This is a genomic window from Pseudomonas sp. UTLPPB19802, from assembly GCF_059730225.1.
This window is the reverse complement of the sequence record NZ_AP048545.1, coordinates 4,324,849-4,382,519: the sequence shown is the minus strand read 5'-3', so window position 1 is coordinate 4,382,519 and position 57,671 is coordinate 4,324,849. Positions and strand designations below refer to the sequence as shown.

Genomic DNA, 57,671 nt, shown 5'->3' with positions numbered 1-57,671 from the left:
TGAGTTACGACGCGCTCAACCGCCAGGCCAACCGCATCGCCCACCGCCTGATCGAATTGGGCGTTGGTCCGGATGATCGGGTGGCGATCTGTGTCGACCGCAGCGTGGCAATGCTGGCCGGGCTGCTGGGGATTCTCAAGGCTGGCGCCGCCTACGTGCCGCTGGACCCCTATTTCCCCCGCGAGCGCCTGGCCTACATGCTGCAGAGCAGTGCTCCGGTGGCGATGCTCACCGAGCAAAGCTTGCAGCCGCTCCTGCCAGCCAGCGCCATACCGGTGTTGTTGCTCGATCCCGGCCTGGCCGGGCGGGAAGGCTTCCTGGCGCAGCCCGAGGTCGATCCGCGGCGCAGCGACCTGCAACCCGAACACCTGGCCTATGTGATCTACACCTCGGGCTCCACCGGGCTGCCCAAGGGCGTGCAGATCAGTCACCGGGCCTTGAGCAACTTCCTCCACGCCATGGGCCGCGAGCCGGGGCTTTCGCCACGGGACCGCTTACTGGCGGTCACGACGATTTCCTTCGATATCGCCGCGCTCGAACTGTACCTGACCCTGGTCAACGGTGCCTGCGTGGTCCTGGCCTCCCGCGAGGCGACCCAGGACGCCCAGCACCTGCAGCGCCTGCTTGAAGAGCAGCGAATCACCGCGATGCAGGCTACCCCGGCCACCTGGCAGATGCTGGTGGGCAGCGGCTGGGCCGGCAAGCACGACCTGCGGATCTTTTGCGGTGGCGAAGCGCTGCCGCGCAACCTGGCCCGTGAGCTGTTGTCACGCAGCCGTGAACTATGGAACCTCTACGGCCCGACGGAGGCCACCATCTGGGCCTGTGTCGCGCGGGTCGATGAACATGGCGACTCGGCGATGGTGCCGATTGGCAAGCCGATGGACAACACCCGGCTCTACCTGCTCGATGCCCATCGGCAACCGGTACCGCTGGGAGTGGCGGGGGAGCTGTATATCGCGGGTGCGCAAGTGGCGCGCGGCTACCTGAATCGTCCGGACCTGACCGCCGAGCGTTTCCTCGACGATCCGTTCAACGATGGGCGCATGTACCGTACCGGCGACCTGGCCCGCTATCTGGCGGATGGCACGGTCGAATACCTGGGGCGCAACGATGACCAGGTGAAGGTCCGTGGTTTTCGCATCGAGTTGGGTGAAATCGAAGCCCGTCTCGCCACTTGCCCAGGGATCAAGGACTGCGTGGTGGTGGCCCGGGAAGACAATCCCGGCGAAAAACGTCTGGTGGCCTACTTCACGCCGCAACCGCAGGAAGCCGTGCTGGCGATCCAGGACCTGCGCGACCACCTGCAAGGAACGTTGCCCGAGTACATGCTGCCGACAGCCTACATGCAGCTTGAGGCCTTGCCCCTGACACCCAACCGGAAGGTGGACCGCAAGGCGCTGCCGACACCGGATGGCAGCGCGGTGGTCAGCCGCGAATACACCGCGCCGCAAGGCCAGGTCGAAACTGTATTGGCGCAGTTGTGGGCCGAGCTGCTCAAGGTCGATCGCGTAGGGCGGCACGATCACTTTTTCGAACTGGGCGGTCACTCGTTGCTGGCGGTCACGCTGGTCGAGCGGATGCGCCAGGCAGGCCTGGGCGCCGATGTCCGGGTGCTGCTCGGCCAGCCGACCCTGGCTGCGCTGGCGGCGGCAGTGGGCGGCAGCTCGGAAGTCGTGGTGCCGGCCAACCTGATCCCCGAGCATTGTGGCCACATCACCCCGGATCTGTTGCCACTGGTCAGCCTGACCCAGGCACAGATCGACCAGGTGGTGGCAACAGTGCCGGGCGGTGCGGCCAACGTGCAGGATATCTACCCGCTGGCGCCATTGCAGGAGGGCATCCTGTTCCATCACCTGTCTGCAGGCGCAGGTGACCCCTATGTGCTGCAGTCGCAATTCAGTTTCGACAGCCGCAGCCGGGTGGAGGACTTTGTCCAGGCACTGCAGGGCGTGATCGCGCGCCATGATGTCCTGCGCACATCGATCGTCTGGGAAGGGTTGGAGTCACCACTGCAGGTGGTCTGGCGCCAGGCTCGGCTGGCAGTCGAGACCCTGGAGTTCGATCCGCGCGACGGCGAGCTGTCGGCGCAACTGTTGCAACGCTTCGACCCGGCGCATTATCGCCTCGATCTGCAACAGGCGCCGCTGCTGCGCCTGGCCATCAGTGAAGATGCGCCTAACCGACGTTGGATAGGGTTGCTGCTGTTCCATCACATCGTTATCGACCACACGACCATCGCCGTGGTGCAACAGGAAATGCAGGCTGTCCTGAATGGCCAGGCGCTGTCGCCGGCAGCGGCCATGCCGTATCGCAATTATGTGGCCCAGGCATGCCTGGGCGTCAGCCAGCAGGAACATGAAAGCTTCTTCCGCGAGATGCTCGGCGATGTCGATGAGCCGACCTTGCCGTTCGAACAGCAACAGGTCCGTGGCGAAGGGCAGGCTATTGCCGAGGCCCACATGGGGCTGGGCCCCGATCTGTCCCGCCGTCTGCGCAGCCGCGCCCGACAGGCCGGGGTCAGTCCGGCGAGCGTGGCGCACCTGGCCTGGGGGCTGGTGCTGGGGCGGTTGTGCCAACGCGAGAAAGTGGTCTTCGGCACGGTCTTGCTCGGCCGGATGCAAGGTGGCGAAGGTGCCGACCGCGCGTTGGGGATGTTCATCAATACCTTGCCGTTGCGCCTGGATCTCGGTGAGCTGGGCACCCACGCCGCACTCAAGGCCGCCCATGGTCGGTTGAGCGCGCTGCTCGGCCATGAACATGCACCCCTGGCGCTGGCCCAGCGTTGCAGCGGGGTACCGGCACCGACGCCACTGTTCAGTGCCTTGCTCAACTACCGGCATGTTGCCGGTGAGGCCAGCCAACAGGTCCTGGATACCTGGCAGGGTATCGAAAGCCAGGGTGGCGGCGAGCGTACCAACTACCCGCTGACGCTTTCGGTGGATGATGACGGGGTCGGCTTCGGCCTGACGGTGCAGGCGGTAGCCGGCATCGATGCCCAGCGGATCTGCGGGTATATGCAGGCTGCGTTGGCAAGCCTGGTGGCTGCATTGGAGCAGAGCGGTGACGTGTCGCTGGCAGGGTTGTCGATCCTGCCGGATGCTGAACGCGAGCAGTTGTTGGCGGGGTTCAACGACACCGCGTTGGAGTATCCGCAGGCGCAGACCATTCATGGACTGTTCGAAGAGCAGGTGGCGCGTACGCCGGATGCCTTGGCGGTGGTGCGCGGTGAGCAGCGTCTGAGCTATCGAGCGCTTAACGAGCAAGCCAACCGTTTGGCCCATGCGTTGCGTAAACAGGGTGTGCTGCCTGATTCTCGGGTAGGTATCTGCGTTGAACGCGGTGCCGAGATGGTCGTCGGCCTGCTGGCGATTCTCAAGGCCGGCGGTGCCTATGTACCGCTGGACCCGGCTTATCCGGCAGAGCGGATCGCCTACATGCTGGAGGATAGTGCACCTGCGGTGGTTTTGGCGCAGAACGCGACCCAGGACTTGCTGGCGGGTGTCTCGGTCCCTGTGATCAATCTCGACCAACGCACTTGGCAGGACGAGTCCGCCCAGAATCCGCAGGTGCCTGGCCTGACCTCGGCGCACCTGGCGTATCTGATCTACACCTCGGGTTCGACCGGATTGCCGAAAGGTGTGATGATCGAACACCGCAACACGGTGAACTTCCTGACCTGGGCCCATGCGGCTTTCGACAACTTGTCGAACCACACAACTCCTGTGGGAGCCGGCTTGCTGGCGAAAGCGGCCGATCAGGCGGCACACGACTCACTGGCCTCATCGCCAGCAAGCCGGCTCCCACAACAAGGGTCGGCGTTGAGCAAAACCTTGTTCTCGACCTCGCTGAACTTCGACCTGGCAGTCTATGAGTGCTTCGCACCCTTGACCTCGGGTGGCAGCATTGAGGTGGTGAAAAACGTGCTGGAGTTGCAACACGGCGAGCACGATATTGGTCTGATCAACACCGTCCCATCTGCCCTGAAAGCGCTGCTGGAAGTCGACGGCCTACCGAAATCGGTACACACGGTCAACGTCGCCGGTGAAGCTCTCAAGCGCAGTCTGGTGGAATCGCTGTTCGAGAAAACCACCGTCCAACGCCTGTGCAACCTCTACGGCCCTTCGGAAACCACCACTTACTCCAGCTGGGTGGCGATGGACCGTGAGGACGGTTTCGCCCCGCATATCGGCAAGCCGGTGGGCAACACCCAGTTCTACCTGCTGGACGAGCAACAGCAGCCTGTCCCGTTGGGTGTGCCGGGTGAAATCTACATCGGTGGCGCTGGTGTAGCCCGAGGCTATTTGAACCGCGATGACCTGACCGCCGAGCGTTTCCTGGAAGATCCATTCCACGGCGGGCGCATGTACCGCACCGGCGACCTGGGCCGCTACCTGTCGGACGGCAACATCGAGTACCTGGGCCGCAACGACGACCAGGTGAAGATCCGCGGCTTCCGTATCGAACTGGGCGAGATCGATGCACGCCTGGCCCAGCACCCACAAGTGCGGGAGGCGGTGGTGATGGCCAGGGAGGACGTGCCGGGAGAAACGCGCCTGGTGGCGTATTTCACTCCTGCCGACGCCGGGGCGTTGCCCGACAGCGGCAGTCTGCGGGCCTACCTGCAAGGGCTGTTGCCGGACTACATGCTGCCAGCGGCCTATATGCCGCTCGACACCTTGCCACTGACCCCGAACGGCAAGCTGGATCGCAAGGCCCTGCCGGCGCCGGACAGCAGTGCCTATGCCTCGCGGACCTACGAGGCACCGGTAGGTGAAATCGAGACCCAGTTGGCGGCGCTCTGGATCGATTTGCTCAAGGTCGAGCGGGTGGGGCGCCATGACCACTTCTTCGAACTGGGCGGGCATTCACTGCTGGCGGTCAGCCTGATCGAACGCATGCGCCAGGCGAACCTGGAGGCCGATGTGCGGGTGCTGTTCGGCCAGCCGACGCTGGCCCAGGTGGCTGCGTCGGTGGGGACGATCCAACGGGTGGAGGTACCGAGGGCGACGGTGCCGACGTTGAAACGCAAACGCGTCATCTGAAGTATTGGCCACGGCCCGACCGATCGAAAATCGGCCGGGCCGTGGCCTTTTCCCCCTGTTTTTTTCACGACTTGCCGGACTCTCCCGGGCCCGGACGTTGTCCCCGCTTCCCATGACAGACAGTCCCAGGTGGATGCTCTAATTTTCCAGGCCAGTGGGGAGCATGGCGAATGGGGATGTTTCGCATGTGTCAATGGACCGCGGGCGTTCGCCGCTGCGGCGCCGGTCACGCCTGCACCCGGATTTGCGTGCTGTCTTCGAACCTCGAAGCCCCTCCGATTTATCGCGCGAACGTTGTCTGCGACACCGAGCCCTTGGGTCGTCAACCCTCTCCGACATGATAAACAGCAGGTTATTCGATGCACTTCAGCGAATTGATGGCAGTCCTTTCCACGCACGCGATCGGTCTTCAACTGGAAGAAGACAATCTGGTGATTCTCGGTGACGATGAGGGCCTCGACAGTGCCGTATTCGACAGCCTCGTCGTGCACAAGGCGGAACTGCTCAAGCTGGTGGCTCGAAATGGCGGGGAATGGCTGAGCCCGGCCCTGCGTATTACGCCGCAGATGCTGCCGTTGGCCAATCTCGACCAGGCCGCGATCGATCGGATTGTCGAATCGGTGCCGGGCGGAGCCGGCAACGTCCAGGACATCTACCCGCTGGCGCCCCTGCAGGAAGGGATTCTCTACCATCACCTGGCCGCAGGACAGGGCGACCCCTATGTGTTGCGGGCGCTGTTCGGTGCCGACAGTCGGGAGCGTCTCGACGATTTCGCACAAGCCCTGCAAGCGGTCATCGAACGCCACGATATCCTGCGCACGGCGATGGTCTGGGAGGGGCTCGACGAGCCGGTGCAGGTGGTGTTGCTCGACGCAACGCTGGCGGTGGAGGAAGTCCAGCTGGCAGCCGCCGAGGGTGATATCGAAGCCCAGCTACGTGAACGCTTCGACTCCCGGCACTATCGCCTGGACTTGCGCCAGTCGCCGCTGATGCACCTGGTGTGCGCCGAGGATCGGGCCAACGCGCGTTGGGTGGCGATCCTGCTGTTTCATCACATCGCCATCGACCACGCCGCGCTGGAACTGGTGCAGCATGAAATGCAGGCCTACCTGCTGGGCGAAGGCCATGCACTGCCCGAAGCCGTACCGTACCGCAACTATGTGGCGCAGGTCCGGCTCGGTACCGGGAGCGACGCCCATGAAGGTTTTTTCCGCGACATGCTGGCGGACGTCGACGAGCCGACACTGCCGTTCGGGGTGGCGCAAATCCCGGCCGGCGAGCCGCAGATCGAAGAGGTCCATCTGCCGGTTGCCGCCGACCTGAGCCAGCGCCTGCGCGCCCAGGCCCGTCAACTGGGCGTCAGCGCCGCGAGCCTGCATCACCTGGCCTGGGCACGGGTGGTGGGCGCCGTGTCGGGCAAGTCCGATGTGGTCTTCGGCACTGTATTGATGGGCCGCATGCAGGGCGGCGAGGGCGCTGACCGGGCGCTGGGGATGTTCATCAACACCCTGCCGTTGCGGGTGAAACTCGACGGTCACGCGGTACGCGAGGGGGTCAAGACCACCCATGCGCGGCTGACCGCCTTGCTGGGGCATGAACATGCTTCCCTGGCCCTGGCCCAGCGGTGCAGTGGCGTGGCTGCGCCGACGCCGTTATTCAGTTCGCTGCTCAACTATCGCTACAGCGTCACCGGCGCGGTCGCTTCGGCCGAGGCCGTCCGGGCCTGGGCCGGTTTGCAGAGCCTGGGCGGCGACGAACAAAGCACCTATCCGATCACGCTGTCGGTGGATGACCTGGGCGAGGGCTTCAGCCTGGCGGTCCAGGCCCTGGTGGCGATCGGTGCGCAGCGTGTCGGCGACTATATGCTGGCGGCCCTCGCTGCCCTGGTGGATGCCCTGGAGCAGCAGCCGCAGACACCCCTGCAACAGCTGGAGATCCTGCCGCCGACCGAGCGCCGGCAAGTGCTGTACGACTTCAATGCCACGGCGCGTGACTATCCGCGGCACAGCAGCCTGCCGGAACTGTTCGAGGAGCAGGTGGCGGCGTGTCCCGAGGCGCTTGCCGTGGTAATGGGCGAACAGGAGCTGACCTACCGGCAACTTAACCAACGAGCCAACGCTCTGGCGCGGCACCTGGGCGGCCTCGGCGTACAACCGGGCGACCGTGTGGGGCTGTTGCTGGAGCGTTCCTTCGACCTGCTGGCCGGCCAACTGGCTATTCTCAAGTGTGGGGCGGCCTATGTGCCGCTCGATATCAATGCGCCGGCCGAGCGCCAGGCGTTCATGCTGCACGACAGCGCGGCACGGCAAGTCTTGACCCTGAGTGGCGCCGTGGTGCCGGCCGGTATCCAGCGGGTCGACCTGGACCGGTTGGACCTGGAAGCCGAAGCGCCCGATCCGGCGCCGGTCTCGTCCGCCGAGTCCGTGGCCTATATCATGTACACCTCCGGTTCCACCGGTATGCCCAAGGGGGTACTGGTACCGCACCGGGGCGTCAGCCGGCTGGTGCTCAACAACGGCTATGCCGATTTCAACCGGCAGGACCGCGTGGCCTTCGCCTCCAACCCGGCGTTCGACGCCAGTACCCTGGATGTCTGGGCACCGCTGCTCAATGGCGGTTGCGTGGTGGTGGTCGATCAGTCGGTACTGCTGTCCCTGGAGGATTTCCGGGCCTTGCTGCTGGCCCGGTCGGTCAGCGTGCTATGGATGACTGCCGGCCTGTTCCATCAGTATGCCGCAGGCCTGATGGACGCGTTCAGCCGGTTGCGCTACCTGATTGTCGGCGGCGATGTGCTGGATCCAGCGGTCATTGCCCGCGTGCTGGCCGAGGGTGCCCCGCAGCATCTGCTCAACGGCTACGGCCCGACCGAAGCCACCACCTTCTCCACGACCCACGAAATCACTCGCGTTGCCAGCGGCGGCATTCCCATCGGCCGACCCATCGGCAACAGCCAGGTGTATGTTCTCGATGCCTTGCGCCAACCGGTGGCGGTGGGCGTGGCCGGTGAGCTGTATATCGGCGGGCAGGGGGTGGCCAAGGGTTACCTGAATCGGCCGGAACTGAACGCCACGCAGTTCATTGCCGATCCGTTCAGCGACCAGGCCGGGGCGCTGATGTATCGCACCGGCGACCTCGCGCGCTGGAACGCGGACGGTGTGGTCGAGTACCTGGGGCGTAATGACGACCAGGTGAAAATCCGTGGTTTCCGTATCGAACTGGGCGAGATCGAAGCACGCCTGGCTGCCTGCATGGGCGTCAGGGAGGCGCTGGTACTGGCCCGCCAGGACGATGGGCACAAGCGTCTGGTGGCTTACCTGGTCGGCGAGGACGGCTGCACCTTGTCGGTGCCGCAACTGCGTGGCGAACTGGCGGCATCCCTCGCCGAATACATGGTGCCGAGCGCCTTCGTGATCCTGGACGCCTTCCCGCTGACCGCCAACGGCAAGCTGGATCGCCGGGCCTTGCCCGAGCCAGATGCCGGCGCCTATGCCAGCCGCGAGTTCCAGGCACCCGAGGGCGAGCTGGAAATCACTCTGGCACAACTGTGGGTCGACGTGCTCAAGGTCGAGCGCGTCGGGCGCAACGATCATTTCTTCGAGCTGGGCGGGCATTCGCTGCTGGCCGTGAGCCTGATCGAACGCATGCGCCAGATGGGCCTGAGTGCCGACGTGCGCGTGCTGTTCAGCCAGCCGACCCTGGCCGCGCTGGCGGCGGCGGTGGGTGGCGGGCGCGAGGTCACGGTGCCGGCCAATCTGATTGCTCACGATTGCCCCCGGATCACCCCGGACCTGCTGCCACTGGTGAGCCTGACCCAGGTACAGATCGACCGGGTGGTGGCAACAGTGCCGGGCGGTACCGCGAACGTGCAGGACATCTACCCGCTGGCACCGCTGCAGGAGGGGATACTCTATCACCACCTGGCAGCCGGGCAGGGTGATCCCTACGTCTTGCAGGGACAGTTCGCCCTGGATGATCGCGAGCGTCTGGACGCCTTCGTCCAGGCGTTGCAGATGGTCATCGACCGCCATGACATCCTGCGCACCGCGGTGGTCTGGGAGGGCCTGGAGTCACCGGTGCAAGTGGTCTGGCGCCAGGCGCGGCTGCACCTCGATGCGCTCGAGTTCGACCCGGCGGCCGGCGATATCGGCGCGCAGTTGCATGCTCGCTTCGATCCGCGTCACTACCGCCTGGACATCGGCCAGGCACCGCTGATGCGCCTGGCCCATGCCGAAGATCCGCTCACTGGGCGGATCACCGCGATGCTGCTGTTCCATCACATGGCCCTGGACCATATGGCAATGGAAGTGGTGCAGCATGAAATGCAAGCCTGGCTGCTGGGCGAGGCCGAGAGCCTGCCAGCGCCGGTACCCTATCGCAACTATGTGGCCCAGGCGCGCCTGGGCGTGAGCCAGGCCGACCACGAAGCGTTCTTCCGCGACATGCTCGGCGAGGTGGACGAACCGACGCTGCCGTTCGGCTTGCAGGATGTGCAGGGCGATGGCCGTGATATCGAGGAAGCCAGCCTGGCGCTGGATAGCCGGCTGGACCAGGGCCTGCGGGCCCAGGCCCGGCAACTGGGGGTGAGTGCCGCCAGCCTGATGCACCTGGCCTGGGCCCAGGTGCTGGGCAAGGTTTCCGGTCGGCAGGATGTGGTGTTCGGCACCGTGCTGATGGGCCGGATGCAGGGCGGCGAGGGCGCCGACCGCGCCCTGGGGATGTTCATCAACACCTTGCCGCTGCGGGTCGCAGTGGGCGGGCAGGGCGTGCGTGCCGGGGTCAAGGCGACCCACGCGCGGTTGACCGCGTTGCTCGGGCACGAGCACGCCTCCCTGGCCCTGGCCCAGCGTTGCAGTGGCGTCGCTGCGCCGTTGCCGCTGTTCAGCGCCTTGCTCAACTACCGCCACAGTGCCGTGGGCAGTGTTTCCGAACAGACCCTGCAGGCCTGGCAAGGTATTCAGGCCCTCAGTGCCGAAGAGCGGACCAACTACCCGTTGACGCTGAACATCGACGATCTGGGCGACGGCTTCAAGCTGACGACCTTGGTGGCCTCGTCCATTGGCGCCCAGCGAGTGTGCGCCTACATGCACACCGCGTTGGAGCAGTTGCTGGAGGCGTTGGAGCATACGCCACAAGCGTCGTTGCAGAGCCTGTCGATCCTGCCTGCTGATGAGCGTGAACAACTGCTGGTGGGGTTCAACGACACGGCGCTGGAGTATTCGCAGGCGCAGACCATTCACGGGTTGTTTGAAGCGCAGGTGGAGCGTACGCCGGATGCACTGGCGGTGGTGCATGGCGAGCAGCACCTGGGCTATCGCGAGCTTAACGAGCAGGCCAACCGCCTGGCCCATGCCTTGCACAAGCAGGGTGTGCAGCCTGATTCGCGGGTAGGCATCTGCGTGGAGCGCGGGGCCGAGATGGTCGTTGGCCTGCTGGCGATCCTCAAGGCGGGCGGCGCCTATGTGCCGCTGGACCCGGCTTACCCAGCGGAGCGGATCGCCTACATGCTGCAGGACAGTGCGCCGGCAGTGGTGCTGGTCCAGACCGCTACCCAGGATTTGCTGGCTGGTACTTCGGTGCCTCTGATCAATCTCGATCAACGCACTTGGCAGGACGAATCCGTCCAGAATCCGCAGGTGCCTGGCCTGACCTCGGCGCACCTGGCCTACCTGATCTACACCTCGGGTTCGACCGGCCTGCCCAAGGGCGTGATGATCGAACACCGCAACACGGTGAATTTCCTGACCTGGGCTCATACGGCTTTCGACGACTTGTCGAACCACACAACTCCTGTGGGAGCCGGCTTGCTGGCGAAAGCGGCCGATCAGGCGGCAAACGACTCACTGGCCTCATCGCCAGCAAGCCGGCTCCCACAACAAGGGTCGGCATTGAGCAAAACCTTGTTTTCGACCTCGCTGAACTTCGACCTGGCCGTTTATGAGTGCTTCGCACCACTGACTTCGGGCGGCAGCATCGAGGTGGTGAAAAACGTCCTGGAGCTGCAACACGGCGAGCATGATATCGGCCTGATCAACACCGTACCGTCAGCCTTGAAGGCGCTGCTGGAAGTCGACGGCCTGCCGAAATCGGTGCACACGGTCAACGTTGCCGGTGAAGCCCTGAAACGGAGCCTTGTAGAGTCGCTGTTCGAAAAAACTACCGTCCAACGCCTGTGCAACCTCTATGGCCCTTCGGAAACCACCACTTACTCCAGCTGGGTGGCGATGGACCGTGAGGACGGCTTTGCCCCGCATATCGGCAAACCCGTCGGCAACACTCAGTTCTACCTGCTGGACGAGCAACAGCCGGTTCCGTTGGGCGTACCTGGTGAAATCTACATTGGTGGCGCCGGCGTGGCCCGTGGCTATTTGAACCGCGACGACCTGACCGCCGAGCGTTTCCTCCAGGACCCGTTCAGCCAGGACGCTTCGGCCAGGATGTACCGCACTGGCGACCTGGGCCGCTACCTGCCGGACGGCAACATCGAATACCTGGGCCGCAACGACGACCAGGTGAAGATTCGTGGTTTCCGTATCGAACTGGGCGAAATCGACGCACGCCTGGCAAAACACCCGGCAATCCACGAGGCGGTGGTCACCGCCCGCGAGGACGTGCCGGGAGACAAGCGCCTGGTAGCCTATTACACCCTGGCCGAGGGCCACGCCTCGGTCGAAATCGACAGCCTGCGCCGTCATCTCCAGGAAAAACTGCCGGAATACATGATCCCGGCCCTCTACGTCGCGCTGGAAAAACTGCCGCTGACGCCGAACGGCAAGCTGGATCGCAAGGCCCTGCCGGCACCGGACAGCACGGCGTTGAGCCGTCGTGGCTTCGAGGCTCCCCAGGGCGAAACCGAAATCACCCTGGCAGGGATCTGGGCCGATGTACTCAAGGTCGAGCGGGTCGGGCGCCATGATCACTTCTTCGAACTGGGCGGGCATTCGCTGTTGGCTGTCAGCCTGATCGAACGCATGCGCCAGGCCGGCCTGAGCGCGGATATACGGGTGTTGTTCAGCCAACCGACCCTGGCCGCCCTGGCCGCCGCCGTGGGTGGCGGACGGGAAATCGTGGTGCCGGCCAATGTCATCCCGGCAGGCTGCGAGCAGATTACCCCGGCCATGTTGCCGCTGGTCAGCCTCGACCAGGCGGCGATCGAGCAGATTGTCGCGAAAGTGCCCGGTGGTGCGGCGAACGTGCAGGATATGTACCCGCTGGCGCCGTTGCAGGAAGGGATTCTCTATCATCACCTGGCGACCGACCAGGGCGACCCCTATGTACTCCACGCCCTGTTCAATATCGCCAATCGCCAGCGCCTGGATGCGTTTGCCCAGGCGCTGCAACAGGTCATCGACCGTCACGACATCCTGCGCACCGCTGTGCACTGGCAAGGCCTGGACCAGCCGGTCCAGGTGGTCTGGCGCCAGGCGCGCCTGCATTGCGAGGGCTTGTCACTGGACCCGCGTGCCGGTGAGGTGGCGGACCAGCTCAAGGCGCGCTTCGATACCCGCCACTCGCGCCTCGACGTGACCCAGGCACCGCTGATGCAACTGGTATTCGCCGAGGACGAATCCCGGCAGTGTTGGGTGGCGATGTTGCGCTTCCACCACATGGCCCTGGACCACACCGCGCTGGAGGTGGTGCGCCACGAAATCCAGGCGAACTTGCAGGGGCAGGGCGGGCAGCTGGGCAGCCCGGTGCCGTACCGCAACTATGTGGCCCAGGCACGCCTGGGTGTCAGCCAGCAGGAACATGAAGCGTTCTTCCGTGAGATGCTCGGCGATATCGACGAGCCGACCCTGCCGTTCGGCATCCAGGATGTGCAGGTCGACACCCACCGGATTGACGAGGTCAGTTGCGTTCTACCGTCGACATTGAGTCAACGCCTGCGGGTTCTGGCCCGGCAATCGGGCGTCAGCGCCGCCAGCCTGCATCATCTGGCCTGGGCCCAGGTGCTGGGCACCGTCTCGGGCCAGCAGGATGTGGTGTTCGGCACGGTGCTGATGGGCCGGATGCAGGGCGGCGAGGGTGCCGACCGAGCGCTGGGGATGTTCATCAACACCCTGCCGCTGCGGGTCGCCGTGGGCGGGCAGGGTGTGCAGGACGGGATCAGGGCGGTCCATACGCAACTGACCGCGCTGCTCGGTCACGAACATGCTTCCCTGGCGCTGGCCCAGCGCTGCAGCGGCGTGGCGGCGCCGACACCGTTGTTCAGCGCCTTGCTCAACTACCGGCACAGTGCCGTGGGCAGTGTTTCCGAGCAGGCCGTGCAGGCTTGGCAGGGAATCGAGATTCTCAGCAGTGAAGAACGCACCAACTACCCGCTGACGCTGTCGGTGGACGACCAGGGCGAAGATTTCTCCCTGAGTGTCCTGGCCCTGGAGGGCATCGGCGCGCAAAGGGTCTGCGACTACATGCACACGGCCCTGATCAACCTGGCTGCCGCTCTGGAGCAGACGCCCCTGGCGCCATTGTCCGGGCTGTCGATCCTGCCCGATGCCGAACGCGAGCAATTGCTGGTTGGGTTCAATGCCAGCGACCGCGACTACCCTCGGACGCAGACCGTGCAGGGCTTGTTCGAAGCCCAGGTGCGGGCGCGTCCCGAGGCCTGTGCGGCAATTCATGACGGCGTTGCACTGACCTACGCTGAACTCAACGCCCGGGCCAATCGCCTGGCCCGCCATCTGCGCGGCCTTGGCGTGCAGCCGGGCGACAGCGTGGCGATCCTGCTGGAACGCAGCCACGACCTGTTGGTCAGCCAGTTGGCGGCACTCAAGTGCGCGGCGGTCTATGTGCCGCTGGATATCCATGCGCCGGTCGAGCGCCAGGGCTTCATGATCGAGGACAGCCAGGCGCAGGTGCTGCTGACCCGTAGTCAGGTGGCGCTGGGCACCGCCGTACCACGTGTAGAACTGGATCGTCTGGACCTGTCTCGTCTCGATCCGGACGACCTGGAAGTTACGCAGTCCAGCGAAAGCTCGGCGTACATCATGTACACCTCTGGCTCCACCGGCACGCCGAAAGGGGTGTTGGTGCCGCATCGGGCCATCAGTCGACTGGTGCTGAACAACGGCTACGCCGATTTCAATGCCCAGGACCGCGTGGCCTTTGCCTCCAACCCGGCGTTCGATGCCAGTACCCTGGATGTCTGGGCACCGCTGCTCAATGGCGGCTGCGTGGTGGTGATCGACCAGGACGACCTGCTGTCGCCGGTCAACTTCCAGCGCTTGTTGCTGGAGCAGTCGGTAACGGTGCTGTGGATGACCGCCGGGTTGTTCCATCAGTATGCGTCGGGCCTGGGCGAAGCCTTCTCGCGCCTGCGCTACCTGATCGTCGGCGGCGATGTGCTGGATCCGACAGTGATTGCCAGGGTATTGGCCAACAGCGCTCCCGAGCATCTGCTCAATGGCTACGGTCCGACCGAAGCCACGACCTTCTCGGCAACCTACGAGATCACTGCGGTCGGCGCTGGCGGTATTCCGATTGGCCGGCCAGTGGGCAATACCCGCCTGTACGTGCTCGATGGCCAGGGCCAACCCGCGCCGTTGGGCGTGGCCGGCGAGCTGTATATCGGCGGCCAGGGCGTAGCCTTGGGGTACCTCAACCGGGAAGACCTGAGTCGAGAGAAATTCGTTGCCGATCCGTTCGACAGCGCGCCGAACGCTCGGATGTATCGCACCGGTGACCTGGTTCGCTGGCGTGCCGACGGCAACCTGGACTACCTGGGCCGCAATGATGCCCAGGTGAAGATCCGTGGTTTCCGGGTCGAGCTGGGCGAAATCGAGGCGCGGCTGGCCGAGCATCCCGAGGTCCGGGAGGCGGTGGTGCTGTGCCGTGAAGATGCTCCGGGCGACAAGCGCCTGGTGGCCTACTTCACGACGCAGCAGCCGGCAGCCGTGCTGGAAGTCGAAACCTTGCGCGACCATCTGCAAGGCGGCTTGCCGGAATACATGGTGCCGGCCGCCTATGTGCAGCTCGACGGGCTGCCATTGACGGCCAACGGCAAGCTGGACCGCAAGGCGCTGCCGGTGCCGGATGCGCAGGCACTGGTCAGTCGTGGCTACGAAGCGCCGCAAGGCGAAGTGGAGAACCTGCTGGCATCGATCTGGGCCGATGTGCTCAAGGTCGAGCGGGTGGGGCGCCATGACCACTTCTTCGAATTGGGTGGTCACTCGCTGCTGGCGGTGAGCCTGATCGAGCGCCTGCGCCAGGCCGGCCTGAATGCCGATGTTCGTGTTCTCTTTGGCCAGCCGACCCTGGCCGCCCTGGCGGCGGCGGTGGGCACGGCACGTGACTTTGTGGTGCCGGCCAACCGGATTGCCCCGGACTGCCAGCGGATCAGCCCGGACCTGCTGCCGCTGATCGACCTGGACCAGGCCGCCATCGACCGTATCGTCGCCACAGTGCCAGGCGGGGCGGCGAACATCCAGGATATCTACCCGCTGGCGCCGCTGCAGGAGGGGATTCTCTATCACCACCTGAGTGCCGAGGAAGGTGATCCCTACGTGCTGCAAGCGCAGTACGCCTTTGACAGCCGTGCCCGCCTGGATGACTTCACACAGGCGCTGCAATCGGTGATCGACCGTCACGATATCCTGCGCACCTCCATGCATTGGGAGGGTTTCGACGAGCCATTGCAGGTGGTCTGGCGCCATGCCGAGCTGAGCGTCGAGACGCGCGTGCTGGATCCCCGCGCCGGCGATATCGGCCAGCAGTTGCAGGCCTGTTTCGACCCGCGCCAGGTGCGCCTGGATATCAGCCGGGCGCCGATGTTGCACCTGGCCCAGGCCTGGGATGAACCGAACCAGCGCTGGCTGGGGCTGCTGCTGTTCCATCACCTGGTCATGGACCACACCGCGATGGACGTGGTGCAGCACGAGATGCAGGCGTTCCTGCTCGGCCAGCAGGCACAACTGGGCGTGGCCGCCCCTTATCGCAACTACGTGGCCCAGGCCCGCCTGGGCGCGAGCCAGGACGAACACGAACGATTCTTCCGCGAGCGCCTTGGCGATATCGACGAGCCGACCCTGCCGTTCGGCCTGCAGGACGTGCAAGGCGATGGCAGCGATATCGAACAGGCCCACCTGGCGCTGGATACTGGCCTGAGCCTGCGCCTGCGCAGCCAGGCCCGGCAGCTCGGGGTCAGTGCGGCAAGCCTGGTGCACCTGGCGTTTGCCCAGGTCCTGGGGCAGGCCAGCGGGCGTGACCGGGTGGTCTTCGGCACGGTGCTGCTGGGCCGGATGCAGGCCGGCGATGGCGCCGACCGCGCCCTGGGTATGTTCATCAATACCTTGCCACTGCGGGTGACCCTGGACGGTCAGAGTGTGCGCCAAGGCGTCAAGACCACCCACGATGAGTTGACCGCCTTGCTCGGGCACGAGCATGCTTCCCTGGCGCTAGCCCAGCGTTGCAGCGGTGTGAGCGCGCCTTTGCCGTTGTTCAGTGCCTTGCTCAACTACCGCCACAGCAGCCTGGACGTGACCGCGCAGGCGCAAGACGCCTGGGACGGCATGCGGGTGCTGGGCGGCGCCGAAGAACGCACCAACTACCCACTGACCCTCAACGTCGACGACCTGGGGGACGGTTTCCACTTCACGGCGTTGGTGGCCTCTGCCATCGGTGCGCAACGCCTCTGCGGTTATTTGCAATGCGCGTTGGAGGGGCTGGTCCAGGCCCTGGAGCAGGCGCCGCAAACCTCCGTGCAGGACATTTCGATCCTGCCGGCCAGCGAGCGCGAGCAATTGCTCGAACACTGGAACCGCAGCGACAAGCCTTATGCCGCCGATGCGCTGATCCACCAGCAATTCGAAGCCCGCGCCACCGAGCGGCCGGATGCCGTGGCGCTGGTGTACCAGGACGAACGCCTGAGCTACGGTGAACTCAACCAGCGCGCCAACCAGGTTGCCCATCGCCTGCTGGCTCAGGGCGTACGCCCGGATGACCGGGTGGCGATCTGCGTCGAACGCGGCCCGGCGATGATCATTGGCCTGCTCGGTATTCTCAAGTCCGGTGCCGGCTACGTACCGCTGGACCCGGCCTATCCCCTCGAGCGCCTGGCCTACACCCTCGGCGACAGTGCGCCAGTGGCCTTGCTCAGCCAGCACGCGGTGCAGGAAGCCTTGCCAGCGGTGCAGGTACCGGTGATCAATCTTGATGATCCGGATCTACGGGACGAGTCCGCCCGCAATCCAGACGTTTCGGTGACGTCCGCGAACCTGGCCTATGTGATCTACACCTCCGGCTCCACCGGCCTTCCCAAGGGCGTGATGGTCGAGCATCGCAACGTCGCGCGGCTGTTCACGGCCACCGAGGATTGGTTCGGCTTCAATGAACAGGACACCTGGGCGCTGTTTCACTCGTTCGCGTTCGACTTCTCGGTCTGGGAAATCTGGGGCGCGCTGCTGCATGGCGGTCGCCTGCTGATCGTGCCGCAACTGATCAGCCGTTCGCCGCAGGACTGCTACGAACTGTTGTGCAGTGCCGGCGTGACGGTACTCAACCAGACGCCGAGCGCGTTCCGCCAGTTGATCGCCGCCCAAGGCGAGCATGGCCGGGCGCACGCCTTGCGCCAGGTGATTTTCGGCGGTGAGGCGCTGGACACGGCGATGCTCAAGCCCTGGTACGGCCGTGAGGTGAATACCGGTACGCAACTGGTGAACATGTACGGCATCACCGAGACCACGGTGCACGTGACCTATTACCCGTTGCAGGCCGAGGACGCCCAGCGCGTGGGCGCCAGCCCGATCGGCAAGCGGATTCCCGATTTGCAGCTGTATGTGCTGGACAGCAGGCGCGAGCCGGTACCGGTAGGCGTAGTCGGCGAGTTGTATGTCGGCGGGGCCGGGGTTGCCCGCGGTTACCTGAACCGTGCCGAACTCAGTGCCGAGCGCTTCATCACCCACCCTTTCAGCGGCGAGCCGAACGCTCGCCTGTACCGCACTGGCGACCTGGGTCGCTGGCAGGCCGATGGCAGCCTGGAATACCTGGGGCGTAACGACGAACAGGTGAAGATTCGCGGATTCCGTATCGAACTGGGTGAAATCGAGGCGCAACTGGCTGTCTGCGAAGGCGTGCGTGACGCCGTGGTGCTGGTGCGCGAGGACGAGCCGGGTGACAAGCGCCTGGTGGCCTATGTCATCGCTGCCGCTGGCGTCGAACTGGACGCCGCGCAATTGCGTGACCAACTGCGCTTGACCTTGGCCGAACACATGTTGCCCAGCGCTTTCGTCAGCCTTGAAGCCTTGCCGCTGACCGCCAACGGCAAGCTCGATCGCAAGGCCCTGCCGGCGCCCGATCGCTCGGCGGTGGCCAGTCGCGGCTACGAAGCGCCCGAAGGCGCTACCGAAATGGCGATTGCCCGTATCTGGCAGGACCTGCTGCAACTGGAGCAGGTCGGTCGCCACGATCACTTCTTCGAACTGGGCGGTCATTCGCTGCTGGCCGTCAAGCTGATCGAGCGTATGCGCCAGATCGACCTCAGTGCCGACGTGCGCGTGCTGTTCGGCCAGCCGACCCTGTCCGCGCTCGCCGCCGCAGTCGGTGGCCGGCAGGCGGTCGAGGTACCGGCTAACCTCATCCCCGAGGGTTGCGAGCGCATCACGCCGGAAATGTTGCCGCTGGTCTCGCTGAGCCAGGAGGACATCGATCGCGTGGTCGCCGGTGTGCCTGGCGGCCTGGCCAATGTGCAGGACATCTACGCCCTGGCACCGTTGCAGGAGGGCATCCTGTACCACCACCTGGCCGCGACCGAGGGCGATCCGTACCTGCAATACGCGATGTTCGGCTTCGACAGCCTCGAACGTCTGCACAGCTTCGCCGCAGCCCTGCAAGGGGTGGTGGCACGACACGATATCCTGCGTACCGCAGTGCTCTGGGAGAGCCTGGACGCACCGGTGCAAGTGGTCTGGCGGGAAGCGCCGCTGGGCCTTGAACGGCTGGAGCTGGACCCGGCGGATGGCGCGATCGTCGAGCAACTGCGCGAGCGCCTGGACCCACGGCATACCCGCCTGGACATCCGCCAGGCGCCGATGATGCGCATCGGCTACGCGCAGGACCCGCTGAACGAGCGCTGGGTCGGCATGCTGCTGTTCCATCATCTGGTGGACGATGCCACGTCGCTGCGTATCCTCTGCGGCGAAATCGAGGCGCACATGCTCGGCGAGCAGGCGCAACTGCCGCCATCCGTGCCTTATCGCAACTATGTGGCCCAGGCCTGGCAAGGCATCAGCCGCGAGGAGCATGAAGCGTTCTTCCGCGACATGCTCGGCGATATCGATGAACCGACCCTGCCGTTCGGCCTGCAGGATGTACAGGGCGATGGCCGCGGCATCGAGGAAGTCCGCCAGGACGTGGATGCCGACCTTGGGCGGCGCCTGCGCCTGCAGGCACGGCAGCTCGGGGTGAGCCCGGCGAGCCTGTACCACCTGGCCTGGGCCCGTGTACTGGGCGTGGTGTCGGGCAAGGACGAGGTAGTGTTCGGCACCGTGTTGCTCGGTCGCCTGCAGGGCGGCGAGGGCGCCGATCGGGCCCTGGGCATGTTCATCAACACCTTGCCGCTGCGCGTCAGCCTGGGCGAGCAGGGCGTGCGCAATGGCCTGAAGGCCACCCATGCCCGACTCAGCGGACTGCTCGCCCATGAACATGCGTCCCTGGTGCTGGCGCAGCGTTGCAGCGGCGTGGCTGCTTCGACGCCGCTGTTCAGTTCGCTGCTCAATTACCGACAGATCGATATCAGCGTCACCGACCAGGCGCTGGCTGCCTGGGAAGGCATCCAGGCGCTGGATGGCGAAGAGCGTACCAACTACCCGCTGACCCTGTCGGTGAACGACCTGGGCGAGGGGTTCAACCTGACGGTCATGGCCGAGGCACAGATTGGTGCCGGTCGGATCTGCGCCTATATGCACTGCGCCCTGGAAAACCTGGTGCAGGCACTGGAGCACAACCCGCAGGCACCGCTGGGCGGGGTGAACATCCTGCCGGCTGGCGAGCGCCAGCAGTTGCTGGAGAACTGGAATACCCCGCATGCCTCCTACGCCGCCGACACGCTGATCCACCGCACCTTCGAGGCCTGGGCGGTGGCGCAGCCGGATGCCGTGGCGCTGCAATACGAAGACAGTACCCTGACCTACGGCGAGCTCAATGCCCGCGCCAACCAGGTGGCCCATCAGTTGCTGGCACTGGGCGTGCGTCCCGATGACCGGGTGGCGATCTGTGTCGAGCGGGGCCTGGAGATGATCGTCGGCCTGCTCGGGATCCTCAAGTCCGGTGCCGGCTACGTGCCGATCGATCCGGCCTATCCGGCCGAGCGCATTGCCTACCAGTTGCAGGACAGCAGTCCGGTGGCGGTATTGGCCGATGCCAGCGGCCTGTCACTGCTGGGCACGTTCGACGGTCCACGCCTGGACCTGCGCAGCCCGGCCCTGCAGGCCCAGCCGAGCAGCAACCCACGGGTCAGCGGGATCAGCCCGCATCACCTGGCCTATGTGATCTACACCTCCGGTTCCACCGGCCTGCCCAAGGGCGTGATGGTCGAGCACCGTAACGTTGCCCGTTTGTTCTCGGCGACCAAGGCCTGGTTCGAATTCAACGAGCAGGATGTCTGGGCGTTGTTCCACTCGTTCGCCTTCGACTTCTCGGTCTGGGAGATCTGGGGCGCGCTGCTGCACGGTGGACGCCTGCTGGTGGTACCACAGTTGGTCAGCCGCTCGCCCGAAGATTGCTACGAACTGCTGTGCAGTGCCGGCGTGACGGTGCTCAACCAGACCCCGAGCGCCTTCCGCCAGTTGCTCAACGCCCAGGGCGAGAGCGATTTGCGGCATTCCTTGCGCCAGGTGATTTTTGGCGGCGAGGCCCTGGAAACCGGCATGCTCAAACCGTGGTACGCCCGCGTGGCCAACGCCGGCACCCAGTTGGTGAACATGTACGGCATCACTGAAACCACTGTGCACGTGACCTACTGTCCATTGGCGGCGGCCGATGCGCAGCGCTCGGGCGTGAGCCCCATCGGCGTGCGGATCCCCGATTTGCAGCTGTATGTGCTGGACAGCCGGCGCGAGCCGGTACCGGTAGGCGTGGTCGGCGAGCTGTATGTCGGTGGCGCCGGGGTTGCACGGGGCTACCTGAACCGTGAGGAACTGACCACCGAGCGTTTCCTGCCCAACCCGTTCAGCAAGGAGCCCCAGGCACGCCTGTACAAGACCGGAGACCTGGGACGCTGGATGGCCGATGGCAGCCTGGATTACCTGGGGCGTAACGACGACCAGGTGAAAATTCGCGGTTTCCGCATCGAACTGGGCGAGATCGAAGCGGCCCTGGGCGCCTGCCAAGGCGTCCGCGAGGCGGTGGTCCTGGCTCGCGAAGACGAGCCGGGCGACAAGCGCCTGGTGGCCTATGTGATCGCCGCCGCCGACCACGAGGTGGTGGCTGCCGAGTTGCGGGCGCAACTGTTGCTGTCGCTGGCTGAATACATGGTGCCCAGTGCCTTCGTGAGCCTGGACAGCTTCCCGCTGACCACCAATGGCAAGCTCAACCGCAAGGCGCTGCCGGCACCGGATGCGCAAGCCCTGGTGCGGCGTGACTACGAGGCCCCCGAAGGAGCCGTGGAAAACGCCATCGCGCAGATCTGGCAGGCGCTGCTGCAATTGCCGCAGGTCGGGCGGCATGACCACTTCTTCGAGCTGGGTGGGCATTCGCTGCTGGCGGTGAAACTGATCGAGCGCATGCGCCAGGTCGGCCTGGCCGCAGATGTACGCGTATTGTTCAGCCAGCCGACGCTGGCAGCCCTGGCTGCGGCGGTCGGCGGGCAGCAGGAGGTTTGTGTACCGGACAACCTGATCGTGCCGGGCTGCGAGCGCATCACGCCAGACATGCTGCCCCTGGTCGATCTCGACCAGGCCGCCATCGACCGCATCGTCGCGGGCGTGCCCGGCGGCGTGGCCAACGTGCAGGACATCTACGCCCTGGCGCCGTTGCAGGAGGGGATTCTCTATCACCACCTGGCAGCCAACGCCGGTGACCCCTATGTCCTGCAAGTGCAGTTCGCCTTCGACGATCGCCAGCGCCTGGCCGCGTTTGCCGAGGCCCTGCAGAGTGTGGTGGAGCGCCACGACATCTTGCGCACCAGCGTCGCCTGGGAGGGCCTGGACCAGCCGGTACAAGTGGTCTGGCGTGACGCTCGACTGAGCCTGGAGGAGGTCGCGGTCGACCCGGCGGCTGGTGATGTGCTGGCCCAGTTGCACGAGCGTTTCGATCCGCGTCACTACCGCCTGGATATCGGCCAGGCGCCACTGATGCATATCGCCTATGCCCAGGACCCGCTCAACCGGAGGATCAGCGCGATGCTGCTGTTCCATCACCTGGCCCTGGACCACACGGCCCTGGAGGTGGTGATCGAAGAAATGCAGGCCAGCCTGCAAGGTCTCGGCGGACAATTGCCAGCGCCGGTGCCTTATCGCAACCATGTCGCCCAGGCACGCCTGGGGACCAGCCAAGAGGAGCATGAGGCGTTCTTCCGCGAGATGCTCGGCGATATCGACGAGCCGACGCTGCCTTATGGCATCCAGGACGTGCAGGGTGACGGCAGTGCCGTCAGCGAAGTGCAACAGGTTCTCGACAACGGCTTGAGCCAGCGCCTGCGTGGCGTCGCCCGGCAACTGGGCGTCAGTGCCGCAAGCCTAATGCACCTGGCGTGGGCCCAGGTGATGGGTCGCGTCTCGGGGCGTGAGGAAGTGGTGTTCGGCACCGTGCTGATGGGCCGGATGCAGGGCGGCAAGGGCAGCGACCGCGCCCTGGGGATGTTCATCAATACCTTGCCGCTGCGCCTGAGCGTCGGTGGCATCAGCGCCCTGGCCGGGGTCAAGGCCACCCACGGGCGGTTGTCGACCCTGCTCGGTCACGAACATGCGTCACTGTCCCTGGCCCAGCGGTGCAGCGGCGTACCGGGTTCGCTGCCGCTGTTCAGCTCGCTGCTGAACTACCGCCATAGCACCGGTGGCGCGGTTTCGCCCGAGGCGCTGTCAGCCTGGCAGGGCATGCAGACCCTGAGCATGGAAGAGCGTACCAACTATCCGTTGTGCCTGAACGTCGATGACCTGGGCGATGGTTTCGTACTCACCGTCCAGGCGGTGGAGCGGATCGATGCGCGACGGATTGGCGGTTATATGCAGGCGGCCCTGGAACAACTGGTCCGGGCCCTGGAGCAGGCGCCGGCCACGGCGCTCAATCGCCTGCCGATCCTGCCTGCCGATGAGCGTGAGCAGTTGCTGGTGGGTTTCAACGACACGGCGCTGGAGTATCCGCAGGCGCAGACCATTCATGGGTTGTTCGAGGCGCAGGTCGAGAGTACGCCGGATGCACTGGCGGTGGTGCATGGCGAGCTGTGCCTGAGCTACAGCGAGCTTAACGAGCAGGCCAACCGTTTGGCCCATGCCTTGCGCAAGCAGGGTGTGCAGCCTGATTCGCGGGTAGGCATCTGCGTCGAGCGCGGGGCCGAGATGGTCGTCGGACTGCTGGCGATTCTCAAGGCTGGCGGCGCCTATGTGCCGTTGGACCCGGCTTATCCAGCAGAACGAATTGCCTACATGCTGCAAGACAGTGCCCCGGCAGTGGTGCTGGCCCAGACCGCTACCCAGGACTTGCTAGCCGGCGTTTCGGTACCGTTGATCAATCTCGATCAGTGCACCTGGCAGGACGAGTCCGTCCAGAATCCGCAGGTGCCGGGCCTCACCTCGTCACACTTGGCCTACCTGATTTACACCTCGGGTTCGACCGGATTGCCGAAAGGCGTGATGATCGAACACCGCAACACGGTGAATTTCCTGACCTGGGCCCATGCGGCTTTCGACAACTTGTCGAGCCACACAAATCCTGTGGGAGCCGGCTCGCTGTCGAAAGCGGCCGATCAGGCGGCACACGACTCACTGGCCTCATCGCCAGCAAGCCGGCTTCCACAACAAGGGTCGGCGTTGAGCAAAACCTTGTTCTCGACCTCGCTGAACTTCGATCTGGCCGTTTATGAGTGCTTCGCGCCACTGACCTCGGGTGGCAGCATCGAGGTGGTGAAAAACGTCCTGGAGCTGCAACACGGCCAGCACGATATCGGCCTGATCAACACCGTGCCGTCAGCCTTGAAAGCCCTGCTGGAAGTCGACGGCCTGCCGAAATCGGTACACACGGTCAACGTCGCCGGTGAAGCCCTCAAGCGCAGCCTGGTGGAGTCGCTGTTCGAAAAAACTACCGTCCAACGCCTGTGCAACCTCTACGGTCCCTCGGAAACCACCACCTATTCAAGCTGGGTGGCGATGGACCGCGGGGACGGCTTTGCCCCGCACATCGGCAAACCCGTCGGCAACACCCAGTTTTACCTGCTGGACGAGCAACAGCAGCCTGTCCCGTTGGGTGTGCCGGGTGAAATCTACATCGGCGGTGCCGGCGTAGCCCGAGGCTATTTGAACCGCGACGACCTGACATCCGAGCGTTTCCTCCAGGACCCGTTCAGCCAGGATCAAACCGCCCGCATGTACCGCACCGGCGACTTGGGCCGCTACCTGCCGGACGGCAACATTGAGTACCTGGGCCGTAACGACGACCAGGTGAAGATCCGCGGTTTCCGTATCGAACTGGGCGAGATCGACGCGCGCCTGGCAAAACACCCGGCAATCCACGAAACGGTGGTCACCGCTCGCGAGGACGTGCCGGGCGACAAGCGCCTGGTGGCCTATTACACCCTAGCCGAGGGGCATACCTCGGTCGAAATCGACAACCTGCGCCGTCATCTCCAGGAAAAACTGCCGGAATACATGATCCCGGCCCTCTACGTCGCGCTGGAAAAACTGCCGCTGACCCCGAACGGCAAGCTGGACCGCAAGGCCTTGCCGGCACCGGATCTCGATGCGGTGGCGAGCCGGGGCTACGTGGCTCCCGAAGGGGAAATCGAAATTGCCCTGGCCCATATCTGGCAGGAGCTGCTCGGCCTGTCCCAGGTCGGTCGGCATGATCAGTTCTTCGAGCTGGGTGGGCATTCGTTGCTGGCCATGCGCCTGATTTCGCAGATCCGCCAGCAACTGGGGGTTGAACTGGGCCTGGCCGAGCTGTTTGCCCAGGCCGAACTGGCCGACCTGGCCCAGGTGGTCGCCCAGGCTGGACGCAGCACCCTGCCGGACATCGTGCCGGTGGCTCGCGACCAGGCCTGGCCATTGTCCTTCGCCCAGCAGCGCTTGTGGTTCCTGGCCCAGATGGAGGGCGCCAGTGCCGCCTACCATATGCCCGGTGGCCTCAGCCTGCGCGGCGCACTTGACCGTGCGGCCTTGCAACGGGCCCTGGAGCGCATCGTCGCGCGTCATGAAGGCTTGCGCACCACCTTCATCCGTGGCGACGACGAGCAGCCGTTGCAGCGGATCACCCCGGCGGACGCCGGCTTCAGCCTGCAACTGCACGACCTGCAGGGATTGGCTGAGGTCGAGACGAAACTCGAGGCGCTGGCCCGCGAGGAAGCCCAGCAAGCCTTCGACCTGGAGCAGGGGCCGTTGATTCGTGGCCGCCTGATCCGCCTGGCCGAGGACCATCATGTCCTGCTGGTGACCCTGCACCATATCGTCTCCGACGGCTGGTCGATCAGCGTCCTGATCCGTGAACTGGCCGCGCTGTACGCCGCGTTCAGCCAGGATCTGGATGATCCGCTGCCCCCCTTGCCGCTGCACTACCTCGACTATGCGGTGTGGCAGCGTCGCTGGCTCAGCGGCGAACGGCTGCAACAGCAAAGCCGGTACTGGCAACAGGCCCTGGCGGAGGCTCCGGCGCTGTTGATGCTGCCCACCGACCGGGTCCGTCCGGCACAGCAGGACTACGCCGGTGCAGCGTTGCCAGTGGTGATCGACGAGCAACTGACCCGCGGCCTCAAGGCCCTGGGTCAGCGGCACGGGACCACCCTGTACATGACCGTGATGGCCGCCTGGGCCGCGCTGCTGGGCCGCCTGGCCGGGCAGGAGGAAGTGGTCATCGGCTCGCCGGTGGCCAACCGTACGCGCAGTGAGGTCGAAGGACTGATCGGTCTGTTCGTCAACACCCTGGCGATTCGCGTCGATCTCGGTGCACAACCGACCACCCAGGCCTTGCTGGCCCAGGTCAAGGCCACCACCCTCGGTGCCCAGGCGCATCAGGACCTGCCGTTCGAGCAGGTGGTCGAGTTGGTCAAGCCGGTGCGCAGCCTGTCCCATAGCCCGATCTTCCAGGCGATGCTGACCTGGCAGGACATGGACGGCGGCGAACCGATCCTCGGCGACCTGCGTCTCGAAGGCCTGGACACCGGGCATACCCTGGCCAAGTTCGATCTTTCGCTGGACCTGGGCGAAGTCCAGGGGCGCCTGCTCGGCTCGCTGGAATATGCCACCGCGCTGTTCGATGAAAGCACCATGCAGCGTTACCTGGGTTACTTCCAGCGCCTGCTGGAAGCCATGGTCGCCGACGACCGGCAGGTACTGGAGCGGGTGCCGCTGCTCGATGCCGTTGAGCGCGAGCAGTTGTTGCAGGGCCTCAATGCCACCGAAGTGCCGTATCCCCGGCACAGCACCATTCACCAGTTGTTCGAGGAAAAGGTGCAGGTACAGCCGGAGGCCATCGCGGTGGCCTTCCAGGAACGCCGCCTGAGCTATGCCGAGTTGAACCGCCAGGCCAACCGCCTGGCCCATCGACTGATCGGCCTGGGCATCGGCCCGGACGACCGGGTGGCGATCTGCATCGAACGCGGCGTGGAAATGCTGATCGGCCTGCTCGGCGTGCTCAAGGCCGGTGCGGCCTATGTCCCGCTGGACCCGGCCTATCCGGCCGAACGCCTGGCCTACATGATCGAGGACAGTACACCGTCGGCCCTGTTGACCCAGCGTGTCCTGCAGGATCGCCTGCCGGCCCTTGATCTGCCGCTGTTGCTGCTCGACGACGACCAGGGCTTCAGCGAGCGTGACGACAACCCGCTGGTCGCCGGCCTCGGCGCGCGCAACCTGGCCTATGTGATCTACACCTCCGGCTCCACCGGCAATCCGAAGGGGGTGATGATCGAACACCGTGGGCTGGTCAACTACAGCCTCGATGCCGCGCGTCTGTTCGGCCTGACGCCTGCGGACACCGTGCTGCAACAGAACACCTTGAACTTCGACCTGTCGGTGGAGGAGATCTTCCCGGCGCTGTTGGCCGGCGCCACCCTCGCGCCGAGCCGGGAGATCTTCGGCAGCGAAGGCACCCAGGACTACGGCATTCGCCCGACCTTCCTGCACATGACCGCCGCCCACTGGCACACCCTGGCCGCCGAATGGCACAGCCAGCCGCAGTTGGCCGCACGGCGCCTGGCCGATGTGCGGCTGATCAACGTCACCGGCGATGCGCTGTCGGCGCAGAAGCTCAAGCTCTGGGATGAAGTCCGTCCGGCCCATACCCGGTTGGTCAACACCTATGGCCCGACCGAGGCGACGGTGTCCTGCACCGCGGCCTACGTTCAGCACGATGCCGAGGTCGGCAGCGAGGGTAGCGGTAACGCCACCATCGGCAAGCCGATGGCCAATACCCGAATCTACCTGCTCGATGCCCATCAGCAGCCAGTGCCGCATGGCGTGGCCGGGGAGATTTTCATCGGTGGCGATGGCGTGGCGCGCGGCTACCTGAACCTTGAACAGGTCAACGCCGAGCGTTTCCTGGTCGACCCGTTCAGCAGCGACCCTGATGCCCGCCTGTACAAGACCGGCGACCTGGCCCGCTACCTGGCCGACGGCCGTATCGAGTACCTGGGCCGGAACGACTTCCAGGTCAAGGTCCGGGGGTTCCGCATCGAACTTGGCGAAATCGAGTCGCGCCTGGGCAACTGTGCCGGGGTCAAGGAAGCGGTGGTGATCGCCCGGGAAGACCGGCCGGGGGACAAGCGCCTGGTGGCCTATGTCGTCGCGCAACCCCAGGCCGGCCTCGATGCTGCCGCCCTGCGTGCCGAACTGGCGCCGCAACTGGCCGAGTACATGCTGCCGAGCGCTTTCGTGCTGCTCGATGCCTTGCCGCTGACGCCCAACCGCAAGCTTGACCGCAAGGCCTTGCCGGCCCCGGCGGAAGACGCCTTTGTCAGCCGGGAACATGTCGCCCCGCAAGGGACTGTCGAAACAGCCCTGGCGCAGATCTGGCAGGACCTGCTCAACCTGGAGCAGGTGGGGCGTCACGACCACTTCTTCGAACTGGGCGGTCACTCGTTGCTGGCCATGCGCCTGATTTCCCAGGTACGCCGCCGCTTGGGTGTCGAGCTGAACCTGGCCGACATCTTCGCCCAGCCGGACCTGGCAGCACTGGCCCTGGTGCTGGCGCAGGCCGCCGGCAGCAGCCAGCCGCCAATCGTTCCAGTGGCCCGCGACCAGGCCTTGCCGTTGTCGTTTGCCCAGCAGCGCTTGTGGTTCCTCGCGCAACTGGATGGCGACAGCGCGGCGTATCACATTCCGGCAGGCCTGCGTTTGCGGGGCAGCCTGGATCGACTGGCGCTCAAGCGCGCGCTGGATCGCATCGTCGCCCGCCACGAAGCGTTACGCACCACCTTCGTCCAGTTGCCGGGGCAAGAGCCAGAGCAACGCATCGCCCCGGCCGATAGCGGTTTCAGCCTGCAATGGCAGGTGCTGGCCGGACAGGTGGAAGCGGAAGACGAGCTGCTGCGCATTGCCACTGAAGAAGCCCGGGAACGTTTCGACCTGCTGAACGGCCCGCTGGTCCGCGGGCGACTGGTCCGCATGGCGGACGACGATCATGTGCTGTTGGTGACCATGCACCATATCGTGTCCGACGGCTGGTCCGCCGGGGTGCTGACCCGTGAACTGGGCGCGCTCTACGAGGCCTTCCGCCAAGGTGCGGAGGATCCGCTGCCGGCCTTGCCGGTGCAATACGCCGACTATGCGCTGTGGCAACGCCGCTGGCTGGACGGCGAAGTCCTGCAACGGCAGGGCCAGTACTGGCAGCAGGCCCTGGCCGGTGCGCCGGTCCTGCTGGCGTTGCCGAGCGACCGGCCACGTCCGGCGCGGCAGGACTACAGCGGGCATATGCTGGGCCTGGCCCTCGATGCCGAGTTGACCCGTGACCTCAAGGCACTGAGCCAGCGCCAGGGCACCACGCTGTTCATGACGGTGATGGCCGCCTGGGCCGCAGTCCTCGGTCGCCTGTCCGGCCAGGATGACGTAGTGATCGGTACGCCGGCGGCCAACCGTCTGTGCGCCGAGGTGGAGGACCTGATCGGGTTCTTCGTCAATACCCTGGCGATCCGTGTCGACCTCTCGGCCGCACCGAGCGTCGAAACCCTGTTGCAACAGGTCAAGCAGCAGACCCTGGCCGCCCAGGCGAACCAGGACCTGCCATTCGAGCAGGTGGTGGAGGTGGTCCGGCCGCAACGCAGCCTGGCCCATAGCCCGATTTTCCAGGCGATGCTGTCATGGCAGAACACCGAGGATGTCGGCCTGGAGCTGGGCGACATGGCCCTGCAAGGCGTCGGGGTGACCAGCAGCACGGCCAAGTTCGACGTGTTGCTGGACATGACCGAAGTTGGCGACCGCCTGTTCGGTACCCTGGAGTACGCCACCGCGTTGTTCGACGAAGCGAGCATGCAGCGCTGCCTGGGTTACCTGGAAGCGATGCTGCGGGGGATGGCCGCCGATGAGCGGGCGCGGGTCGACGAGATTGCCTTGCTCGACGAGGAGCAGGCTCGGCAGCTGCTGGAAGAGTTCAACGCCACGGCGGTTGACTATCCACGGGACCTGACCCTGCACGCGCTGTTCGAGGCGCAGGTTGCCGAGTGTGGCGACACGGTCGCGGTGGTGGACGAGCAGGGCAGCCTGAGCTACGACGCGCTCAATCGCCAGGCCAACCGTATCGCCCACCGCCTGATTGGTCTGGGCATCGGCCCGGACGACCGGGTGGCGATCTGCCTCGAGCGTAGCCAGGCGATGGTCGCGGGGCTGCTGGGGATTCTCAAGGCTGGTGCCGCCTATGTGCCGCTGGATCCGGATTACCCGGCCGACCGCCTCACCTACATGCTCGGCAACTGCGCCCCGGCGGTGGTCCTCACCCAGCAGTCGCTGCGTGCGGTGCTGCCGCCAAGCGACGTCCCGGTGTTGCTGCTCGATGCCGGCCAGGCCGAGACCGAAGGCTTCCTCGCCCAGCCGGAACACAACCCGCTGCGCGCCGAGGTGCGTCCCGAACACCTGGCCTACGTCATCTACACCTCCGGTTCGACCGGTCAGCCCAAGGGCGTGATGAACGAACACCGCGGGGTGGTCAACCGCCTGCTGTGGATGCAGGACGAGTACGGGCTGGATACCTCGGACCGGGTGCTGCAGAAGACCCCGTTCAGCTTCGACGTGTCGGTCTGGGAGTTCTTCTGGCCTTTGTTCAACGGTGCGCGGCTGGTGATGGCGCGGCCTGGTGGTCATCGCGACCCGGCCTACCTGCGCGAAGTGATTCGCGGGCAGGGCATCACCACCTTGCACTTCGTACCGTCGATGCTCGACTTGTTCCTGGCGCATGGCGAAATGGAGCAGAGCCGGCTGTCGAGGGTGATGTGCAGTGGCGAGGCGCTACCGGGCCATCTGGTCCGACGCTTCAAGCAGCAACTGCCGGAAGTCGGCCTGTTCAACCTCTATGGTCCGACCGAGGCGGCAGTGGACGTGACAGCCTGGGATTGTGCCGGGCCGCTGGAACAGACCCCGGACAACACGCCGATCGGCAAGCCGGTGGCCAATACCCGGATCTACCTGCTGGACGCCCATCGCCAGCCGGTGCCGCAAGGTGTGGCAGGGGAGCTGTACATCGGCGGCGTGCAGGTGGCGCGTGGCTATCTGAACCGTCCTGAATTGAGCGCTGAGCGTTTCCTCGACGATCCATTCACCGGCGGGCGCCTGTATCGCACCGGCGACCTCGGTCGCTACCTGCCGGACGGCACCATCGAATACCTGGGGCGTAACGACGACCAGGTGAAAATTCGCGGCTTCCGTATCGAACTGGGGGAAATCGAGGCACGCCTGGCGGCTTGCCCTGGGGTCAAGGAAAGCGTGGTGCTGGCCCGCGAAGACAATGTCGGCGAGAGACGCCTGGTGGCCTATGTCACGGCGCAACAGGCGCAAACCGTGCTGGCGATCGAAAACCTGCGCGCTCATCTGCAAGGAGGACTGCCGGAATACATGGTACCGGCGGCCTATGTGCAACTGGACGCACTGCCACTGACGCCCAATGGCAAGCTGGATCGCAAGGCCCTGCCGGTCCCGGATGCCGCGGCCTTGATCAGCCGTGAATACGAAGCACCCCAAGGGGAAACCGAACGCCTGCTGGCGCAACTCTGGAGCGAGTTGCTCAAGGTCGAGCGAGTCGGTCGGCACGACAACTTCTTCGAGCTGGGCGGGCATTCATTGCTGGCGGTGACGCTGATCGAACGGATGCGCCAGGCCGGCCTGGGGGCGGATGTGCGGGTGCTGTTCGGCCAGCCGAGCTTGTCGGCGCTGGCGGCGGCGGTGGGGGGTAATACCGAAATCGCCGTACCGGCCAACCTGATCGCGGCGGATTGCCAGCAGATCACTCCAGATCTGTTGCCATTGGTCCAACTGACCCAGGCGCAGATCGACCGAGTGATGGCGAGCGTACCGGGTGGCGCAGCGAACGTGCAGGATATCTACCCGCTGGCCCCCCTGCAGGAGGGGATTCTCTATCACCACCTGGCGGCGGAGCAGGGCGATCTGTATCTGCAGCAGGCGTTGTTCCATCTGCGCGACCGCGAGCGCCTGTCGGCCTTTGTCGAGGCCCTGCAGGGCGTGATCGCTCGCCACGACATCCTGCGTACCGCCGTGCTGTGGGAGGGCCTGGAGCAGCCATTGCAGGTGGTGCTGCGCCAGGCGCCGATGGTGCTGGAGGAGTTGGACCTGGCGGCCGGGGACGGCGCTATCGCCGACCAGTTGCGTGGGCATTTCGACCCGCAGCACTACCGGCTCGATGTGCGCCAGGCGCCCTTGCTGCGCCTGGCCTGTGCCTATGATGCCGGCCAGCAGCGCTGGGTCGCGGTGCTGCTGTTCCATCACCTGGCCCTCGACCACACGGCCCTGGAAGTGGTGCAGCACGAGATGCAGGCCTATCTGCTGGGGCAACAGGCGCAACTGGGCGCGCCAGTGCCGTTCCGCAACTACGTGGCCCAGGCGCGCCTGGGTGTCAGCCAGGCTGCCCACGAAGCGTTCTTCCGCGAGATGCTCGGCGACGTCGACGAGCCGACCCTGCCGTTCGGCCTGCAGGACGTCCAGGTCGATGGCGGCGCCATCGAACAGGCGCGCCAGGTGGTCGATCCGGCCCTGAGCCGACGGCTGCGCCAATGTGCGCGCCAGCTTGGCGTCAGTGCCGCCAGCCTGCATCACCTGGCCTGGGCCCGGGTGGTCGGTGGGCTGAGCGGCCGCGAGGACGTGGTGTTCGGTACCGTGCTGATGGGCCGGATGCAAGGGGGCGAGGGTGCGGATCGTGCGCTGGGGATGTTCATCAACACCTTGCCGTTGCGCATCGAAGTCGGTGCGCTGGATGCCTCGGCGGGCGTCCGGGCGACCCACGCCCGCTTGACGGCGCTGCTTGGTCACGAACACGCGTCCCTGGCGCTGGCCCAGCGTTGCAGCAACGTGGCCGTGCCGACGCCGCTGTTCAATGCATTGCTCAATTATCGACACAGCGCCATGCAGATCGACAGTCAAGCGCTGTCGGCCTGGAACGGGATCGAGGGGCTGGGTGGTGAAGAATGGAGCAACTACCCGCTGACATTGTCGGTGGATGACCTGGGCGAGGATTTCGTCCTGAGCGTCGCGGCCCTGGAGGGCATCGGCGCACAACGGGTCTGCGACTACATGCACACGGCCCTGATCAACCTGGCTGCCGCTCTGGAGCAGACGCCCCTGGCGCCATTGTCCGGGCTGTCGATCCTGCCCGCCGCCGAGCGCGAGCAATTGCTGGTTGGGTTCAATGCCAGCAGTCGCGACTATCCACGGACGCAGACCGTGCATGGCCTGTTCGAAGCCCAGGTGCGGGCGCGTCCCGAGGCCTGTGCGGCAATTCATGACGGCGTTGCACTGACCTACGCTGAACTCAACGCCCGGGCCAATCGCCTGGCCCGCCATCTGCGCGGCCTTGGCGTGCAGCCGGGGGACAGCGTGGCGATCCTGCTGGAGCGCAGCCATGACCTTCTGGTCAGCCAATTGGCGGCACTCAAGTGCGCGGCGGTCTATGTACCGCTGGATATCAACGCACCGGTCGAGCGCCAAGGCTTCATGATCGAGGACAGCCAGGCCCAGGTGCTGCTGACCCATGCCCAGGCGTCGCTGGTCACGGTCGTACCGCGTGTGGAACTGGACCGCCTGGACCTGTCTCGTCTCGATCCGGACGATCTGGGGATTACCCATTCCAGCGAAAGCGTGGCGTACATCATGTACACCTCTGGCTCCACCGGCACGCCGAAAGGCGTGTTGGTACCGCATCGGGCCATCAGCCGGTTGGTGCTCAACAACGGCTACGCCGATTTCAATGCTCAGGACCGCGTGGCCTTTGCCTCCAACCCGGCGTTCGACGCCAGTACCCTGGATGTCTGGGCTCCGCTGCTCAATGGCGGCTGTGTGGTGGTGATCGGGCAGGACGACCTGCTGTCGCCGATGAACTTCCAGCGCTTGTTGCTGGAGCAGTCGGTAACGGTGCTGTGGATGACCGCCGGGTTGTTCCATCAGTATGCGGCTGGCCTGGGCGAAGCCTTCTCGCGCCTGCGCTACCTGATCGTCGGCGGCGATGTGCTGGACCCGGCAGTGATTGCCCGGGTGCTGGCCAACAGCGCTCCCGAGCATCTGCTCAACGGCTACGGCCCGACCGAAGCCACGACCTTCTCGGCAACCTACGAGATCACTGCCGTCGGCGCTGGCGGTATTCCGATTGGCCGGCCAGTGGGCAATACCCGCCTGTACGTGCTCGATGGCCAGGGCCAACCCGCGCCGTTGGGCGTGGCCGGCGAGCTGTATATCGGCGGTGAGGGCGTAGCCTTGGGGTACCTCAACCGGGAAGACCTGAGTCGGGAGAAATTCGTTGCCGACCCGTTCGACAGCGCGCCGAACGCTCGGATGTACCGCACCGGCGACCTGGTTCGCTGGCGTGCCGACGGCAACCTGGACTACCTGGGCCGCAATGACGCCCAGGTGAAAATCCGTGGTTTCCGGGTCGAACTGGGCGAAATCGAGGCGCGGCTGGCCGAGCATCCCGAGGTGCGGGAGGCGGTGGTGCTGTGTCGCGAAGATGCTGCGGGCGACAAGCGCCTGGTGGCCTACTTCACCGCCCAGCAGCCGGAGCCCGTGCTGGAAATCGAACAGCTGCGCGACCATCTGCAAGGCGGCTTGCCGGAGTACATGGTGCCGGCCGCCTATGTGCAGCTCGACGGGTTGCCTTTGACGGCCAACGGCAAGCTGGACCGCAAGGCGCTGCCGGCACCGGATGCGCAAGCGCTGGTCAGTCGTGGCTACGAAGCGCCGCAAGGCGAGATCGAAACCCGCCTGGCGGCGCTCTGGGCTGATCTGCTCAGGGTCGAGCGGGTCGGTCGGCATGACCACTTCTTCGAATTGGGCGGCCATTCGCTGCTGGCGGTGCGGCTGGTCGGCGAGCTGTCCGCCGTCGGCTTGTCGCTGTCGTTGGCCGAGCTGTTCCAGCACGCGACGGTAGCGCAATTGGCTGCCTTGCTGGGCAACCGTACGGGCGAAGCCGATTCCGCTGGCGATGAGCAACTGGTGCCGGTACGCACCACGGGCAGCCAGCGGCCGTTGTTCCTGGTTCATGAGTTCACCGGCCTGGACCTGTATTTCCCGACACTGGGCCAGCATATCGACAGTGATGTTCCGGTCTACGGCCTGCCTGGCATTCGCCTTGGCCAGCCGCAGTTGCACACCATGGAATGCCTGGCCAGCCGTCTGCTGAAGCTGATGCGCAGTGTCCAGCCGCAAGGACCTTACCGTCTGGCCGGCTGGTCGTTCGGCGGCTTGCTGGCCTACGAGATTGCCACCCAGTTGCTGGGCCTGGACGAGGAGGTGGAGTTCGTCGGCCTGATCGATACCTATATGCCGCGCCTGGTGGATCAGGGCCGGGAACGTTGGAACCCGCAGAGCGCGCATCGCCAGCATCTGCTGGAACGCTGTGAGTCGTTCTGGAATGCCCAGGGGGCGAGCGTGGAAACGCTGGCCACATTGGAGGCGGTGCGTTCCAGGCTGCAAGACTTCGATTTCGAAGGGCTCTTGCAGCATTGCCGCGAACAGGGCGTGTTGCCGGCGGAACTCGATGCGCTTGAGGCCGACTATCTGTGGCAGTACCTGGATCGCGAGGTGGCCCACGGCCATGCCCAGGCCCACTACATCGTGTTCCCCACCAGCGTTCCGGTGCACCTGTTCACCGCCACCGATTTGGCTCGCGACGCGGTGCCCCACAGCGGCTACCTGGGCTGGGACGACGTGCTGCCGGGCAGCCAGTTACACAGCATCAAGGTGGCGGGCGATCACCAGAGCCTGATGCAAGCACCGCATATCGAAGGCCTGGGACGGGCGATCGGCACGGCGCTGGCCAGCCTGGCCGGGCGCTCGGCGCCTGCCCGCGTCGCGCACCAGCCGCTGCTGACGATCCAGGGCGGACGGAGCGATCACACACCGGTGTTCTGCGTGCCGGGGGCCGGTGACAGCGTGACGGGCTTTATCGGCCTGACCGATGCGTTCGGTACGCACTGGCCGATCCATGGCCTGCAACCGCGCGGGCTGGATGGCCGCACGGTGCCGTACGGTTCGGTGGAAATCGCCGCCGAGGCCTACCTGCAAGCGCTCGACAGCGTACAACCGGAAGGGCCGGTGCACCTGCTCGGTCACTCCTTCGGTGGCTGGGTGGTGTTCGAGATGGCCCTGCGTCTGGCAGCGCGGGGGCGCGAAGTCGCCTCACTGACCCTGATCGACAGCGAATCGCCAGGCGGCAACGGCGTGGTGGGCAAGCCCTATACGGCGATGGGCGTCCTGGATCGCCTGATCGAGACCATGCAACTGGCCGCGGGCAAGTCGATGGCGATCGATCGGGTCGCCTTCGAAGCGCAAGGCGATAACGGTCAATTGCAACTGTTGCATGGCGGAATGGTGCATGCCGGGCTGCTGCCGCAACGCTCGGCGCCCGACTCGATGCGTGGCCCGGTACGGGCCTTCGGTACCGCCTTGCGCACCCGCTACGAGCCATCGTCGATCTATACCGGCCCGGTACGGCTGGTGCTGGCCGATGATCCGGTGCTGGACGCGGCGGGCAACCAGCGCGAGCAGCAGGCCATGGTCGGCGGCTGGCGCCGCTGTGCCCCGGACCTCACCGTCTGGCGTGGGCCAGGCAACCATTTCACCATCCTCAAGGCGCCACATGTGCAGCATCTGGCGAGCTGGTGGCGAAGTTCCCATTGACTCAACCTCTTAAAACCCGGCGGCGGGGTCGCCGGGTCAACCTCCAACACATTCGTGGTTTTCTATGAAAAAGTTGAAGTTTCGCAAAGTGGTAATCGTGGCCGTACTGGTGGTCCTGGCGGCGGTCATTTTCTACAGCGTCCAGGCACCGGCCAATGCGCCGCAGTACCTGACCGCCAATGTCGAACGCACGGACATCGAGAGTTCCGTGCTGGCCAGTGGGGTGCTGCAGGGCATCAAGCAGGTCGATGTCGGCGCACAAGTCTCCGGCCAGCTCAAGTCACTGAAGGTGAAACTGGGCGACAAGGTCAAGCAGGGCCAGTGGCTGGCGGAAATCGATCCGGTGGTGCTGCAGAACGCCTTGCGCCAGGCGCAGGTCAATGAGCAGAACCTCACCGCGCAGAAACAGGCGGCGGCGGCACAGCTCAAGGATGCCAAGTCGACCTACGAGCGCTACAAGCTGCTGCGCCAGGATGACGCGATTTCCAAGCAGGATTTCGAGACCGCGCAATCGAACTTCGAGGTCAAGAGTGCCAACCTGCTGTCCCTGGACGCACAGATCCGCGATGCACGGATCCAGGTAGAAACCGCCAGGGTCAACCTGGGCTATACCCGCATCGTCGCACCCATCGACGGCGACGTGGTGGGTATCGTCACCCAGGAAGGCCAGACCGTGATCGCCCAGCAGCTGGCGCCGGTGATCCTCAAGCTCGCCGATCTCGACACCATGACCATCAAGGCCCAGGTCTCCGAGGCCGACGTGATTCATATCAGCGAAGGGCAGGAGGTGTATTTCACCATTCTCGGGGACGTCGACAAGCGTTACTACGCCAAGCTGCGCGGCACCGAGCCGGCCCCGCAGAATTTCCTGGAAACCCAGGCCGCCGGTGCCAGCAAGCAGAATACCGCGGTGTTCTACAACGCCCTGTTCGATGTGCCAAACCCCGAGCATCGCCTGCGCATTTCCATGACCGCCCAGGTGCATATCGTCCGCGACCGGGCCAAGGACGTGCTGACCGTGCCGGTCGCGGCCCTGGGCGAGAAGAACAAGGACGGCACGTTCCCGGTGCGGGTGCTCGATGGACAGGGCCAGGCCCAGGTTCGCAACGTACAGGCCGGCCTCAACAACAATGTCCGGGTGGAGATCAAGACCGGCTTGGCCGAAGGTGACAAGGTGGTCATTGGCGAGCCGTCCTCGACACCAGCGGTAGCGGGGGCCTGACCATGAGCCGGCCTCTGTTGGAACTCAAGGGTATTACCCGTCGCTTCGTCGCCGGCGAGAAGGACTTCGTCGCGCTCAAGGACATCAACTTGACGATCAATGCCGGTGAACTGGTGGCTATCACCGGTGCCTCGGGCTCCGGCAAGTCGACCCTGATGAACGTGCTCGGTTGCCTGGATCACGCCAACTCCGGCAGCTACAAGGTTGACGGGCGCGAAACCAGCAGCCTCAGCGACGATGAGCTGGCGCAACTGCGCCGTGATCACTTCGGTTTCATTTTCCAGCGCTATCACCTGTTGCCGCACCTGGCGGCCAACCAGAACGTGGAAATGCCGGCGGTCTACGCCGGTACCGGCGAGAGTAAGCGCAACAGTCGCGCCCAGGAGCTGCTTGAGCGGCTGGGTCTGGCGTCGCACCTGGAGCATCGCCCGAGCCAGTTGTCCGGTGGCCAGCAACAAAGGGTCAGTATTGCCAGGGCCTTGATGAACGGTGGTGAAATCATCCTGGCCGACGAACCCACCGGGGCCCTCGACACCGTCAGCGGCAAGGAGGTGATGAAGATCCTGCTGGAGCTGCACGCTGCCGGGCACACGGTGATCCTGGTGACTCACGATGACAAGGTGGCGGCCCATGCCGAGCGCATCATCGAGATCCGCGACGGCGAAATCCTCAGTGATCGGCCCAACCCGAATCGTTCGCAGGCTGGCGAAAAAACCGCGCAGCGCCTGCCGGCCAAGCCCGGCCAGGGCAATCGCCTGATGGCCAGCCTCGCGCTGTTCCAGGAGGCTTTCGTCATGGCCTGGGTGGCGCTGATCTCGCATCGCATGCGTACCCTGTTGACCATGCTCGGCATCATCATCGGCATCACCTCGGTGGTGTCGATCGTGGCCATCGGCGAGGGGGCCAAGGAGTACGTGCTCAAGGACATCCAGGCCATCGGCAGCAATACCATCGAGATTTTTCCCGGCAACGATTTCGGCGACAACAAGGCGGGTGCCATCGAAACCCTGGCGCTTTCCGATGTGGCGGCCCTGAGCAGCCAGTACTACATCGACAGCGCCTCGCCGAACATCGGCCGCAGCTTGTTGGTGCGCTACCGCAACATCGACGTGACGGCAACCCTCAGCGGGGTCAGCCCGAGCTACTTCCAGGTACGCGGGATCAAGATGGGGGCAGGGGTGGCGTTCAACCAGGATGACGCCCGGCGCCAGGCCCAGGTGGTGGTGATCGACCACAACACCCGCATCCGCCTGTTCGGCCCGTCGGCGGACCCGCTGGGCCAGGTGATCCTGGTGGATAACCTGCCGTGCACGGTGATCGGCGTGACGGAGGACAAGAAGAGCATCTTCAACACCAGCAAGAGCCTGAATATCTGGATGCCCTACGAAACCGCTTCCGGTCGTGTGCTGGGCCAGCGCTTCCTGGACAGCATCACGGTACGGGCCAAGGACGGACAGCCGAGCAAGGTGGTCGAGGACAATATCAACAAGCTGATGGAACGGCGCCACGGCACCAAGGATTTCTTTACCTACAACCTCGACAGCGTGATGCAGACGGTACAGAAGACCAGCCAGTCGCTGGCGTTGCTGTTGTCGTTGATCGCGGTGATTTCCCTGGCGGTGGGCGGCATCGGGGTGATGAACATCATGCTGGTGTCGGTGACCGAACGGACCCGGGAGATCGGCATTCGCATGGCCGTCGGCGCGCGCCAGTCGGATATCCGCCAGCAGTTCCTGGTGGAGGCGGTGATGGTGTGCCTGATCGGCGGGATCATCGGCATTACCCTGTCGTTCGGGATCGGCTATGTGTTTTCGCTGTTGGTCAAGGAATGGAAGATGGTGTTTTCGATGAGTTCGATCGTCACCGCCTTCATCTGTTCGACACTGATCGGCATCGTGTTCGGCTTCGTACCGGCGCGCAACGCCGCCCGGCTCGATCCGATCGAGGCATTGGCGCGTGACTGAGCGACACGCAGGGGCCCCGCGCGGGCTCTTGCCCAACGCCCCGGAATGTCCCTATTTCCCATGCCAGACAGGTCACCGGGGCTGGGTTTCAATACAGTCCACGAAAGCGCATGAGGCATGGCGAGCGGCGGTTCCCATGTCCATTCCCGTCTTGACCTGATGTTCCATTTCCCTTGGCACCTGTGCTCGGGAGTCTGCGAGAGCGTTATGCCTATCGCCAAACCTGCTGCCCGTTTCCTGCTGCCGATGCTCTGCGCGACGCTGCTGGGTGGCTGCACGCTGGGCCCCGACTACCACCCACCGGAGATGAAGGTGGCGAGCCGCTGGCATGCGCCGCTACCCCATGGTGCTTCGGTGGTGGGGCTGGATGACTGGTGGCAGCAGTTCAACGACCCGGCGTTGGCGACCCTGCTGCGCCTGGCCGAGGCCGACAGTCCGTCCCTGGACCAGGCCCTGGCGCGCATCGCCCAGGCCCGGGCGACCCTGGACGGCAGCCTGGCCGATGGCCGACCGCAACTGGGCGGCGGATTGAGCAAGGCGCGAGCGGGTGTCAGCCAACAGGGCCTGAACCAGGTCGGGACCACTTCCGGGGCGACCCTCGATTCGACCTGGGAGCTGGACCTGTTCGGCAAACTGCGCCGCACTGATGAAGCTTCACGCCATCTGCTGCAGGCCCGGGTCGATGACTGGCATGACGCCAGGGTTTCCCTGGCGGCGGAGGTCGGCGATGACTTCGTGCAATACCGTGGCTGCCAGCTGTTGGTCAATGCCTACCGCGACCAGGCGCAGTCCCAGGAGCAGACTGCGCGCCTGACCCGCTTGTCGCACCAGGCCGGCTTCACCTCGGCCGCCGATGCCGCGCTTGCCGATGCCAGCGCCGCCGCCAGTGTCGCCACCCTGACCAACCAGCAAAGCGCCTGCGATGTATTGCTCAAGAGCCTGGTGGCCCTGGCCGGCAGCAGTGAGGAACAGGTACGCGAGGTGCTTGGCGATCAGCCGGCGCGCCTGCCGGAGCCGGCGTTGCTGGCTGTGCGGGAGATACCCGCCAATCTGTTGCGCCAGCGTCCCGACCTGGCCGCCAGCGAACGCGAACTGGCAGCTGCCAATGCCCAGATCGGTGCCGCCCAGGCCGACCGCCTGCCGAGTCTCGGCCTGGTGGGGTCCCTTGCAGTCGGTACCACCACCGGCCAGTACAGCCGGACCTGGAGCCTCGGTCCGCAGCTCAGTGTGCCGCTGTTCGATGGCGGCAAGCGGCGGGCGGCGGTGGACTCGGCCAGGGCTGGCTACGACTCGGCCCTGGCGACCTATCGGCAAACCCTGCGCACGGCGGTGATGGAAGTCGAGCAATCGTTGGTGCGCCTGGACGCTGCGCGGCGTTCGGAGGCTGATGCCCAGCGCGCCACGCAGGGTTACGAGGCGTACTTCCAGGCCATCGACCAGAACTGGCAGGCCGGTAACGCCAGCCTGCTGGACCGTGAGCTGGCCCGCCGCTCGGCGTTGTCGGCACAGATCGAGCTGATCACCCTGCAACAGAACCAGGTGCGCTACTGGATCGCCTTGTACAAGGCGCTCGGCGGAGGCTGGCAAGACCATGACGGGCTGGCGAGTGAAGGGCCGACACGAGGTGGCGCATGAGGCTGACGGTGGGTCAAGGCCTGCTGGCGGTTGCCGTGCTGGCGTTCTCGGGGTGGCTGGTGTTCGGCCGCGCCACACCGGCACCGGCGGCCACACCGGCGCCGGCCACCAGCCTGAGCGTCGAGGCGGTCCAGCCGCGCCGCGAAGACTGGCCGCAAGTGCTGGTGGCCAGCGGTGCGCTGGCGCCCTGGCAGGAAGTGCTGATCAGTGCCGAGACCGGCAGTTTGCGTATCGCCAGCCTGAACGCCGATATCGGTGACCGGGTGAAAAAGGGCCAAGTACTGGCCACCCTGGCCGACGCCAGCGTGCAGGCCGATGAAAACAAGCAGAAGGCCGCGGTTGCCCAGGCTGCCGCACAGTTGCAGGAGGCGCGCTCCAACGAGCGGCGTGCAGCGGTGGTCGGGCAGAGTGGCGCCTTGTCTGAACAGCAACTGGAAGAATATCGGGTCAAGGTGCAGACCGCCGCGGCCAACCTGGCCTCGGCCAATGCCGATCTGCGCAGCACGCGTATCCGGCTCGCGCAGACCCGCATCGTCGCGGTGGACGATGGCATCATTTCCGCGCGCAAGGCGTTGCTTGGGGATGTGGTCTCTGCCGGCAGCGAGATGTTCCGGATGATCCGCGAGGGCCGTGTCGAATGGCAGGCGGAACTCGATGCGCGACAACTGCCGCAGGTGCGGGTCGGGCAGTCCGCCGACGTGGAACTGCCGGATGGGACCCGCGTGCAGGGGCGGGTACGCCTGGTGTCGCCGGTGCTGGACAACAAGACCAGCCGCGCGTTGGTCTACGTGTCCTTGCCCGAAGGGCCCGCAGTGCGGGCGGGCATGTATGCCAGCGGCCACATCGAACTGGCGGGCCGCGTGGCATTGACCGTGCCGGATACCGCCGTGGTCCTGCGCGATGGCCGCTCCTATGTGTTCGTGCTGGGCCAGGACCTGCACGTCAGCCAGCAGGGGGTGGAAGTCGGGCGGCGACGCGGGCAGTCCGTGGAAATTCTCGCCGGCCTGGCGCAGCACACGCGGATCGTGCGCAGTGGCGGCGCCTTTCTCAGCGACGGGGCCAGCGTGACCCTGGTCCCCACCGAGGGCGACGGGCGATGAACATCTCCGCGCTGTCGATTCGTTATCCGGTACCGGCGGTCATGTTGTTCGTGCTGCTGACCCTGTTTGGCGTGTTCGGCCTGGATCGCCTCGGCATTCAGGATTTTCCGGACACCGACCTGCCCACGGTGGTCATCAGCGCCTCGCTCGAAGGGGCAGCGCCCGAGCAGTTGGAAACCGAAGTGGCGCGCAAGCTCGAAGACAAGCTCACGTCGCTGCGCCTTCTGCAACATGTGACCACGCTGATTACCGAGGGTAGTGTCAGCATCGACGTCACCTTTGCCATCGACAAGGACGGCAACGAAGCCCTCAATGAAGTGCGCAATGCGGTGGACAGCGCCAGGGCCGAATTGCCGGCCAGCCTCGATACGCCGTCGGTGTCGCGCCTGACCACCAATACCTCGGCGTTGCTGACCTATGTCGTCGATGCCCCACGGATGAACGAAGAGGCCTTGTCGTGGTTTATCGACAATGAATTGAGCAAGCAACTCCTGGCGGTACGGGGCGTCGCCAAGGTCGTGCGGGTCGGCGGGGTGGACCGGGAGATCCAGGTCGATCTCGATCCGGCCATGATGGCGGGGTTGGGGCTTGGTGTCACGGAGGTGGCCGCCGGCCTGCGGGCGATGCAGAAAGACAACTCCGGTGGCCAGGGCGATGTCGGTAGCGGCCAGCAGGCCTTGCGCGTCCTGGCGGCGATAGACGACCCGGCCAGGCTCGGTGGCATTCGCATTCCCACCGCCGACGGCCGCATGCTGCCCCTGCAGCAACTGGCCTCCGTGCGCGACACCCATGCCGAGCGCAGCACCCGGGCCTATCGCGACGGCAAGCCGGTCATCGGCTTCCAGGTGATCCGCTCCCTGGGTTTCTCCGACGTCGGGGTGACGGCGGATGTGCGCCAGGCGATCAGCGAATTCGACGGACAACACGCGGATATCCGCGTCGACGAGGCGAGCAACAGCGTCGAGCCGGTGCTGGAAAACTATCACGGCTCCATGATGCTGCTGTATGAGGGGATGTTGCTCGCGGTGTTGGTGGTCGGCTGGTTCCTGCGTGACTGGCGGGCAACGATCGTTGTGGCGACAGCGCTGCCGTTGTCGATCATCCCGACATTCGGCGTGATGTACTTTGCCGGCTTCACCCTCAACACCATTTCCCTGCTGGCCCTGGCCCTGGTGATCGGCATCCTGGTGGACGATGCCATCGTCGAGGTCGAGAACATTGCCCGCCACCTGCGCCAGGGCAAGAGCCCGCGCCAGGCAGCGATCGAGGCTTCCGACGAAATCGGGCTGGCGGTGATCGCGACTACCGTGACCCTGGTGGCGGTGTTCTTGCCCACCGCATTCATGGGCGGGATTTCCGGCAAGCTGTTCCGGCAATTCGGCGTGACCGCCAGCGCGGCCCTGCTGTTTTCCCTGCTGGTGGCCCGCATGCTGACGCCGATGATGGCGGCCTACGTGCTCAAGGCCAGGCCCCATGTGGAACAGGACAGTGGCTTGATGACCCGCTATGTCGGCTGGGTCCGTGCCAGCCTGGGCCGGCGCAAGACCACCATGGCCCTGGTCGGTGTGTTGCTGATCGCTTCCCTGGCATTGATCCCGCTGTTGCCTACCAGTTTCCTGCCTGCCCAGGACAACGCGCGCAGCACCATCAGCCTGGAGCTTGTGCCCGGCAGCAGCCTGGCCCAGACCGCCGCCGTGGCGCTGGAGGCCGATACCCGGTTGCGTACGGTCCCCGAGGTGGCGCACGTGTTCGCGGTGGTGGGCAGTGGCGATATTTCCGGGGGCGGCAATCGCAAGGCCGTCCTGACTGTCGACCTGTTGCCACGCGACGAGCGCGCGCTCAAGCAGTCCGAGGTCGAGGCGAAACTGCGCGAGGTGCTGCGCAGCTTGCCTGGGGTACGGGTCAATGTCGGCGGCGATCGCAGCGGGGAACGCCTGGATATCGTGCTTGCCAGTGACGACGGCGACCTGCTGGAGCGGACCGCCAGTGCCCTCGAACCGCAGTTGCGCCAGCTCAAGGGGATCGGCAACGTGACCTCGAGTACGGCGGTGCAGCGACCGGAGATCCAGATGCGCCCGGATTTCGTTCGCGCGGCGGAACTGGGGATCAGCAGCCAGGACATTGCCGACACCCTGCGCATGGCCACCTATGGCGAATATTCCTCATCCCTGGGCAAGGTCAACCTGTCCCAGCGACAGGTCGATGTGCGGGTACGCATGCAGCCGCAGGTACGCACCGACCTGGAGCGTATTGGCCAGTTGCGGGTCAAGGGCCACGACGGCCAGGTCGCACTGGCGTCCCTGGGCGAGATCGGCATGGGCAGCGGACCGGCGCAGATCGACCGCTTGGACCGCCTGCGCAATATCACCCTGTCGATCGAACTCAATGGGCGCAATGTCGGCGAGGTGATGGATGAAGCCCGACAGCTGCCGGCCCTGCAGCACCTGCCGGGGCAGGTGAAGCTGGTGGAGCAGGGCGAACTGCAACTGATGAGCGAACTGTTCGGCAACTTCAGCCTGGCCATGGCCGTCGGGGTGTTCTGTATCTACTCGGTGTTGGTGCTGCTTTTTCATGATTTCATGCAGCCGTTCACCATCCTCTCGGCGTTGCCCTTGTCGCTGGGTGGTGCCTTGTTGGCACTCCTGGCCGGCGGCATGAGTTTTTCCATGGCGTCGGTCATCGGTTTGCTGATGCTGATGGGGATCGTGACCAAGAATTCGATCCTCCTGGTGGAGTACGCAATCATGGCCCGCCGCGACCAGGCCATGCGTCGCCATGACGCCTTGATCGATGCCTGTCACAAGCGTGCCCAGCCGATCCTGATGACCACGATTGCCATGGGCGCCGGGATGTTGCCGACGGCATTGGGATGGGGCGGGGAGTCGAGCTTTCGCCAGCCGATGGCCGTGGTGGTGATTGGGGGGCTGCTCGCTTCGACGGTACTGAGCCTGCTGGTGGTGCCGGTGATTTTCACTTACGTCGACGATGGGCTCGAAGGGTTCAAGCGGCTTTTTGGTGCACCTCGACAGCCGGAATGAATCGCTATCGAGGTGTTATCGCACACTGGGGCAATGCAATGGATTCAGAGAGCATTTTGCAGCGTGGTGGTGCCGTCCTGGGAAGCCTTGGCGTCGGCCGAATGCATCCAGCGGATCAGCGAACGGCGACCGCCGATGCCCATCTTGATGGAGGCCCGCTTGAGATAGCTTTCCACGGTATGGACCCGCAGTGCCAAGTGTTCGGCCACCTCCGAAGCCGTGCGCCCGGCGAGCAGGCCGACGCAGACTTCGGTTTCCCGGGAAGACAGGTTCAAGCCGAACATTTCCAGGCGCGCGATAAAGCGCTGGCGCAAGGCGTCCATTCCGCCGCTATCGAATTCCTGGCTCGGCGGAAAGTCTTCCTGGCGGGTCGGTGCCGGCAAAAGGGCCTCGATATGTTCGCCGATCATCGGCAACAGCAGGCAGGAAAACTCCTGGACGGACGCACACTCCTTGGGGGAAAAGCCTTGCGATGGGTGGGTACGGTAGAGGGACAGGGCATAGCACCGACTCTTTGTACGACAGATCAGGTGCAGGTGATTGGGGCAGGTGTTCGAGGGCGATGTTCGTTGGCAGCAGGTCAGTTCGGTTCGCTGTGCCGGCCAGGTGGCGTCGTCTGGCCAGGTGGCCTGCTTGACGGAGGTGGCATTCATCAGCGTATCGGTGCAGATCGGACTGATACCCACGCCACCGATGCTCGAGGTGGTCGGCGGGTGAGGATCGAGGAGCAGTTCGGTGATGTGTGTGGCATCGACGGGCAATTGTGCAGCGATCAGGTCATGCAGCATGCGTGGAAAATGACGGTTGCCGGTGTTGGCAATCACCTTGCCGACGGAGGGAAAAAGTCTTTGCAGGTTCATCGGGTCTCCACTTTGATGCTGGGCGCGAGTAAGTCATCGCTCAACAAGATGTACGAGTTTGAGAAGCAACTCATCATAAATGCGTCGCGAGTCGCAGGGGGTGTTTATTTCCAGTGAGCCCGTATAGGAGTGGCAACTGTACTTGAAGTTCAAGTGTGTGCCGAAGGCAAACTGCCATCTAATTGCAGGGGTTAGAGTACCGGTAACGTGATTGATTCGCGGATTTTCGCCGCCTGTAATGATTGGGCAGGGAGAACTTGCGGATTTGTGATGGCGATCACGCGTTGATTTCGGGTTTCCAGCATGAATGCTGACCATTCATCAAATTGAAATGAAGGCAAGGGTGTGCTCGCTTTTAATGGGCGATGCAGGGAAGAGCGGGTTTTCCAAGTTGGAAAACAGGTCGAGCGGGAACTAAATCCATTCTGGAATGTTTAGGGAGCGTGTCATGTATTATGTTGCAGTTGCGATGCTGACGGTGTTGCTGGTGCCGGGTCCAACGAATTCGTTGTTGTTGCAGTCCGGGATCAGTCGCGGGCTGGGGGCTTATTCGCTGAAGTTGATTTTCGCCGAGTGGACGGCCTACCTGATCCAGATAACGGCATGGGGCCTGTTCATCGATGCCTTGACGCAGAACTACGCCTGGGTCGTGGTGCTGACCAAGAGCCTGGCAGTGATCTTCCTGTTCTATATTTCCTTGAAGTTATGGTTTTCGGTGCAGGTCGACGCGTCTGGCAAGCCGTCTGCCATCTCTGTTTCTGCCATGTTCCTGGCAACCCTGACCAACCCGAAAGGATTGTTTTTCGCCTCGTTCGTGGCCCCGGCCGGAACCTTTCTACACATCGAAAGTTACCTTGCATTCATGGGTGTCTTTTCCTTGGTGATTCTTCCTGTGGGTCTTGTCTGGGTGAGTTTGGGCGCGTTTTTCGATCGCAATCTCTCCTCGTTCATATCGGGCAGCAGGGTCAACAAGTTTGTCTCCTTGGTTATCGGGCTATTTGCCAGTATGGCGTTGTACAATTTGGCCGCGAAAACCATTCTGGCTTGATCGTTTACTTGCCTGGCGTTGAACAATAAAGAGCAGTGCGATAGCTGGGCCAGCCTGATGTACAGGAATTCAATTTTCCTGGAGAACGGCGACAATAACGCCTTCTGGCGTTCTTTAATGGCCTTGACCGGAACAGGTTGGATTGAATGATGCGATTGGAGTAAGCGGGCATGCCCGATAAACAGGCATGTCCTCTTCCGTCATGAGCGAGGGCACCCTGTCAGGTGTGATGCCGGCTGGCGTGTTTCAACGATCGCTCTTGTCCAGCATCGCCAGCAGCAACACATTGGCCCCTGCTTCTGCCCAGTGCGGATGAATATGCTCGGCCTCGTTATGGCTCAAGCCATCGACGCAGGGAACGAAGATCATCGATGTCGGTGCCACACGATTGAGGTAGCAGGCATCGTGGCCGGCGCCCGAGACCATGTCCTTGTGGCTGTACCCGAGTTGCCCGGTGGCGCGCCTCACGCTGTCGATGCAGCCGGCATCGAAGTTGATCGGGGCGTAGTCGAAGATCTGTTCGACGTTCCAGCGCAAGCCCATGCTTTCGGCGATGCGCTGCACCTGCTGGCGGAACTCGCGGTCGAGCCCGACCAGCGCTTCCTCGCGCGGATGACGGAACTCGACACTGAAGAACACCCGGCCCGGCACCACGTTGCGCGAGTTGGGAAACACCTTGACCAGGCCGATGGTCGCGCGGCCCTCGTCCCCTTGGGCCAGGCCCAGGGCATTCACCGCCTCGGCGACCCGCGCCAGGCCAAGCAGGGCATCCAGGCGCAGGTCCATCGGCGTGGTGCCGGCGTGGGCGCTGCGGCCGAACAGTTCGACCTCGTACCAGCGCTGGCCCTGGGCGCCGGTGACGACGCCAATCGTGAGGTCCTCGGCTTCAAGAATCGGGCCCTGCTCGATATGCAGTTCGAACGCGGCATGGATCGCCCGACCGCCCATGGGCTCGGGTCCGGCGTAGCCGATGGTTTCCAGGGCCTGGCCAATGGTGATGCCCTCGGCGTCGGTGCGCGACAGGCCGTACTCAAGGTCGAAGACCCCGGCATAGACCCCGGAGGCGATCATCGCCGGGGCGAAGCGCGAACCTTCCTCGTTGGTCCAGTTGATCACTTCGAGCGGGCGCTCGGTCTCGATGCCCAGGTCGTTGAGGGTGCGGATCACCTCAAGCCCGGCCAGCACGCCGTAGATGCCGTCGAACTTGCCACCTGCCGGCTGCGAGTCACCGTGGGAACCGGTGATCACTGGTGCCAGGCTGTCGTCGCGACCGGCGCGGCGGGCGAAAATGTTGCCCATGGCGTCGACGCGGATGCTGCAGCCGGCGTCGCGTGCCCACTGCACGAACAGGTCGCGGCCAAGGCGGTCTTCCTCGGTCAGCGCCAGGCGGGAGACACCGCCGTTCTCGGTAGCGCCGATCCGGGCCATGGCCATCAGCGAGTCCCACAGGCGCTCGCCGTTGATGCGCAGTGGCTGGCTCATGCGTCACCTTCCCCTGGCTTGACCTGATAGCGGAAGTCGCAATGGGAGGCGCCGCCCATGATGGTCTGGGTACGCTTGAGTTCGACCCGCGGGTCGTAGCCGACGATGAACAGCTCGTCGCGGTTGCACGACAGCAGGTGGCCGATCTCGCCCAGGCCCATCTCGTGGTACATCTCGGCGTAGCGGCAACGGTGCACGTCGTAGTCGAAGTGGGTGGCATCGGTGGCGATCACGTCGACCTTCAAGGCGTCGTCCTTCTCCCAGAGCTCCTGCAGCTCGATGAAGCCCTGCAGGTCCGGACCATTGGGCTCGCGGGCGGCGAATTGCCGTCCGGCCTCGACTGCTGCCTGGGACACGGCCTCGCCGATGACCGCGGCGGCCTTGTCCTTGCCGTAGTCGCGCACCAGGATTTCGTAGATGGGCTTGATGATCTCGGCTTCGATACGCCGTCGGGCGAGGATGCCCAGTTCTCCGTCATGTTGACTCATAGTGTGTGCCTCCATCAGCTCCACGGACCGTGCGGACGGTGGCGATACGGGGATCGCCACCGCCGACCGGGTTATTGTTGGCCGCCGGCTACGCTGACCGGCTGCCAGGCATTGGCCTTGACCTGGTAAACGGTAAAGGTCGGGTTCTTCAGGTTGCCTTCGGCGTCGAAGGCGATCGGGCCAGTGACGCCTTGGTACTGGCTGGCCTTGAGCACCGGCAGGTACTTGGCCGGGTCGGTGGAATCGGCCTTCTCGATGGCGGCGATCAGCACGCCGACGCCGTCATAGGCGAACGGTGCATGCAGCTCGATGTGGGTCTTGTAGCGCTGCTCGTAGGTCTGCTCGAACGCCTTGCCGCCGGGCATCTGCGCCACGGCCAGGCCGGGCTCGAGGGCAATGACGCCTTCGCCTTCCTTCTGCGCCAGTTCCAGAAAGGTCTGGCTGACGAAGCCGCCGGCGCCCATCAGCGTGGCCTTGATCCCCAGTTGCTTGATGCGCCGGGCCAGGGGCGCCGCCTGGGCGTCGACGCCGCCGAAGAAGATCAGGTCGGGGTTCTTGCTGCGCACCGTGGTCAACACGGCGCTGAAGTCGACGGTCTTGTCGTCGACATATTCGCGGGAAACCACGCTGCCACCATTGGTTTCGATGGATTTGACGAACTGGTCGGCCAGGCCCTGGCCGAACGCGGTGCGGTCGTCGATCACGGCAATGCGCTTGGCCTTGAGGGTTTGCAGGGCATAGCGCCCGGCGACCTGGCCACCATCATCGTCATGGCCCATGACTCGGAAACTGGTGTCGAAGCCCTGTTGGGTGTAGGCGTGCCCGGTGGCCACCGGTGCCACTTGGGCGATGCCGGCGTCGTGGTAGACCCGTGCAGCCGGGATGCTGGTGCCGGTGTTCCAGTGACCGACCACACCCACCACGCCGGCATCCACCAGGCGCTGGGCGACAGTGACGGCGGTGCGTGGGTCGGACTGGTCGTCTTCCGAGACCAGCTTGTAGGTCACCGCTTCGCCATGGATCTTCGGGTGGCGGGCGTTGGCCGCGTCGATGGCCAGTTGCGCGCCATTCTCCAGATCCTTGCCGATCCGCGCGGAGGGGCCGGTGAGCGGGCCGGCCAGGCCGATGAGAACCTGCTGGTCGGCCTGGGCGACGGCGGTGGCCAGGCTGCTGACGGCGATACCGATCAGCGCGGCACGCTTGATGAGGTCAGTGATGTGCATGTGTGTGTCCTGTTGCAGAGTGCGACCTGGCAGGTCGCGGGTTTGATTGGCTCCGGAGGCCCGGTGGCGGTTCGGGTTCATTCGCCGAGGTAGGCGGCACGCACGTGCGGGTCGTCCCGCAGGTCCATCGAGGCGCCACTCAGGCTGATCCGGCCGCTGTCCATGACATAGGCGCGCTGGCAGACCTGCAGGGCGAGGCGGGCGTTCTGCTCGACCAGCAGCAGGGTGATGCCGCTGTCGCAGACTTGGTCGATCACCTCGAAAATCTTCTCGACCATGATCGGGGCGAGGCCCATTGAAGGCTCATCCAGCACCAATAGGCGTGGACGCGACATCAGCGCACGGGCCAGAGCCAGCATCTGCTGTTCGCCACCGGACAACAGCCCGGCCGGCTGCCGCGCGCGGCGACGCAGATGGGGAAACTGTTCCAGCCAGTGTTCGATCTCGTGTTCGACCTGCTCCGTGTCGGTGCGCCAGAAGGCGCCGGTCTGCAGGTTTTCCAGCACGCTCATGCGGGCGAAGACGCCGCGACCTTCCGGCACCATGGCAATGCCCTGGCGCAGCAATTGGTGGGCGGCGCGGCCGGCAATCGACTGGCCGGCAAGGCGGATCTCGCCGGCGCTGGCCGGCAGCAGCCCGGTCAGGGCCTTGAGGGTCGAGGTCTTGCCGGCGCCGTTGGCACCGATCAGCGTGACCCGCTCACCTTCATTGATGTGCAGGTCGAGCGATTTCACCGCAGCAATGGCACCGTAGTGCACGCTCAGGCCCTGGATTTGCAAAAGGGCTTCAGACATGGGCGCTGGCTCCAAGGTAGGCCTGGATCACCGCCGGATCGCGGCGCACGGTTTCGGCATTGCCACGGGCGATGACGTGCCCATGGTCGAGAACCGTCAACTGGTCGCAGATGCCCATGACCAGCTTGACGTCGTGTTCGATCAGCAACACGGTGCGGCGGTCGGCACGGATCTTTTCCAACAGTTCGCGCAGCTGCTGTTTTTCGCTGAGGTTCATGCCGGCCGCTGGCTCGTCGAGGGCCAGCAGGCGCGGCTCGGTGGCGAGGGCCCGGGCGATTTCCAGGCGGCGCTGATGGCCGTAGGAGAGGCTGTCGGCGCGGTAGTCGGCGTACTGGCCGATACCGACGTAATCGAGTAACTGGCGGGCCTGCTCACGGGTTTGGCGCTCCTCCTCGCGGCCGCGGCGATGGCCGCTCAGCGCTGCCCAGACGCCGTTGCGGGTGCGAATGTGCCGTCCGACCATGACGTTCTCCAGCGCGCTCATCGCATTGAACAGGCGGATGTTCTGGAAGGTGCGGGCAATCCCGGCCTGGGCCACCTTGTGTACCGACGATGGCCGGTAGGCCTGGCCGTCGAGGCGGAATTGCCCGGAATCAGCGTGGTACAGGCCGGTCATCACGTTGAAGAATGTGGTCTTGCCAGCGCCATTGGGGCCGATCAGGCCATGGATGTGGCCGGTCTCGATACTCAGGCTGACATCGGCCAGCGCCGCGACGCCACCAAAGTGCTTGTTCACGCCGGTGATTTCCAGCAGCGCCGTGCTCATCGCGCACCTCCGTTACGGGCGGGCCAGAGGCCGTTGGGTCGATAGAGCATGGCGAGAATCAATGCCAGGCCGTAGAACAGTTGGCGTACCACTTCCGGGTCCAGCAGCACCTGGCCGAACAGTGCCTGCTGCAGGTTGCCCATGCTTGCCCGCAGCACTTCCGGCAGTGCGGCCAGTAGTACGCAACCGAGTATCACCCCCGGAATGTGGCCCATGCCACCGAGTACCACCATCGCCAGCACGGCAATCGATTCGTTGAGACTGAAGGACTCTGGCGAAACGAAACCCTGGAACGAGGCGAACAGCGCACCGCTGACACCACCGAAGGCCGCACCGATGGCGAACGCCAGCAGCTTCAGGTTGCGGGTGTTGAGGCCCATGGCCTCGGCCGCCTGTTCGTCCTCGCGGATTGCCAGCCAGCCACGGCCGATACGCGAATGTTGCAGGCGAATGCAGATAAACAGGATCGCCACCATCACCGCCGCGAACAGGTAATAGTAGAGGTATACCGACGGCAGGCGCAGGCCGAACAGCTCCTGGGTACGGGCGAAGTTCACACCCCACAGGTGCAACGGGTCGACCGAGGAAATGCCCTTGGGGCCATTGGTCAGGTTGATCGGGCGGTCGAGGTTGCGCATGAAGATGCGGATGATCTCGCCAAAGCCCAGGGTGACGATCGCCAGGTAGTCGCCGCGCAGGCGCAGGGTCGGCGCGCCAAGCAGGATGCCCAGGCCGGCGGCCAGTAGCGCGGCCAGTGGCAGGATCAGCCACAGCGGCGCATGCATACCGCCGGGTAGCGCTGCGGCGAGGGCCGGAAGCTGGTTGAGCAGGTGCGGTGACGAGAGCAGGGCGGCCAGGTAGGCGCCGACCGCATAGAAGGCGATGAAGCCCATGTCCAGTAGCCCGGCATAACCGACGACGATATTCAGGCCCAGCGCGAGCATGATGTACAGCAGGGCGAAGTCCAGGGTGCGGACCCAGGCGTTGCCACCGGCCTGGCCAACCAGCCAGGGCGCGAGCAACAGCGCGGCGGCGAACAGCAGCAGGCCGAGTTTCGCCCGTGGAGCGGTGTTGTTGAGGATCGATTCGACAGTCATGCGCGGCTCGCCAGTCGTTCGCCGAGAAGGCCGGTAGGGCGCAGCACCAGCACGGCGATCAGTACCATGAAGGCGAACACGTCCTGGTAGTTGCTGCCGAACACACCGCCGGTGGCGTCACCGAGATAGCCGGTGCCCAGGGCTTCGATCAGGCCGAGCAGGATGCCACCGAGCATCGCGCCCTTGAGATTGCCGATACCGCCGAGTACCGCCGCGGTGAAGGCCTTGATGCCCGGCAGGAAGCCCATATAGAAGTGCGCACTGCCGTAGTTGCTCGCCATCATGATGCCGGCCAGTGCCGCCAGGGCACCGCCGATGGCGAAGGTCAGCACGATCACCTGGTTCGGGTTGATACCCATCAGGCTGGCAACCTGCGGATTCTCCGCCACCGCACGCATCGCACGACCCAGGCGGGTATGGTTGACCAGCAGGAGCAACGCCGCCATCAGCGCCAGGGCAATGCCGATGGTGGCGAGTGCGGTGACGTTGGTGATGGCCGGGGGATGGAGATCGTCGCCGGCGGTGACCTCGATCGGGTCCAGGGGCAGCAGTTGCACGAACATCTGCGGATTGCGCGACCAGATCAACATCGCCACAGTCTGCAACAGCAGGGACACGCCGATGCCACTGATCAGCGGTGCCAGGCGCGGGGCGTTACGCAACCGTCGATAGGCGATGCGCTCGATCAGCATCGCCAGCGCGGCACAGGCCGCCATCGCACCGAGGGTGGCGAGCAACAGCACCAGCAGGCCGGGCAGGGCGGGAAACAGCGACTGCAGCAGGCGAATCAGCGACAGGCCGATCAGTGCGCCCATCATCAACAGGTCGCCATGGGCGAAGTTGATGATGCGCAGTATCCCGTAGACCATGGTGTAGCCGAGCGCGACCAGGGCATACAGGCTGCCGAGCATCAGGCCGTTGAGCAGTTGTTGTATCAGGGTATCCATTGCAGCGAAAAAGCCTCTTGCGCTAAAACGACCGCAAACGCACAAGGCCCGGGTCAAGAAGAGGCGCACAGTAGTGCTACATTCTATTTTTATCAAATATCTGAAAATACTATGCTTATAACAAAATGAATAACCCATAAATATCGCTAAAAATGGCTATTTCCAGCGATTTATTTTTAGAATATTATCAATACATGAAAAATATAGAACAGTTGGAAAGCGATCCGCCCCTTCGCGCAGTGCGCACCTTCGAAGCCTTCGCCCGCCACGGGGGTGTCAACGCCGCCGCCCGCGAACTGGATATTTCGGCGTCTGCCATCAGTCACCAGTTGCGCCTGCTGGAGGAGTTCCTGCAGCAGCCGCTGACCTTCCGGCAGGGCCGCAACCTGATCCTGACCGAGGAGGGCCGCGAGTATTACCGGGCGATCCGCTCGGCCTTCGCGGTGTTGCGCAGCGCCACCGATCACGTGCGGGAAAAGTCGGCGCTGCGCCAGGTCACCATCAGCCTGATTCCGTTGTTCGGCATCAACCTGTTCATTCCACGCCTGCCCGAGTTCCTCGAGGAGAACCCCGGGCTGGACATCAACGTCACCTACGCCAACCACCGCAGCTATCCGAGCGACGCGGCGGACATCTCGATCCGCTTCGGCACCGGCCACTGGCCGGGCTACCACAGCGAGCCACTGCTCTCCGGCGCTGTCGCCGCCTTTTGCAGTCGTGAGTTCCTGCAGCGCCACGGCCCGATCGACACGCCCGAGGCCCTAAGCGAATTGCCGTTGCTGCACGACGAGGAACGCGGCACCTGGGCGCAATGGTTGCAGCAGGCCGGCGTGCGCCGCTCAAGCGCGCTGAGCGGATTGCTGTTCGAGGATGGGCAACTGGCGTTGACGGCAACCCTGACCGGCCTCGGTTGCGCTTTGCTGCGCGAGCCCCTGGTGATGCCCTATGTCGCCAGCGGTGAACTGGTGCGACTGTTCGACAGCACGGTCGACGATGGTCGCGGTTATTACCTGTGCCGGCGGGCCGACAGCGAGCTGTCTCGCGAAGGCCTCAACCTGTACAGCTGGATCAAGCGCAGCCTGATCGGTAGCCAGGGCTGATCAACCCAGACTGGGCTCTGCTGTCAGGAAGTCGATGAACAGGCGAAACAGCTCGGCATGGGTCGAGATGTTCAGGCGCTGGTAGAGGTTGTGCCGGTGAACCTTCACCGTGCCCTCGGAAATGCCCAGGTTGGCGGCGATCGAGCCGCTGCTGTGGCCCTGCAGGATCAGCCGGGCGATGACCGCCTGGGTTTCCGTGAGCTGGCGCTGCAGCAGCGCGATGAAGGTGTCTTCCTCGCGACCGGACGGGGCGAGGGCGCTGCTGTCGAGACGCAGGTGCAGTTCGAACAGCGCCGCCAGCGTATCGGCCAGCGGCGCCAGGCGCTCGAATTGCTCATTGCTGAAACCGCCACTGCCGAGGCTGCGCATCAGCGAAAACACCACCGCTGCCTGGTCGTCCAGGTAAGCGATATAGCCGACTTCCTCGATGTCCACGCCATGGTCGCTGGCCACGCAGGGATGGATATCCGGCGAAATGGCAAAGCCCGAGGCGAAGAAACTGTCCGGCGCCAGTTCGCTCATGCGCCAGAGCCCGGCGGGATGCCGGTTCATCGCCGCGACATAGAACGGATCGAGCAGGTAGCCACCGCGCTGGTAGGCTTCCAGGGTGCTGCGCGCGACCCTGGCGCCGTAACCGTTGTGCAGCAGTACCGCATGGGCGTTGGGGCGAAACAGATAGGCGCAACTCATGTCGTAGCCGGTCAGGGCCTCGAAGGCCATGTCCAGCGCAGGGCCGAAACCGGCACTGCCCACGGCGCGCAAGACGGAGGGGGAGGTCAGGGGCATGGCGATTCTCGAAGCGGGGAAGGCGCAGGCACTTTAGCAGCAAAGTTTTCGCGACTGGAGGGGCCCCAGGACCCCTCCGTCCACTCACTCAGGACAAGCGCAGCCCGGCTTCACCGGCCTGTTCGACCTCACGCTCCATTTCCAGTGCCCGTGGCACCGCCAGCCAATAGGCCAGGCCCATGCCGAGCAGGCCGCCGAGCAGCTTGCCGACGATCAGGCAGGGAATAATGGTCGGCTGGAAGTTCGCCGAATAGGCCAGGTGGTCGCCAAAGGTAAAGGCGGCGCAGACCGCGAAGGCGATCACCAGCACCTTGTCCTTGGGTGGCATCGACGACACCAGGCGGAACATCGCCAGGATATTCGCCGAAGCCGCGAGCATTCCGGCCGCGCCGTTGGCCGACAGCCCCACTCGCGAGGCAAGCTTCTCGATCGGTCGCGACAGGTAGCGCTTGATCAGGTAGACCATCGGGAATGCGCCGCAGAGCATGATCCCGACGTAGCCGGCGATCTCCAGTGCGCGGAACTGGTCTTCCTTGTCGGCGATGATCGGTGCGAAGCCCCAACTGCCGAACACATGGGTGAAGGCCCCGGTGAAGTATTCGACGATCGACGCCACCAGGACCAGCGTCACCGCCCCGTACATCAGTTGGCCGGTGCGCAGGAACAGCGTCACCATCAAGCCTGGCAAGTAACGCAGGGCCGCCGCCAGGGCCGCGCAGAACAGGATCAGCGGCATCAGGTTGCGTACCAGCCCGGCCACCGTGTAGTGCAGCACCTGGGTGGCAGCCCCCGCAGTGGCGATGTCCGGACGTACCCCGAGGCCCAGGCCGTCGATCAGCAGGGCGATGAACAGGATGCTCACCGGGATGCTCAGCAGACCGGCCATGATACCCAGGGCCATGTACTTGTGGTCGGCCTTGTCGAGCATCGCCAGCCCCACGGGGATCACGAAGATGATCGTCGAACCGGACTGGAAGCCGGTGATCAACCCGAGAATCCAGCCTTCGGGGCTGGCCGACAGGGCCTGGGCCAATTGGTAGCCACCCAGGTCGCTGGCGATGAAGATCGGCCCGGCGATGCCGGCGTCGGCACCCATGGCCAGGAACAGCGGGCTGATGACCTCGCGGATGAAGGTGGAGATGAACGGGATGGAGGCCATGATGCCGGCCACCGGGATGAAGATCGGGCCGATGCTGTGGATGCCGGCATTGAACTCGCCGGCCAGCTCGGATTCGGAGCGGAAGATGGCGGCCAGTGCACCGATGACGGCGCAGACCATGATGACGTAGATAACGTAGGTTCCGATGTGTTCCATGACTGCCTCGGCTATTGGAGGTTGTTGTTGGGCAGTGAATAAAGGGTATGGCGCGGTGCGGGCTTTGGTTTGTTATTGGAGCCCCAGTGCGTTGCTACAGGGCGGTGTAGCCGTTGTCGACGAACAGGTGCGTGCCGTTGACGAAGCTCGAATCGTCGCTGGCCAGGAACAGGGCGGCCTGGGCGACTTCCTTCGGTTCGCACAGGCGGCCCTGCATGGCGCGGATGTCGCTTTCGCCGACTGCGACACCGAAGCCGCCGAGCATCTCGATCTCGCGCTGGCCGTGAGCCGTGGCGATGAA

The 57,671-nt window shown here is 64.8% G+C and carries 20 protein-coding genes (2 of these 20 only partly in view); 9 read left to right on the top strand and 11 right to left on the bottom strand.

The features are described 5' to 3' along the window. The 7 genes from AC6I6U_RS19265 to AC6I6U_RS19235 all read left to right on the top strand — a co-directional run. Window positions 1–5,045 carry the 3' end of an amino acid adenylation domain-containing protein gene (locus AC6I6U_RS19265; protein ID WP_497877614.1) on the top strand. 11,548 nt of this gene lie to the left of the window's left edge, so 5,045 of the gene's 16,593 nt are visible here — the last part of the coding sequence; the start codon falls outside the window, past its left edge; its stop codon occupies window positions 5,043–5,045. A gap of 359 nt (window positions 5,046–5,404) precedes the next feature. Then, a complete protein-coding gene (locus tag AC6I6U_RS19260; protein ID WP_497877613.1) occupies window positions 5,405–36,505 on the top strand; it encodes a non-ribosomal peptide synthase/polyketide synthase in 31,101 nt (10,366 codons plus the stop codon). A 64-nt stretch (window positions 36,506–36,569) separates the two neighbouring features. Continuing rightward, complete coding sequence (gene macA, locus AC6I6U_RS19255) at window positions 36,570–37,727, top strand: macrolide transporter subunit MacA (RefSeq protein ID WP_497877612.1); 1,158 nt, start codon at window positions 36,570–36,572, stop codon at window positions 37,725–37,727. Window positions 37,728–37,729: 2 nt separating this feature from the next. Continuing rightward, window positions 37,730–39,691 carry a MacB family efflux pump subunit gene (locus AC6I6U_RS19250; protein WP_497877611.1) on the top strand — a complete coding sequence of 654 codons (1,962 nt, stop codon included), beginning with the start codon at window positions 37,730–37,732 and terminating at the stop codon, window positions 39,689–39,691. A 207-nt stretch (window positions 39,692–39,898) separates the two neighbouring features. Continuing rightward, entirely contained in the window at window positions 39,899–41,326 is a 1,428-nt protein-coding gene (locus AC6I6U_RS19245) for an efflux transporter outer membrane subunit (protein ID WP_497877610.1), read from the top strand. Next, window positions 41,323–42,426, top strand: a complete 1,104-nt coding sequence (locus AC6I6U_RS19240; protein ID WP_497877609.1) for an efflux RND transporter periplasmic adaptor subunit — start codon at window positions 41,323–41,325, stop codon at window positions 42,424–42,426. The genes AC6I6U_RS19245 and AC6I6U_RS19240 overlap by 4 nt, the downstream gene beginning before the upstream one ends. Continuing rightward, complete coding sequence (locus tag AC6I6U_RS19235; protein WP_497877608.1) at window positions 42,423–45,464, top strand: efflux RND transporter permease subunit; 3,042 nt, start codon at window positions 42,423–42,425, stop codon at window positions 45,462–45,464. Before AC6I6U_RS19240 ends, AC6I6U_RS19235 begins: the two co-directional genes overlap by 4 nt. Window positions 45,465–45,508: 44 nt before the next feature. Here the strand turns inward: AC6I6U_RS19235 and AC6I6U_RS19230 are convergent, their stop codons facing one another. After that, window positions 45,509–46,324 (bottom strand): helix-turn-helix transcriptional regulator, encoded by an 816-nt coding sequence (locus AC6I6U_RS19230; protein WP_497877607.1) that lies wholly within the window; start codon window positions 46,322–46,324, stop codon window positions 45,509–45,511. Between the two features lie 448 nt (window positions 46,325–46,772). Here AC6I6U_RS19230 and AC6I6U_RS19225 point away from each other — a divergent pair, with 448 nt between their 5' ends. Next, window positions 46,773–47,372: a LysE family translocator gene (locus AC6I6U_RS19225; RefSeq protein ID WP_497877606.1), complete on the top strand. Its 600-nt coding sequence runs from the start codon at window positions 46,773–46,775 to the stop codon at window positions 47,370–47,372. A gap of 246 nt (window positions 47,373–47,618) precedes the next feature. On the opposite strand, the gene AC6I6U_RS19220 is transcribed toward AC6I6U_RS19225, so the two are convergent. The 7 genes from AC6I6U_RS19220 to AC6I6U_RS19190 form a co-directional block, all read right to left on the bottom strand. After that, window positions 47,619–48,854, bottom strand: a complete 1,236-nt coding sequence (locus AC6I6U_RS19220) for a Zn-dependent hydrolase (RefSeq protein ID WP_497877605.1) — start codon at window positions 48,852–48,854, stop codon at window positions 47,619–47,621. Further along, window positions 48,851–49,342 (bottom strand): L-2-amino-thiazoline-4-carboxylic acid hydrolase, encoded by a 492-nt coding sequence (locus AC6I6U_RS19215; protein ID WP_497877604.1) that lies wholly within the window; start codon window positions 49,340–49,342, stop codon window positions 48,851–48,853. The genes AC6I6U_RS19220 and AC6I6U_RS19215 overlap by 4 nt, the downstream gene beginning before the upstream one ends. Window positions 49,343–49,413: 71 nt before the next feature. Beyond that, the gene (locus AC6I6U_RS19210) at window positions 49,414–50,565 is read right to left on the bottom strand and encodes a branched-chain amino acid ABC transporter substrate-binding protein (protein WP_497877603.1); all 1,152 of its coding nucleotides are present in this window, start codon (window positions 50,563–50,565) and stop codon (window positions 49,414–49,416) included. A gap of 77 nt (window positions 50,566–50,642) precedes the next feature. Next, complete coding sequence (locus AC6I6U_RS19205) at window positions 50,643–51,359, bottom strand: ABC transporter ATP-binding protein (RefSeq protein ID WP_497877602.1); 717 nt, start codon at window positions 51,357–51,359, stop codon at window positions 50,643–50,645. Continuing rightward, window positions 51,352–52,125 carry an ABC transporter ATP-binding protein gene (locus AC6I6U_RS19200; protein WP_497877601.1) on the bottom strand — a complete coding sequence of 258 codons (774 nt, stop codon included), beginning with the start codon at window positions 52,123–52,125 and terminating at the stop codon, window positions 51,352–51,354. Before AC6I6U_RS19200 ends, AC6I6U_RS19205 begins: the two co-directional genes overlap by 8 nt. Beyond that, window positions 52,122–53,222, bottom strand: coding sequence for a branched-chain amino acid ABC transporter permease (locus AC6I6U_RS19195; protein ID WP_497877600.1), 1,101 nt, complete (start codon window positions 53,220–53,222; stop codon window positions 52,122–52,124). The genes AC6I6U_RS19200 and AC6I6U_RS19195 overlap by 4 nt, the downstream gene beginning before the upstream one ends. Beyond that, on the bottom strand, window positions 53,219–54,169 hold the full coding sequence (locus AC6I6U_RS19190) for a branched-chain amino acid ABC transporter permease (protein ID WP_497877599.1): 951 nt from the start codon (window positions 54,167–54,169) through the stop codon (window positions 53,219–53,221). The genes AC6I6U_RS19195 and AC6I6U_RS19190 overlap by 4 nt, the downstream gene beginning before the upstream one ends. Before the next feature lie 194 nt (window positions 54,170–54,363). Between AC6I6U_RS19190 and AC6I6U_RS19185 the strand changes: the two genes are divergently transcribed. Beyond that, a complete protein-coding gene (locus tag AC6I6U_RS19185; RefSeq protein WP_497877598.1) occupies window positions 54,364–55,269 on the top strand; it encodes a LysR substrate-binding domain-containing protein in 906 nt (301 codons plus the stop codon). On the opposite strand, the gene AC6I6U_RS19180 is transcribed toward AC6I6U_RS19185, so the two are convergent. The 3 genes from AC6I6U_RS19180 to AC6I6U_RS19170 form a co-directional block, all read right to left on the bottom strand. Continuing rightward, window positions 55,270–56,055, bottom strand: coding sequence for a helix-turn-helix transcriptional regulator (locus AC6I6U_RS19180; protein WP_497877597.1), 786 nt, complete (start codon window positions 56,053–56,055; stop codon window positions 55,270–55,272). A gap of 88 nt (window positions 56,056–56,143) precedes the next feature. Further along, on the bottom strand, window positions 56,144–57,370 hold the full coding sequence (gene eutH / locus AC6I6U_RS19175) for an ethanolamine utilization protein EutH (RefSeq protein ID WP_497877596.1): 1,227 nt from the start codon (window positions 57,368–57,370) through the stop codon (window positions 56,144–56,146). Window positions 57,371–57,464: 94 nt separating this feature from the next. Beyond that, a protein-coding gene (locus AC6I6U_RS19170; protein ID WP_497877595.1) for an SDR family NAD(P)-dependent oxidoreductase crosses the window boundary here: on the bottom strand, window positions 57,465–57,671 show its end. It continues 558 nt past the right edge of the window; only the last 207 of its 765 coding nucleotides appear in the window; its start codon lies off the right edge, out of view; the stop codon is at window positions 57,465–57,467.

Coding starts and splice junctions, on each gene's coding strand:
- AC6I6U_RS19260 (WP_497877613.1), top strand. CDS start 5,405: ATGCACTTCAGCGAATTGATGGCAGTCCTTTCCACGCACGCGATCGGT.
- macA (WP_497877612.1), top strand. CDS start 36,570: ATGAAAAAGTTGAAGTTTCGCAAAGTGGTAATCGTGGCCGTACTGGTG.
- AC6I6U_RS19250 (WP_497877611.1), top strand. CDS start 37,730: ATGAGCCGGCCTCTGTTGGAACTCAAGGGTATTACCCGTCGCTTCGTC.
- AC6I6U_RS19245 (WP_497877610.1), top strand. CDS start 39,899: ATGCCTATCGCCAAACCTGCTGCCCGTTTCCTGCTGCCGATGCTCTGC.
- AC6I6U_RS19240 (WP_497877609.1), top strand. CDS start 41,323: ATGAGGCTGACGGTGGGTCAAGGCCTGCTGGCGGTTGCCGTGCTGGCG.
- AC6I6U_RS19235 (WP_497877608.1), top strand. CDS start 42,423: ATGAACATCTCCGCGCTGTCGATTCGTTATCCGGTACCGGCGGTCATG.
- AC6I6U_RS19230 (WP_497877607.1), bottom strand. CDS start 46,324: ATGAACCTGCAAAGACTTTTTCCCTCCGTCGGCAAGGTGATTGCCAAC.
- AC6I6U_RS19225 (WP_497877606.1), top strand. CDS start 46,773: ATGTATTATGTTGCAGTTGCGATGCTGACGGTGTTGCTGGTGCCGGGT.
- AC6I6U_RS19220 (WP_497877605.1), bottom strand. CDS start 48,854: ATGAGCCAGCCACTGCGCATCAACGGCGAGCGCCTGTGGGACTCGCTG.
- AC6I6U_RS19215 (WP_497877604.1), bottom strand. CDS start 49,342: ATGAGTCAACATGACGGAGAACTGGGCATCCTCGCCCGACGGCGTATC.
- AC6I6U_RS19210 (WP_497877603.1), bottom strand. CDS start 50,565: ATGCACATCACTGACCTCATCAAGCGTGCCGCGCTGATCGGTATCGCC.
- AC6I6U_RS19205 (WP_497877602.1), bottom strand. CDS start 51,359: ATGTCTGAAGCCCTTTTGCAAATCCAGGGCCTGAGCGTGCACTACGGT.
- AC6I6U_RS19200 (WP_497877601.1), bottom strand. CDS start 52,125: ATGAGCACGGCGCTGCTGGAAATCACCGGCGTGAACAAGCACTTTGGT.
- AC6I6U_RS19195 (WP_497877600.1), bottom strand. CDS start 53,222: ATGACTGTCGAATCGATCCTCAACAACACCGCTCCACGGGCGAAACTC.
- AC6I6U_RS19190 (WP_497877599.1), bottom strand. CDS start 54,169: ATGGATACCCTGATACAACAACTGCTCAACGGCCTGATGCTCGGCAGC.
- AC6I6U_RS19185 (WP_497877598.1), top strand. CDS start 54,364: ATGAAAAATATAGAACAGTTGGAAAGCGATCCGCCCCTTCGCGCAGTG.
- AC6I6U_RS19180 (WP_497877597.1), bottom strand. CDS start 56,055: ATGCCCCTGACCTCCCCCTCCGTCTTGCGCGCCGTGGGCAGTGCCGGT.
- eutH (WP_497877596.1), bottom strand. CDS start 57,370: ATGGAACACATCGGAACCTACGTTATCTACGTCATCATGGTCTGCGCC.